Origin of the sequence: Erythrobacter fulvus (assembly GCF_028595285.1) — a bacterium.
Lineage (GTDB): Bacteria > Pseudomonadota > Alphaproteobacteria > Sphingomonadales > Sphingomonadaceae > Erythrobacter > Erythrobacter fulvus.
Genome location: NZ_JAQQXQ010000007.1, coordinates 1 through 55,259, shown reverse-complemented (window position 1 = coordinate 55,259; position 55,259 = coordinate 1). Strand labels below are relative to the sequence as shown.

At 61.5% G+C, this 55,259-nt stretch carries 59 protein-coding genes and 3 tRNA genes (1 of these 62 running past the window's edge); 27 read left to right on the top strand and 35 right to left on the bottom strand.

The features are described from left to right. The 3 genes from OIK40_RS10180 to OIK40_RS10170 form a co-directional block, all read left to right on the top strand. Positions 1 to 815 carry the 3' portion of a M28 family peptidase gene (locus OIK40_RS10180; RefSeq protein ID WP_273678221.1) on the top strand. 601 nt of this gene lie to the left of the window's left edge, so the window shows 815 of its 1,416 coding nt (coding positions 602-1,416); its start codon lies beyond the left edge, outside the window; its stop codon occupies positions 813 to 815. A 156-nt stretch (positions 816 to 971) separates the two neighbouring features. After that, positions 972 to 2,423, top strand: a complete 1,452-nt coding sequence (locus OIK40_RS10175; RefSeq protein WP_273678220.1) for a DUF6538 domain-containing protein — start codon at positions 972 to 974, stop codon at positions 2,421 to 2,423. 223 nt (positions 2,424 to 2,646) lie between these two features. Then, positions 2,647 to 3,945, top strand: a complete 1,299-nt coding sequence (locus tag OIK40_RS10170; RefSeq protein WP_273678219.1) for a hypothetical protein — start codon at positions 2,647 to 2,649, stop codon at positions 3,943 to 3,945. A gap of 343 nt (positions 3,946 to 4,288) precedes the next feature. Here OIK40_RS10170 and OIK40_RS10165 read toward each other — a convergent pair whose 3' ends face one another. Next, a complete protein-coding gene (locus tag OIK40_RS10165) occupies positions 4,289 to 4,804 on the bottom strand; it encodes a hypothetical protein (RefSeq protein ID WP_273678218.1) in 516 nt (171 codons plus the stop codon). Between the two features lie 97 nt (positions 4,805 to 4,901). Here OIK40_RS10165 and OIK40_RS10160 point away from each other — a divergent pair, with 97 nt between their 5' ends. Further along, positions 4,902 to 5,450 (top strand): recombinase family protein, encoded by a 549-nt coding sequence (locus OIK40_RS10160; RefSeq protein WP_273678217.1) that lies wholly within the window; start codon positions 4,902 to 4,904, stop codon positions 5,448 to 5,450. A 67-nt stretch (positions 5,451 to 5,517) separates the two neighbouring features. On the opposite strand, the gene OIK40_RS10155 is transcribed toward OIK40_RS10160, so the two are convergent. Further along, entirely contained in the window at positions 5,518 to 6,063 is a 546-nt protein-coding gene (locus OIK40_RS10155) for a hypothetical protein (RefSeq protein WP_273678216.1), read from the bottom strand. A gap of 83 nt (positions 6,064 to 6,146) precedes the next feature. Here OIK40_RS10155 and OIK40_RS10150 point away from each other — a divergent pair, with 83 nt between their 5' ends. Further along, positions 6,147 to 6,689 carry a hypothetical protein gene (locus OIK40_RS10150; protein ID WP_273678215.1) on the top strand — a complete coding sequence of 181 codons (543 nt, stop codon included), beginning with the start codon at positions 6,147 to 6,149 and terminating at the stop codon, positions 6,687 to 6,689. A 112-nt stretch (positions 6,690 to 6,801) separates the two neighbouring features. Here OIK40_RS10150 and OIK40_RS10145 read toward each other — a convergent pair. The 4 genes from OIK40_RS10145 to OIK40_RS10130 all read right to left on the bottom strand — a co-directional run bounded on the left by OIK40_RS10145 (position 6,802) and on the right by OIK40_RS10130 (position 9,842). Further along, positions 6,802 to 6,878 (bottom strand) — tRNA-Pro (locus tag OIK40_RS10145). 24 nt (positions 6,879 to 6,902) lie between these two features. Next, positions 6,903 to 6,975 (bottom strand) — tRNA-Ile (locus OIK40_RS10140). Positions 6,976 to 7,062: 87 nt separating this feature from the next. Beyond that, positions 7,063 to 8,055, bottom strand: a complete 993-nt coding sequence (locus OIK40_RS10135) for a polysaccharide deacetylase family protein (RefSeq protein ID WP_273678214.1) — start codon at positions 8,053 to 8,055, stop codon at positions 7,063 to 7,065. Positions 8,056 to 8,093: 38 nt separating this feature from the next. Next, a complete protein-coding gene (locus OIK40_RS10130) occupies positions 8,094 to 9,842 on the bottom strand; it encodes a histidine kinase dimerization/phospho-acceptor domain-containing protein (protein WP_273678213.1) in 1,749 nt (582 codons plus the stop codon). A gap of 280 nt (positions 9,843 to 10,122) precedes the next feature. Between OIK40_RS10130 and OIK40_RS10125 the strand changes: the two genes are divergently transcribed. The 3 genes from OIK40_RS10125 to OIK40_RS10115 all read left to right on the top strand — a co-directional run bounded on the left by OIK40_RS10125 (position 10,123) and on the right by OIK40_RS10115 (position 11,440). Then, the gene (locus OIK40_RS10125; RefSeq protein WP_273678212.1) at positions 10,123 to 10,584 is read left to right on the top strand and encodes an Lrp/AsnC family transcriptional regulator; all 462 of its coding nucleotides are present in this window, start codon (positions 10,123 to 10,125) and stop codon (positions 10,582 to 10,584) included. Continuing rightward, positions 10,581 to 11,036, top strand: a complete 456-nt coding sequence (locus OIK40_RS10120) for a GFA family protein (RefSeq protein WP_273678211.1) — start codon at positions 10,581 to 10,583, stop codon at positions 11,034 to 11,036. The genes OIK40_RS10125 and OIK40_RS10120 overlap by 4 nt, the downstream gene beginning before the upstream one ends. Positions 11,037 to 11,134: 98 nt before the next feature. Further along, entirely contained in the window at positions 11,135 to 11,440 is a 306-nt protein-coding gene (locus tag OIK40_RS10115) for a hypothetical protein (protein ID WP_273678210.1), read from the top strand. On the opposite strand, the gene OIK40_RS10110 is transcribed toward OIK40_RS10115, so the two are convergent. The 17 genes from OIK40_RS10110 to OIK40_RS10030 form a co-directional block, all read right to left on the bottom strand. Further along, a complete protein-coding gene (locus OIK40_RS10110) occupies positions 11,437 to 12,747 on the bottom strand; it encodes an NAD(P)/FAD-dependent oxidoreductase (protein WP_273678209.1) in 1,311 nt (436 codons plus the stop codon). The two genes, OIK40_RS10115 and OIK40_RS10110, sit on opposite strands and share 4 nt — an antisense overlap. 180 nt (positions 12,748 to 12,927) lie before the next feature. Continuing rightward, complete coding sequence (gene accC, locus OIK40_RS10105; protein WP_273678208.1) at positions 12,928 to 14,277, bottom strand: acetyl-CoA carboxylase biotin carboxylase subunit; 1,350 nt, start codon at positions 14,275 to 14,277, stop codon at positions 12,928 to 12,930. Positions 14,278 to 14,281: 4 nt separating this feature from the next. After that, positions 14,282 to 14,794, bottom strand: a complete 513-nt coding sequence (gene accB / locus OIK40_RS10100; protein ID WP_273678207.1) for an acetyl-CoA carboxylase biotin carboxyl carrier protein — start codon at positions 14,792 to 14,794, stop codon at positions 14,282 to 14,284. A gap of 106 nt (positions 14,795 to 14,900) precedes the next feature. After that, a complete protein-coding gene (locus OIK40_RS10095) occupies positions 14,901 to 15,341 on the bottom strand; it encodes a type II 3-dehydroquinate dehydratase (RefSeq protein WP_273678206.1) in 441 nt (146 codons plus the stop codon). 41 nt (positions 15,342 to 15,382) lie between these two features. Then, positions 15,383 to 15,685, bottom strand: coding sequence for an antibiotic biosynthesis monooxygenase family protein (locus OIK40_RS10090; protein ID WP_273678205.1), 303 nt, complete (start codon positions 15,683 to 15,685; stop codon positions 15,383 to 15,385). A gap of 73 nt (positions 15,686 to 15,758) precedes the next feature. After that, positions 15,759 to 16,172 (bottom strand): holin family protein, encoded by a 414-nt coding sequence (locus OIK40_RS10085; RefSeq protein ID WP_273678204.1) that lies wholly within the window; start codon positions 16,170 to 16,172, stop codon positions 15,759 to 15,761. Positions 16,173 to 16,240: 68 nt separating this feature from the next. Further along, positions 16,241 to 17,140: an HpcH/HpaI aldolase/citrate lyase family protein gene (locus OIK40_RS10080; RefSeq protein ID WP_273678203.1), complete on the bottom strand. Its 900-nt coding sequence runs from the start codon at positions 17,138 to 17,140 to the stop codon at positions 16,241 to 16,243. 3 nt (positions 17,141 to 17,143) lie between these two features. After that, entirely contained in the window at positions 17,144 to 17,563 is a 420-nt protein-coding gene (locus OIK40_RS10075; protein WP_273678202.1) for a SufE family protein, read from the bottom strand. Positions 17,564 to 17,618: 55 nt separating this feature from the next. Beyond that, positions 17,619 to 17,798 (bottom strand): hypothetical protein, encoded by a 180-nt coding sequence (locus OIK40_RS10070; protein ID WP_072675591.1) that lies wholly within the window; start codon positions 17,796 to 17,798, stop codon positions 17,619 to 17,621. Then, positions 17,795 to 18,046, bottom strand: a complete 252-nt coding sequence (locus tag OIK40_RS10065; RefSeq protein WP_273678201.1) for a hypothetical protein — start codon at positions 18,044 to 18,046, stop codon at positions 17,795 to 17,797. Before OIK40_RS10065 ends, OIK40_RS10070 begins: the two co-directional genes overlap by 4 nt. Then, positions 18,043 to 18,357, bottom strand: coding sequence for a hypothetical protein (locus tag OIK40_RS10060; RefSeq protein ID WP_273678200.1), 315 nt, complete (start codon positions 18,355 to 18,357; stop codon positions 18,043 to 18,045). Before OIK40_RS10060 ends, OIK40_RS10065 begins: the two co-directional genes overlap by 4 nt. Continuing rightward, a complete protein-coding gene (locus OIK40_RS10055; RefSeq protein WP_273678199.1) occupies positions 18,357 to 18,716 on the bottom strand; it encodes a hypothetical protein in 360 nt (119 codons plus the stop codon). Before OIK40_RS10055 ends, OIK40_RS10060 begins: the two co-directional genes overlap by 1 nt. Continuing rightward, on the bottom strand, positions 18,716 to 19,027 hold the full coding sequence (locus OIK40_RS10050; protein WP_273678198.1) for a hypothetical protein: 312 nt from the start codon (positions 19,025 to 19,027) through the stop codon (positions 18,716 to 18,718). The genes OIK40_RS10055 and OIK40_RS10050 overlap by 1 nt, the downstream gene beginning before the upstream one ends. A gap of 25 nt (positions 19,028 to 19,052) precedes the next feature. Further along, on the bottom strand, positions 19,053 to 19,430 hold the full coding sequence (gene pspC / locus OIK40_RS10045; RefSeq protein ID WP_273678197.1) for an envelope stress response membrane protein PspC: 378 nt from the start codon (positions 19,428 to 19,430) through the stop codon (positions 19,053 to 19,055). Next, a complete protein-coding gene (gene pspB, locus OIK40_RS10040) occupies positions 19,427 to 19,738 on the bottom strand; it encodes an envelope stress response membrane protein PspB (protein WP_273678196.1) in 312 nt (103 codons plus the stop codon). Before pspB ends, pspC begins: the two co-directional genes overlap by 4 nt. A 3-nt stretch (positions 19,739 to 19,741) precedes the next feature. After that, a complete protein-coding gene (gene pspA / locus OIK40_RS10035) occupies positions 19,742 to 20,707 on the bottom strand; it encodes a phage shock protein PspA (protein WP_374211805.1) in 966 nt (321 codons plus the stop codon). A 1-nt stretch (position 20,708) separates the two neighbouring features. After that, complete coding sequence (locus OIK40_RS10030; RefSeq protein WP_273678195.1) at positions 20,709 to 20,894, bottom strand: hypothetical protein; 186 nt, start codon at positions 20,892 to 20,894, stop codon at positions 20,709 to 20,711. Positions 20,895 to 21,053: 159 nt separating this feature from the next. Here OIK40_RS10030 and pspF point away from each other — a divergent pair, with 159 nt between their 5' ends. The 9 genes from pspF (at position 21,054) to rbfA (ending at position 29,524) form a co-directional block, all read left to right on the top strand. Then, complete coding sequence (gene pspF, locus OIK40_RS10025) at positions 21,054 to 22,103, top strand: phage shock protein operon transcriptional activator (protein WP_273678194.1); 1,050 nt, start codon at positions 21,054 to 21,056, stop codon at positions 22,101 to 22,103. A gap of 92 nt (positions 22,104 to 22,195) precedes the next feature. Beyond that, positions 22,196 to 22,495 (top strand): hypothetical protein, encoded by a 300-nt coding sequence (locus OIK40_RS10020; protein ID WP_273678193.1) that lies wholly within the window; start codon positions 22,196 to 22,198, stop codon positions 22,493 to 22,495. 89 nt (positions 22,496 to 22,584) lie between these two features. Further along, positions 22,585 to 22,992, top strand: a complete 408-nt coding sequence (locus OIK40_RS10015; RefSeq protein ID WP_273678192.1) for a PilZ domain-containing protein — start codon at positions 22,585 to 22,587, stop codon at positions 22,990 to 22,992. 153 nt (positions 22,993 to 23,145) lie between these two features. After that, positions 23,146 to 23,721 carry a ribosome maturation protein RimP gene (gene rimP, locus OIK40_RS10010; protein ID WP_273678191.1) on the top strand — a complete coding sequence of 192 codons (576 nt, stop codon included), beginning with the start codon at positions 23,146 to 23,148 and terminating at the stop codon, positions 23,719 to 23,721. Next, positions 23,721 to 25,367, top strand: coding sequence for a transcription termination factor NusA (gene nusA, locus OIK40_RS10005; protein ID WP_273678190.1), 1,647 nt, complete (start codon positions 23,721 to 23,723; stop codon positions 25,365 to 25,367). Before rimP ends, nusA begins: the two co-directional genes overlap by 1 nt. After that, positions 25,348 to 26,142: a DUF448 domain-containing protein gene (locus OIK40_RS10000; RefSeq protein ID WP_273678189.1), complete on the top strand. Its 795-nt coding sequence runs from the start codon at positions 25,348 to 25,350 to the stop codon at positions 26,140 to 26,142. The genes nusA and OIK40_RS10000 overlap by 20 nt, the downstream gene beginning before the upstream one ends. A 9-nt stretch (positions 26,143 to 26,151) precedes the next feature. Further along, a complete protein-coding gene (gene infB, locus OIK40_RS09995) occupies positions 26,152 to 28,677 on the top strand; it encodes a translation initiation factor IF-2 (RefSeq protein WP_273678188.1) in 2,526 nt (841 codons plus the stop codon). Then, positions 28,674 to 29,117, top strand: a complete 444-nt coding sequence (locus tag OIK40_RS09990; protein ID WP_273678187.1) for a PaaI family thioesterase — start codon at positions 28,674 to 28,676, stop codon at positions 29,115 to 29,117. Before infB ends, OIK40_RS09990 begins: the two co-directional genes overlap by 4 nt. Continuing rightward, a complete protein-coding gene (gene rbfA, locus OIK40_RS09985; RefSeq protein WP_273678186.1) occupies positions 29,117 to 29,524 on the top strand; it encodes a 30S ribosome-binding factor RbfA in 408 nt (135 codons plus the stop codon). Before OIK40_RS09990 ends, rbfA begins: the two co-directional genes overlap by 1 nt. Positions 29,525 to 29,530: 6 nt before the next feature. Here the strand turns inward: rbfA and OIK40_RS09980 are convergent, their stop codons facing one another. After that, positions 29,531 to 30,124, bottom strand: coding sequence for a YceI family protein (locus tag OIK40_RS09980; RefSeq protein ID WP_273678185.1), 594 nt, complete (start codon positions 30,122 to 30,124; stop codon positions 29,531 to 29,533). A 79-nt stretch (positions 30,125 to 30,203) separates the two neighbouring features. Here OIK40_RS09980 and OIK40_RS09975 point away from each other — a divergent pair, with 79 nt between their 5' ends. After that, complete coding sequence (locus tag OIK40_RS09975) at positions 30,204 to 30,779, top strand: thymidine kinase (protein WP_273678184.1); 576 nt, start codon at positions 30,204 to 30,206, stop codon at positions 30,777 to 30,779. 52 nt (positions 30,780 to 30,831) lie between these two features. Further along, positions 30,832 to 31,557, top strand: coding sequence for a site-2 protease family protein (locus OIK40_RS09970; RefSeq protein ID WP_273678183.1), 726 nt, complete (start codon positions 30,832 to 30,834; stop codon positions 31,555 to 31,557). On the opposite strand, the gene glpD is transcribed toward OIK40_RS09970, so the two are convergent. After that, on the bottom strand, positions 31,515 to 33,059 hold the full coding sequence (gene glpD / locus OIK40_RS09965; RefSeq protein WP_273678182.1) for a glycerol-3-phosphate dehydrogenase: 1,545 nt from the start codon (positions 33,057 to 33,059) through the stop codon (positions 31,515 to 31,517). The two genes, OIK40_RS09970 and glpD, sit on opposite strands and share 43 nt — an antisense overlap. Positions 33,060 to 33,107: 48 nt before the next feature. Between glpD and truB the strand changes: the two genes are divergently transcribed. The 3 genes from truB to pnp all read left to right on the top strand — a co-directional run bounded on the left by truB (position 33,108) and on the right by pnp (position 36,857). Then, positions 33,108 to 34,124 (top strand): tRNA pseudouridine(55) synthase TruB, encoded by a 1,017-nt coding sequence (truB, locus tag OIK40_RS09960; protein WP_273678181.1) that lies wholly within the window; start codon positions 33,108 to 33,110, stop codon positions 34,122 to 34,124. Positions 34,125 to 34,137: 13 nt separating this feature from the next. Continuing rightward, positions 34,138 to 34,407, top strand: coding sequence for a 30S ribosomal protein S15 (gene rpsO / locus OIK40_RS09955; protein ID WP_141458442.1), 270 nt, complete (start codon positions 34,138 to 34,140; stop codon positions 34,405 to 34,407). 176 nt (positions 34,408 to 34,583) lie between these two features. After that, positions 34,584 to 36,857, top strand: coding sequence for a polyribonucleotide nucleotidyltransferase (gene pnp / locus OIK40_RS09950; RefSeq protein WP_273678180.1), 2,274 nt, complete (start codon positions 34,584 to 34,586; stop codon positions 36,855 to 36,857). A gap of 66 nt (positions 36,858 to 36,923) precedes the next feature. On the opposite strand, the gene OIK40_RS09945 is transcribed toward pnp, so the two are convergent. After that, positions 36,924 to 38,033 (bottom strand): serine hydrolase domain-containing protein, encoded by a 1,110-nt coding sequence (locus OIK40_RS09945; RefSeq protein ID WP_273678179.1) that lies wholly within the window; start codon positions 38,031 to 38,033, stop codon positions 36,924 to 36,926. 57 nt (positions 38,034 to 38,090) lie between these two features. On the opposite strand from OIK40_RS09945, the gene OIK40_RS09940 reads away from it, so the two are divergent. Both OIK40_RS09940 and OIK40_RS09935 read left to right on the top strand, forming a co-directional pair. Beyond that, on the top strand, positions 38,091 to 38,690 hold the full coding sequence (locus OIK40_RS09940) for a winged helix-turn-helix domain-containing protein (RefSeq protein ID WP_273678178.1): 600 nt from the start codon (positions 38,091 to 38,093) through the stop codon (positions 38,688 to 38,690). Positions 38,691 to 38,749: 59 nt separating this feature from the next. Beyond that, positions 38,750 to 39,430 (top strand): spermidine synthase family protein, encoded by a 681-nt coding sequence (locus OIK40_RS09935; RefSeq protein WP_273678177.1) that lies wholly within the window; start codon positions 38,750 to 38,752, stop codon positions 39,428 to 39,430. Here the strand turns inward: OIK40_RS09935 and OIK40_RS09930 are convergent. After that, on the bottom strand, positions 39,418 to 40,377 hold the full coding sequence (locus OIK40_RS09930) for a DUF481 domain-containing protein (RefSeq protein WP_273678176.1): 960 nt from the start codon (positions 40,375 to 40,377) through the stop codon (positions 39,418 to 39,420). The genes OIK40_RS09935 and OIK40_RS09930 overlap by 13 nt on opposite strands. Positions 40,378 to 40,465: 88 nt before the next feature. Further along, positions 40,466 to 41,179: a GcrA family cell cycle regulator gene (locus tag OIK40_RS09925; RefSeq protein WP_273678175.1), complete on the bottom strand. Its 714-nt coding sequence runs from the start codon at positions 41,177 to 41,179 to the stop codon at positions 40,466 to 40,468. A gap of 135 nt (positions 41,180 to 41,314) precedes the next feature. On the opposite strand from OIK40_RS09925, the gene OIK40_RS09920 reads away from it, so the two are divergent. Further along, positions 41,315 to 42,172: an ABC transporter permease gene (locus OIK40_RS09920; RefSeq protein WP_273678174.1), complete on the top strand. Its 858-nt coding sequence runs from the start codon at positions 41,315 to 41,317 to the stop codon at positions 42,170 to 42,172. A gap of 105 nt (positions 42,173 to 42,277) precedes the next feature. On the opposite strand, the gene hspQ is transcribed toward OIK40_RS09920, so the two are convergent. Beyond that, positions 42,278 to 42,658 (bottom strand): heat shock protein HspQ, encoded by a 381-nt coding sequence (gene hspQ / locus OIK40_RS09915; protein WP_273678173.1) that lies wholly within the window; start codon positions 42,656 to 42,658, stop codon positions 42,278 to 42,280. Positions 42,659 to 42,839: 181 nt separating this feature from the next. Here hspQ and OIK40_RS09910 point away from each other — a divergent pair. Next, positions 42,840 to 42,929: transfer RNA gene (locus OIK40_RS09910), tRNA-Ser, on the top strand. 667 nt (positions 42,930 to 43,596) lie between these two features. Then, positions 43,597 to 44,466, top strand: a complete 870-nt coding sequence (locus OIK40_RS09905) for a transglutaminase-like cysteine peptidase (protein ID WP_273678172.1) — start codon at positions 43,597 to 43,599, stop codon at positions 44,464 to 44,466. Here OIK40_RS09905 and OIK40_RS09900 read toward each other — a convergent pair. The 6 genes from OIK40_RS09900 to OIK40_RS09875 all read right to left on the bottom strand — a co-directional run. Continuing rightward, positions 44,412 to 45,677 carry an HlyD family type I secretion periplasmic adaptor subunit gene (locus OIK40_RS09900; protein ID WP_273678171.1) on the bottom strand — a complete coding sequence of 422 codons (1,266 nt, stop codon included), beginning with the start codon at positions 45,675 to 45,677 and terminating at the stop codon, positions 44,412 to 44,414. The genes OIK40_RS09905 and OIK40_RS09900 overlap by 55 nt on opposite strands. Further along, positions 45,674 to 46,627, bottom strand: coding sequence for a cell wall hydrolase (locus OIK40_RS09895; protein WP_273678170.1), 954 nt, complete (start codon positions 46,625 to 46,627; stop codon positions 45,674 to 45,676). The genes OIK40_RS09900 and OIK40_RS09895 overlap by 4 nt, the downstream gene beginning before the upstream one ends. Positions 46,628 to 46,704: 77 nt before the next feature. After that, complete coding sequence (locus OIK40_RS09890; RefSeq protein ID WP_273678169.1) at positions 46,705 to 48,843, bottom strand: type I secretion system permease/ATPase; 2,139 nt, start codon at positions 48,841 to 48,843, stop codon at positions 46,705 to 46,707. Positions 48,844 to 48,867: 24 nt separating this feature from the next. Continuing rightward, positions 48,868 to 50,265, bottom strand: coding sequence for a TolC family protein (locus OIK40_RS09885; protein ID WP_273678168.1), 1,398 nt, complete (start codon positions 50,263 to 50,265; stop codon positions 48,868 to 48,870). 17 nt (positions 50,266 to 50,282) lie between these two features. After that, complete coding sequence (locus OIK40_RS09880; RefSeq protein ID WP_273678167.1) at positions 50,283 to 51,008, bottom strand: OmpA family protein; 726 nt, start codon at positions 51,006 to 51,008, stop codon at positions 50,283 to 50,285. A gap of 28 nt (positions 51,009 to 51,036) precedes the next feature. Then, positions 51,037 to 55,259, bottom strand: a 4,223-nt coding sequence (locus OIK40_RS09875; RefSeq protein WP_273678166.1) for an SPM autocatalytic domain-containing protein, incomplete at its 5' end; no start/stop codon positions are given.

Genomic DNA, 55,259 nt, shown 5'->3' with positions numbered 1-55,259 from the left:
ACCCGCACACCGGCGGCACCAGCTTCCCCGAAGGCGTGACCCCGATTCCCGCGGGCGCGCTGAGCCTGCCCGATGCCGAGAACCTCGAACGGATGTTCGCGCGTGCGGGTGGTCGTCCGGTCACGCTCAGGCTGGAAATGAACCCGCGCCAGATCGGCCAGACCGAAAGCGGCAATGTCGTCGGCGAGATCGTCGGGCGCAATCCCGCGCTCCCGCCGCTGCTGCTCGCCTGCCATATCGACAGCTGGTGGAATGCACCGGGCGCATTCGATGACGGGGCCGGATGCGGCATCATAATCGCCGCGGCCGGATATGCAGGTCAGCACCAGCCGCTGCGCACCATCCGGGTGCTGCTTGCCGGTGCAGAGGAAACCGGCCTTTGGGGTAGCAAGGCCTATAGCGACGCGCATATTGGCGAACGGATCGCGGTTGGACTCGAAAGCGATTTCGGCGCGGACCGCATCTGGCGGTTCGATAGCAATTTCCGCGAGACCAACCCCGCTCTGCACAAGAAGATCGCAGCCGCCGTCGCGCGCTTCGGCGTATCGAGCGGCAGCGATGCCGCAACCGGTGGGGCGGATCTCAACATCGTGCGTGACCAGAAGGGCGCGCTTGTCGATCTCCAGCAGGACGGCACCCGCTATTTCGACCTGCACCACACGCCCGACGACACGCTCGACAAGATCGACATCGTCCAGCTGCGCCAGAATGTCGCGGTGTGGACGCAGGTGGTCGGAATACTCGCGAACGAGGAAACGGCGATCCTAACCGGCGGACCGATCCCGGCGGCGCCTGCCATCATGCAAGGTCAGTAAAGATCGCGGGCTGAAACAAGGAACTGGTCGGGGAGACAGGACTTTATTCGGATCGGGCATAAGCTCAGAAAATCGTTGAATATTGGCACCTTGTAAGACCATTGACCCTCAAACGTGCCCCTTTTATGTGTCCCCTTCGGTTCTCTGGAGGGTCTTATGGGTAAGCACATCAAGCGTCGCAGACGGGGCTGGTTCTTCCAGCTCAATATCCCGGCCCACCTACGCCACCACTACGGGGGCGCGCAGCGGATCGAGAAGACCCTTTCGACCCGGGACGAGAACCTAGCGGAAGCCAAGGCCCGGCAGCTGGCAGGTGATTACAAGCTGGAGTTCATGGCGCTAGAGGGCAACGTGCAAGCCCGTGCGGCGCTGGCGAGGTCCGCCTATCGAGATCGCAGGGACAGCGTGGTCTCCGGTGCCTTGGACATTCCCGACAGCCCCGAAGGTGATCCTACGGGGTTCGGGGTCGAGATTGCCCTTGATCGGATCATTGATAAGCCGGGCCGCAAGCATGATCGGGACGGTGACCCCGTCCTTGATGCTGTCGAGCAAGCCGAGGCCGCTGGGTTGGCAGATGGCCTGCGGCTGGCGAGGGGCCAGAAGCCGCGCAACCGTGTCCAGTATGAGCCGCCCTTCTCGGAGGTTGCTGGCGCGTGGTTGGATAGCTGGTCCTCCAGCCGTGATCGCCGCCCCAGCAACACCGCTGCGCAGTATCGATCCGGCATCCGGGTCTTCGGGGACTTCTGGGGCGAGCGTCCCATCCGTGAGGTCACCGGGCGCGATGCTGCCCAGTTCGTGGAGCTGCTCAAGAAGCTGCCTGCGAACTATGGCCGGGGCAGGCTGGCAGGCTTGACCTTGCAGCAATCCATCGTGGCAGCGGAAGGTGAGCCTGCGGGCCTCGCGTCCTCTACCATCAAGCGGCACATGATTGTCTTGTCTCAGGTGTGGGACTGGGCCAAAAACCATGGCCACTGCGGGGGCGAGAACCCGTTCCGCATCAAGCTGCCGAAGGTGAAGAAGCAAGGCTATCTCCACTGGGAAATCCAAGACCTAGAAAAGCTCTTCAAGACGCTGCCTAAGCGCACTGATATCGTGGAAGTCTTCTACGCTTCGTTGCACACTGGGATGCGCCTTGGTGAGCTGTGCGAGATGCCATGGGGCAGGGTGCGGGAGGAGGATGGGGTTCCATTCTTCCTGATCGAGGACGCGAAGACGGCAGCGGGTTGGCGCAAGGTGCCAATCCACTCCAAGCTGCGCTGGATTTTGGACAAGGAGCGCGGTGCGGATGATGCCCTAGTCTGGCCGACGTTCACGCCCGAAGGTCCCCGGAAGGCTGGCACCGGCGATGCTTCGAAGCTCTTCGGGGCATGGAAGCGCGCTGCCGGGTTCACCAGCCGCCGCGTGAACTTCCACTCGGCACGGAAGAACTTTGTCTCCCAGCTCCAGAAGCGCGGCGTTGCCCAGTCCGACGCTGCCCTGCTGGTCGGGCACGAGGTCGGGTTCACGTTCGGCACCTATGGGACGGAACCGCCAACGCTGGAGCGGCTGCAAGGGCTGGTGGAGCTGGTGAGCTATCCCGACGCGGTGAGCGTAGATTGGCGGCGCTAAGTCAATCGGATTACTGTAGTCCCTAGGGCTCGCTCAGAGACTCGTGGGACGCCTCCACGCCAATCCGGCTGTCAGACAGCGGGCAAGGGCTGGGCGCGTTCCTGGGGCTTCTGGCGGGGCTGCAGGACCATGCCGAATAACCCTTACCCTTGGGAGAAAACATTCATGTTGAGCGCTGCAGTTTGCGCTGCTCATCGGCCCCATTCGATGGACCCGCGACGCCATGTCATCTTCGCCCGCCACTGAAAGCGCCCCCGCGCTCACATGGTCCCGGACACCGCTCTCTGAACGGGCCGCAATCGCAGCGAACGCGCTATGTGCAGAGTTGGCAGGAGGGGAGGTCCGGCAGCGAGCGCTTCGCCCGAACGACAAGCAGAGGCTCGACCAGACGGTCACAGCGTTTGCGTTGGAGCTGTATGTGGCGCGGCGCGACGGCGGTTCCGGCTTGCGTAGGTATAGCAGGGCGCAGGACACGTATCGAAAGCGCAACCGCTACGCCGCGTGGCCGGTGACCCACACGACGGTTTGCAAGGTGGCCGATTGGCTGATCGCTTCGGGCTACGCTGACGCGACGCTCGGCCATTATCGCCGATACCCGGAGTTTGGCGAGAACGCAGGGGTAGGGAAGCAGTCCCGCATTCGTGCCACCGAAAAACTCGTCAGCTTCTTCGAGGATCGGGGCGTCACGCCGGGCCACGTCGGCTTCGCTTCATGGGTCGAGAGCGTCGTGCTTCGAGAGGGTCGCGGGGGCGAGGAACGGGGCAAGCGCGATATCGATTACGCAGACACAGCCGACACGATTAGGATGCGAGCGAACCTGCAGCGGATAAACGCCTTCCTCGCCCAGTTCCGCATCAGTGTGAGCAGGGACAGCGGACCCGTCGTAGATCTGCCACCCTTCGTGCTCCGGCGGATATTCAGTCGAGGGTCGTTCGAGCGCGGTGGGCGCTTCTATGGCGGGCCATGGTTGGAGCTTCCCAGCGAGGACCGGCCCGCGCTCTTGATCAACGGGGAAGAGGTCGTCGAGTTGGACTTCTCCGGGCTCCACCCTCGGCTCATTTACCAACTGGAGGGCAGGCCTCTGCCAGCGGATGCCGACCCGTATGCCGTTCCCGGATGGATAGGCCAGGGGCGTCGAGCGTGGGTCAAGACAGCATTCCAGCAGCTCATCAACGCCGATAAAGATTCGAAGCTCCGCAAGCCGCCAGACGTGCCTGCAGCCAAGATTGGGAAGGGCGGTTGGGACAAGCTGAAACAGGCGATGTCAAAGCATCACGGTGAAATCGAAGGCTGGTTTCGCTCAGGCAGGGGCATCGAACTGCAGCGCATCGACAGCGACATCGCCGAGGCAACGCTGCTTGCGCTCGCCGATCAGGGCGTATGCTGCTTGCCGGTGCATGACAGCTTCATCGTCCCTCGTTCTCATGAAAACCAACTCCGTGATGCCATGATACAGGCGTATCGTGGCGTGCTATCTGAGCGGGGGCATGGCGGGACGGATCCCATCATCCACACGCGGTGATCCGTCCGTCCACCTTCAATTACTAGGGGCCGTAAGCCTGCAACTCAGCGCCCTGCCAAAAGCGCCCATGCTTTGAGCTGAACGGTCACAAGCCTTTCGAAAAATGCTCAGAAATCCGCAGCCCCATACACACGCTAACGACAGGCACGTTTCCCCCATGGGGCACTGGCATAGCCGCAGGGTCTGCCGCGCCCGGTCCGTTCCCCGTCAGATAATTGAGGGGCTGCGGGCATTGCGCTTCCCCGTGCCTTCAAGCCCGGGGCAGGTGATAAGCGAGAGTCCGCTTTCAGGGCTGTGGCGTGTATGTTGAAATGACCGACTCTGGGTGGGAAACGGACGCCGGCTATGAAAGCTCCTTTTGAGCCTCGGTGTAGTGGTGCATCAAGTTCAACGAGCATTTCAGGAACAACGCTAAACCCGTAACGGCAAGCCCAGCGATCAAGACGGGGCTGATCCCATGAAGATGAAAGATAATCGCGAGAGCACCAGAGTAGAGCGCGAGAGCGAGAAGCAACCAATCCCATTTGGCAAAGTGTTTAGAAACAGCGAGTTCCGCGCGTCTGGAGGATAGCCCCATTCGACCGGCATACCCGATCAAATTAAAGGTCGTCCCTTGCCTGTAGCCACGCTCAAAGAAGAACCCCATCCACAGTGAAGCAATGGGTGCGACAACCATCGCAGTCCAAAAATCCAACATACGACCGCCTTGGGTGATGCCTCGATTTCCCGAGGCTAGCAGGATGGTCGCAAAGTCCGCAACGGGGTCGATAGCGGAATAGCGGCTTTTTCCTGAGATGATGCCAGAGCTGACACTGGTATGGGAGGGCTTGTCCGGCTGGGGTATACCTGCAGCGGACACACTGTCCGGACACTTTTCCTGTCCGAATAGGGTTGACATGCGATTTTTCGGACAATAGATGGCGAGGCTCTAGACCCTAATCGGACAGGAGCCGGACATGACCCAGACCATCGGATACGCTCGCGTCAGCACCGAGGACCAAGACTGCAGCATCCAAGAGGAAGCCCTGCGCGCAGCAGGTGCCACCATCATCCGCAGCGAACGTAAGAGCGGCACCACCACGATGGACCGCACGGAGCTTGCCACCGTGCTGGACTTCCTGCGGGAAGGGGACACGCTGCTTGTCACACGCATCGACCGCCTAGCGCGGTCCCTCGGGGACCTTGAGGGGATCGTGGGACAGCTTCGGGCCAAGGGGGCGCACCTCAAGGCTACCGAGCAGCCCATCGACACGTCTACCCCTGCGGGCCGTGCCTTCCTGCAGATGCTGGGGGTCTTTGCCGAGTTCGAAACCGCCATCCGCCGGGAGCGGCAGTTGGAGGGGATCGCCAAGGCCAAGGCCAAGGGCGTCTACAAGGGCCGCAAGCCCACCGTCCCTGTCGACGAGGTCAAGCGCCTAAAGGCAGAGGGGCTGGGGGCAAGTGTGATCGCGAAGCAGCTGGGGATCGCCCGCAGCAGCGTCTACGAGGCACTGAAGGGGGCCTGAGGCCCGGCGCTTTTCCGGGTGTGTTATTGTGGCAATACACCTGCCTGCTGCCCTGCTTTTTTCACCTCTAACCGTCACCCGGAATATAACCGTAGACGCCCTTGCCGTCGTCAATTCGCCACTGGCGAATGGAGTTATCGGTGCCGAAGAGTTCGCTGCAGCGGGCCTGATCCGCTGCTGGGTTTGGGATGCGCGTGTATGTGACATCTTCCGTCTCGAAGAGCACCCGCACCTCGTAGTAGTTACATGGCTGCTCCAGCCCCTCCCCGGGCAAACTATCGGCCACAAGGTCTCTGTCGCTCCAGCTGCGGACTGTGAGCGTATCGGTTGAAGGCCAGCCAATATGCCCCGCCGACAATTCATCGACGCTCAGGAAGCTGCAGGTCATATCGCTCTTCCGGCACTTCATCTCGACCATATTGTTCACAGGGCGCTCGTCTTCACGGCGCTCATCTCCCACAATGCTGCCGCCAACCGATACATAGCCGTCCATGATCGACACAGTTTTACCCGGGAAGCGGGTTGGCTCAGAAGCGACCTTCTCCAAGAGGAAGAAGGCGGGGATCGCTACAATGGCCGCTCCCACCGCAAATCCAGTTTTGAACCCTGCCATTTGTTCGTCCCCCTGAGCAGGTCGCCCGCCAGTCGACCCGGAGTTTTCTATGAGCTAAGTGTCTGGCACAAATGGGGGTGCAGATGGAAGAGGTTGAGAAGATTGAACCTGCGCTCACCGGGGAAGATATCCGCCTCATTCATTCGCTATCAGATTTCCAGCAGGCGCTAAGCGCGATCACGTTCATCGATGAGCTGGAACCTGATCAAAAGATGACGAAGATAGAGCTTCGCCGGTATCGCTGCATCGAAGACGCAGCCGTGGTCGCTTACTGGAGGCCGTTCTCCAAATGCGACGGGCTGCCGAAGCTTAGCCTGAAGAAACTCGGCATCAATCCTTCCCCCGCTGAAGCTAAACTACACGAGGAATTGAGGGTTCACCGGAACAAGGTCGTCGCCCACACTGACATAGAGCGTATGACGTTCTCGTTCGCGGCGTGGAGGGTGTTTGATGATCCGGACATATTCATGCCGCACCTTGTCCGAGACGATAGCCTCGCGCTCTTCGACCGGCGTCACGAGTGGATGGGATGGGTCCGGAAGCTAAACCGCGCCGTTGGAAAGCTTGTGTTCGACCGTGCGCAGGTTCTCGGAGAGGCCGCATTTTTGTTCGTCCCCGATCCATAACAATGGACTCGGGCAGCTGGCCCACAGCGCCCGCTGAATGTGCCCCTTTTATGTGCCCCTCTTTTCCGTCACGTCTTACAGAAGTATCTGAAAACATGAGAAAAAGAGGAGTTGGTCGGGGAGACAGGATTCGAACCTGCGACATCTTGCTCCCAAAGCAAGCGCGCTACCAGACTGCGCCACTCCCCGACATTGTACTTCTCGCCCCTCCGGTGGGCCCGGCAGGATTCGAACCCGCGACCTAGCCGTTATGAGCGGCCAGCTCTAACCGCTGAGCTACAGGCCCTTGATTCAAGGGTCCGGAGACAGGGCGAGTGCCAGCCCCTACTCCGCTGCACGTTTCGAGACAAGCGGGGAAGGGCGACGTGCTGCTTCAGGCATTGTCCGACGTGGCAGAGATAATGTCGGCGACGGTGCAGCTGGAAATGCCGCGCCGGTCGAGATCGGCATAGATCCGCGCAAGCCACCCATACAGCGCTTCGACTCCGGCTTCGTCCGCTGCATAACGTGTAAAGCCTGCTGCGAGCGTCGGACTGTGAAACGAGAGCACCAGCACCGGCAACCCGCTGCCATGTGCGATGTCGATCCCGCGGATGGCTTCCTCGATCGACACGCCTTCGGGGGTGAGCGCGATCCGTTCAAGCAGGCTCAGGCGCGATAAGGCGCCCAGCGCGAGCGGTATTCTTGTCGACAGCCGCTGCAGCCCGGCACCAAGATTGCGCAGCAGCCCCCAGTGCACGCTGGTGATGGGCAGTTCGAGCAATTCGCGTTCCGCATCCGCCCAATAAGGCACCAGCGGATGGCGCGAGTAGTCCGGCCCACCTTTGGCGCTGTAATCGAACAGAGGCCGCACCGAGGTGTCGATCCGGATACCTGCAGCCTTCAGGAGTCCGGCTGTTCCGGGGCCAAGCCCGTATCGTCCTGCACGATAGATCAGCGGCGCTGTGCCGAATGCTTGCTCGATCCGGTCGCGCAGCATCGTGAATTTCGCCGCTTCCAGCGTGTGGGGCAGGTTGCCGGCGAAAGTGTTGGCGGTGGTGATCTCCTCCCCGAACGGCGGATTGACCCAGGGATGAAGCTGCACGCCGATATCGGCGGTTCCGCGACGCACAGCATCGCCGATGATCTCGACCGCGGCCGGATCGGTCGCGACGGGCCAGTCCACGAGATAGACCGGATGGGCCCCGATTTCCTCGCAGAAGTTCTGGAATCGCGGCAGGGCTTTGACGTGGCTGAGCCCATAGCCGTCGCGCCTGAAAGGTGCGCTCCAATCAAATTCCTCCTCGGTGTCGATCGTGAGCAGCACCCGCTGGCCGAAGTGAGGAGCGAACTGGGCTGTGGCGCTCGGCGCCGGAGGGTTCAGCATGGAAACTGGCGTCATGTGCCGGGCCACCGAACCCCGATCTAGCCCGCGATTCCGGACGTCATCTGTCCTTGCAGCCCTTCGGTGCCGGTCAGAAGCGGCAATGTCATCACCAGCCGGTCATCTTCGCGCTCCAGCGTGCCGCCAGCTGCGCGTGCCTCCGCCCGGGCCAGCCGGAAGGCGAAACCTGCGCCGAACAGCCCGGCATTGATTGCGCTGTCCTGGGGCTTTGTAGTGGCTGCGAAAACATTGGCTTCCCGTGCAAGGGCGGCGGGCAAGGTGCACGAGAGCCGGGCGAAGGCCCCTTTCGTGCCGATCACCGGGATAAGCTGTGCCTCCAACATCTCGTGGTCGCCGCAAATCGTCGCAAGACTCGCCAGAACCCGCCAAAGCAGGGCTTCTGCAGCATCGCTGTCGCAGACGGCGAGAAGATTGGCATCTGCCGCCATCCGGAGCGCGATCCCGGCGCCGCGCGGTTCGAGAACCGGCGCAAGCTGATCGAGAATGCGGCGAACAAGCTGCGCCAGATCGGCCTCTCCAGACTCGATGCCGAGGGCGCCGGTTTCCAGTCGCGCAAGCCGGTCAAGTTCCTCGAACCCGGCGAGAATGCGAGCAGCGTCCGCCGCTATTGCTGCGGCCAGCGCGCGATATTCATGAGGTGCCGGGCCGAAGAGTTGTTGCTGGATGACTTCGGCATATCCCTGCACCGCCGTTACGGGCGTGCGCAATTCGTGGAGCAGTTGACGGATGCGGTCGGCCTCTTGCCTCTCTGAACCGGAGGCTTCGCGGCTATCGGCAGGCGGTCGCCGGAACCGCCCGACATAGCCGGTAAAATGCCCCTCGACGCTGAAACCGGGTTGGGCATCGAGCAACCAGTCGCCTGCGATGGCAGAGGCGCCTCCCAGCGAGAACGGCACCGCATTTATCGGCTGACGGCGGGCAAAGGCCCGATCAATGATATTTGCCGAAGCTGTAATCTCTGCCGGCCGCCGGGCAGCGGCGATACGGGTGCCGATGATCATCGGCGCAATCTCGCCCGATGCCCATTCGATTCGGCCTGATACATCGGTGGCAAATCCGAAGCTGGCCACCGGCCGTTCGGGCATCTCCGACAATTCATCGAGCGGCAGGCGCGGGGCAATGTCGCTGTCATTCGCGCTTTCGCTGCGTTCCCGGCGGAACTGGGCGATCCGTTCGACCAGCGCGGAGATTTCGCTGCGTCCGGTCTCGTCGTGCTCGCGCGGGTGCGACACGGCGGGCCGTGTCCTGATTGACCGCCGCGGGGCGGGCTGCGCCACGACCGGCTCGGCCACCGCCTCCGCCTCGGGCTCGTTCACAGGGCTCGGCAATCCGCGATCATGCACGCCCAGCCTTGCCAGCAGGGCTTCGACATCAACTGGCAGATCGCGCCGCAACCGCAGGAATCCGCGCGCCCGCACCGGCAGATGCGGTATCAATGCGGTCCAGTCCTCGACTGTAAGGTCTGCCCGGGTCAGCCCGGCAGCGGCGACTTTTGGTTCCTGCTCGGCCAGATGGGCTGCCAGATCCGCACTGCGAAAGCGCCAGCCCGGTTCGCGGATGATCCGTGCCCGTTCGTCGGCCGGGATCGTATCGGCCAGTGCGTCCATACGTCGCCAGGCTGCCGCAATCAGGCTCTGTTCGCGCCGCCCGGGTCCGTGGGTCCGATCCTTGCCGAGCAGATCGAGCAATTGCCGGTACTGCGTCCGCAATCCCGCCTCGCCGGAAGCGCGTTGGCGCAGCACGGTGGCAAGGCGATCGTCGAAGAACAAGCAGGTACTCCCAAACCTCTGGGCCACCGCGTCCGAATCGGTGACTGGAAGCGCCGCACCAGGCAGTCGCTTCGCGCATCTATACGCAGATCTTCTATCAGCCAGATGGAATTGTCACAGTCTGACGCGCAAGGTGCGTTGCAAAGCGGGACAATTGCTGGCAGACCTAATAATATTAGCGAAGCGGGCCATCCGGCGCGCCTCTTCTTACCCTTTCGATGATAGGGCACGTGGCGTTGCCGTCTGGTGAACGGCACGGTGCCGGAGGAGTTTGAGCCGAGTGGCCAATCTGGATGAAATCGATCGTCGCCTGCTGGCAGAACTGCAGGCGGAAGGCCGCGTCACCAATGTCGAACTGGCGCAGCGCGTCGGCTTAACGGCACCACCCTGTCTGCGCCGCGTCCGGGGGCTGGAGGAAGACGGAGTAATCCGCGGCTATCACGCCGATCTCGATCCTTCGAAGCTCGGCTTTGCGATCACCGTGTTCGCGATGGTCAGTCTCAAGAGCCAGGCCGAAAGCGCGCTGCGCGAGTTCGAGGAGCACATGCGCGCGCTGCCCGAGGTGCGCGAGTGCCACATGCTCAATGGCGAGATCGATTTCATCCTGAAGATCGTGAGCAAGGACCTGCAAAGCTTTCAGGAATTCCTGACTGGCAAGCTGACCCCTGCGCCGAATGTCGAGAGCGTCAAGACCTCGCTGACGATCCGCACCGCAAAGCAGGAACCCGGCGTCCCGCTGTGAGCGGCAAGCCGTCAGTGGCGCCTTTGCCGGAGCCTGTCAGCGGGCACTGCTTGTGCGGCGCGGTAAATATTACCGTCGCAGCTATGCAGCCTGAGGTCGATATCTGTCACTGTGCGATGTGCCAGCGTTGGGGCGGCGCATTCTATGCCGGGGTGAAGGGAGAGACTTTCAGCATCTCTGGCGAGGATGCGGTCACGGTGTACCGCTCCAGCCCATGGGCCGAACGCGCTTTTTGCGGCACCTGCGGCAGCAATCTGTGGTTCCGCTTCCTTCCAACCGGCAACCGCTCGTTTCTTGCAGGCCTGTTCGATCTACCGGACGGTTTCGGGATCGAGCAGCAGATTTTCGTGGACGAAAAGCCGGACTGGTATGATATTCTTCAGGAAAGTCCGAAGCTGACCGGCGAGGAGATTATCGCGCAAGCGAAAGCGCCAGGCTTCAGTTTCGATTGATTACGTCGCAAGGAGGGGTGCCAGTGACGGAATTGCCGCCCCAGACTTCGGACCCTGCCCCTTTCGTAGCGGAAACCGAAGTACCAACCCACTTGCCCATGGAGCAGCGCGCCGACGGCACGCTGGTGATCGACCTGCTCCCGCTTGCCCCGCCGCCTCCCGGCGAGTGCGTTGCGGAGGAACCCGATCCGCTCAATCCGGAAATCGTCGTGTGCCGCAAGACTGCGCCTTCTCCGCGCATAGGCCCTGATATTCTGCCGGATGTCGACGATTTTGGCATTGGCATTCCGCGTGCACGTTTCCGCCTGTCGGACACGGCCGCAATCGAGCTTAACGGAACCAGCCCCGGCGTTGGCGGCTTCAACGCGCGGGGCGGCGAGGTGCGGCTCAAGATCGACTTCTAATGCAGCTTCAGGCGCGGCCGCACGATCCGGTTCACCCGCCCGATCAGCATCAGGAAGGTGCCTTTGATCCAGCCGTGAATGCCCCACAGGTGAAGGCGGTAGAGCGAGGTGTAGATGAACCGCGCCAACCGCCCTTCGATCGCGAGACTTCCGCCGACGAGATTGCCCATCAGGCTGCCCACGGTGGAGAACCGGCTCAGCGAGATCAGCGACCCCTTGTCGTGATAGACGAAATGCTTGAGCGGGCGGCCTTTCTGCATCCGGCAGATATTCTCGAACACGGTGTTGGCCATCTGGTGTGCGGCTTGCGCGCGCGGGGGGATCGGGCGCTCCTCCCCCGGCGGGATGTAACTGGCGCAATCGCCAAGGGCGAAGATGTTGTCGTCGGTGACGGTCTGCAGCGTGTCGCGTACCATGAACTGGTTGCGGCCATTGGTTTCAAGACCGAGGCCTGACAGGAACTCCGCGCCTTTCACCCCGGCGGCCCATACCATCAGGTCGGCCTCGATCGTCTGCCCGTCCTTGGTGACGAGCGCGCGCGGGAGGGCTTCAATGACTTGCGTGGCTTCCATTACCTGCACGCCAAGCTCGGTAAGTTCGTGTTGCGCTGCTTGCGACAGGCGTTCGGGCAGCAGCGGCAGGATGCGCGGGCCGGCTTCGATCAGCGTCACCTTGAGGCGGCTCTCGTCGAACACTTCGAGCCCGTAATGGCTCAACGCGGCCGCAGCATTGTAGAGCTCCGCTGCCAGTTCGACCCCGGTCGCACCCGCACCTACGATCGATACACGCACCAGTTCGTCGGCCTGCGGGTTCTTTATCATTGCCCGGCTGACCCGCAGGCAGTGATTGAGCAACCGTGTCCGGAAACGTTCTGCCTGGTCGCGCGAATCGAGGTAAAGGCAGTGCTCCTTTACGCCGGGCACGCCGAAATCATTGGAGATGGAGCCTACCGCCAGCACCAGAATGTCATAACGGATGGTGTGCTGGCCGATCAGCTCGCGCCCGTCCTCGTCATGCACGGGAGCAAGGCTTATGGTCTTTGCCTCGCGGTCGATCCCGTCGAGGCTGCCCTGGAAGAAGCGGTAGCCCCAGCGATAACAGTGTCCGCGATAGCCGACCTCGTCGAGGTTGGCGTCGAGCGATCCGGCCGCAACTTCGTGTAGCAATGGCTTCCAGATGTGGGAGAGGTTCTTGTCGACAAGGATGATGTCGTGCCGCTTGCGCCCGAACTTCGCGCCGAGCCTGCGCACCAGTTCCAGCCCACCGGCACCCCCGCCGACGACGACAATCTGGGTCTTGCGGTTCATCGAACACTCCTTGGCGCCCAAGCGGCGCAAGCGAATCCCGATGGGGAGGAGACTGCGGTCTTAGCCGCAGCCGCTTCCCGGTCCAAGTCCCGCCAGCAACGGTTATACAATTATTTGCTGCATTGCAGCATCAACTGCCTCAGCGCCCTAGACGTCAAGAGGTTCCCGCGTTTCGCGTGATCAGCCCTCGCGCTCCTCGAGCCAGTTTTCCAGCCACTTGATCGAATAGTCGCCGTTGAGGACATCTGTCTGGCGCAGCAGTTCTTGGTGCAGCGGGATGTTGGTCTTAACTCCCTCGACCACCATTTCCTCCAGCGCGCGGCGCAGACGCATGATGCAACCTTCGCGGGTGCGGCCGTAGACGATCAGCTTGGCGATCATGCTGTCGTAATAGGGCGGGATCTTGTAGCCTGCGTAAAGCCCTGAATCGACACGCACATGCATGCCGCCCGCCGCGTGATAATAGGTCACCAGACCGGGCGAGGGCGCGAAGGTGAAGGGGTCTTCCGCATTGATGCGGCATTCAATCGCGTGGCCGTGGAATTCAAGCTCTTCCTGCTTCACCGACAGCGGCTTACCCTCGGCGATGCGGATCTGCTCGCGCACCAGATCGACGCCGGTGATCGCTTCGGTCACCGGGTGTTCGACCTGCAGGCGGGTGTTCATTTCGATGAAATAGAACTTGCCGTTTTCCCACAGGAATTCGATCGTGCCCGCGCCGCGATAGCCCATGTCGCGCATCGCCTGCGCGCAGACTTCGCCCATCCGCATCCGCTCTTCGTGGCTGATGACGGGCGAGGGGGCTTCTTCCAGCACCTTCTGGTGGCGGCGTTGGAGCGAGCAATCCCGCTCGCCCAGATGGATGGCGTTGCCATTGCCGTCGCCGAACACCTGAAATTCGATATGGCGCGGATTGCCGAGATATTTCTCGATATAGACCGTCGCATCGCCGAAGGCGGCTTTCGCCTCGCTGCCGGCCTGCTGCATCAGGGTTTCGAGCTTTTCCTCGCTCTCGCACACTTTCATGCCGCGCCCGCCGCCACCGGAAGCGGCCTTGATGATGACCGGGTAGCCGATTTCCTTGGCGATCCGTCGTGCCTCGTCGAAATCTGAAACGGCACCATCCGAACCCGGCACCAGCGGCAGGCCGAGCTTGCCAGCAGTCCGCTTGGCTTCGACCTTGTCGCCCATAGTGCGGATATGTTCGGGCTTGGGGCCGATCCACGCAATGTCGTGCGCTTCGACAATGTCGGCGAACTTGGCGTTTTCCGAAAGGAAGCCATAGCCCGGGTGGATCGCATCGCACTGCGCGACTTCTGCGGCCGAGATTATGTTGGCGATGTTGAGGTAGGACTCGCCTGCCGGCGGCGGGCCGATGCACACAGCATGGTCGGCCAGCCGGACGTGCATCGCGTCGGCATCGGCGGTGGAGTGCACCGCAACCGTCTCGATTCCCATCTCGTGCGCCGCGCGGTGGATGCGCAGCGCGATCTCGCCGCGATTGGCGATCAGGATACGTTTGATTGCCATGATCTTAGGAGATCACCACCAGCGGCTGGTCGAACTCGACCGGCTGGGCGTTCTCGATCAGGATTGCGCTGACCGTGCCGGACTTCGGCGCGGTGATCGGGTTCATGACCTTCATCGCCTCGACGATCAGCAGCGTGTCGCCTTCCTTCACGCTTTTTCCGACCGCAATGAAGTTTGCCGCCCCGGGTTCCGGCGCGAGGTAGCAGGTGCCGACCATCGGGGATTTGACTGCATTGGTCATATCCGGGCCAGCGGTAGGTTCCGGCGCGGCAGGAGCAGCGGCTACAGGTGCCGGCGCAGCAGTGACCGGTGCAGGGGCGGGAGCCATCATCGGCGCGGCCATCGTCACACTGCCGCCGCGCGAGACGCGGATCTTGCGATCATCGTCCTCGACCTCGATCTCGGTGAGGCCGGTTTCGTTGAGCAGTTCGGCCAGCTCGCGCACCAGCGCGGTGTCGATGTTCATGCCCGACTTGCGCCCGTTTGCCTTGCCGGATTGGCCAGCGTCGTTTGCCATGTATGTCCCTTGTTTTGTAAAACGCCCGTATGACGCGCGGGACTATTGCCGCGAATTGCGGCTGGCAAGTGGCAAAGACTGCAAATTGTGAAAGTCTGGTGACGGATCAGACCTGACCGGACGCTACGGCTTCCAATGCGATGCGATAGGAATCCGCGCCGTGCCCCTCGACCGTCAGCGCCGCGGCCATGCCGACATAGGAGATATGACGGAAGCTCTCTCGCGTCTTGGGGTCGGACAGGTGCACCTCGATCACCGGCGTGCGGATCGCCTTCATCGCGTCGAGCAGGGCGATCGAGGTGTGAGTATAGGCTGCCGCATTGAGCAACACCGCCCGCGCGCCTTCAGCTTGGGCTTCATGCAGCCAGTCGACCAGCATTCCTTCGTGATTGGTCTGGCGCATCTCGATTTCGAGCCCGAGTTCGCGAGCCCGGTCTTCCAGCATCCCGGCGATGTCGTCGAGCGTGGTGGTGCCATAAATCTCCGGCTCGCGCGTGCCGAGGAGATTGAGGTTGGGGCCGTTGAGGACGTAGACGAGGTTGGTCATAGCGTGGGTGTTAGCGCGTGGAGGGCGCTGGAGGAAGCGCCTCAGGTCTGCTTCCACGCCGTATAGTGATCGACCGAGCAATCGGCGACAAACGTCTCCATGCCAGGCGGAATGTAGGCGTGGTTCCAGTGCTCTCCGGCAAAGCGCTTGATAGCAGCACTGTCCCGCCAGCGCGAGATCATCAAGTATTCGTCTGGGGCCCAGTGGGTAGGCTTCAGGATCTCGACGCCCAACGCGCCTTGCGCGGCTTGCACCGCACCGACAGAGATGGTTGCGAATTTGGCTTCAAATTCAGCGCGCAGCGCGGAGTGGATGCGTACTCTGAAGAGCCGGACGATTGTCATGGAACAGCCTCCCATCGCGCAAGTTGGCACTAAACGTGAATGCTAGAGGCAGGCGCCAGACTTGCAAATCCCCTTACCGGTCCACGCCCTTCACCTTCCCCCACTGCCGCGCTGCCGTGTAGCCGAGATAACCTGTGCCAAACAGCGCGTAGAGCGGCTCTGGCAGCCCCGCAAGATAGGCGTTCATCACCACCGCAATGTCCCTCGCGGCCATCGGGTGGAAGGCGCTCAGCACGCCCATCGGCAGCGACGCGAGCAGCAGGATATACATCACGTAGAGAAAGCTCGGGCGCGCGCGGCTGGTCCAGGGGTCGGCGGAATTGGCCTCGGCGACGATCGCCTGCAATTGCGCCTCGATCATTTTCATTTCCTGCGTGCCTTCGAGCGCGATCAGTTCGAGCTTGGCCTTGGCGCGGGCCTCCTTGTCGGGAATGATCTTGTCGATGATCGAGGAAATCGGGCCGATAAGCACGTCGAGTAGGGCCATGTTGCGCGCTCCTTGCTTGAGTCGCGTATAAAATGACCAAATCGGTTAATGTAGGAAAATGAATTAAACTATTTCTCGCCCGCCTCGGTCAGTAACCGCTGCGCCAGCGCCAGATGGGGCCGGTCTAGCATCGCGCCGTCGAGCGCCACCACGCCTGCGCCGGGGTGGTCGGCAAAGGCCTGCACAATGGCTCTCGCATGGGCGAGTTCCTCGGCGCTCGGGGTGAAGGCGGCGTTGATCGGATCGACCTGCGCTGGGTGGATCGCGAGCATTCCGCGGAACCCCTGCGCGCGCACCCGTCGAGCCCGCGCTGCAAGAGCGTCAAGGTCGCGGAATTCGGGCTGCACCGTCTCGATCGCCGCCACGCCCGCGGCCGACGCGCCGATCAGGCACAGGCTGCGCGCCATTTCATAGGTGTGCGAGTACTCGCCATCTGGCCCACGCTGTTCGCTTGCACCGAGCGCGGAGGACAGATCCTCCGCCCCCCAGCTCATTGCCACCAGTCGCTCGCGGCCGGGATAATCACCTGCATATTCGCCGGTGCGGAACATCGCCGCGGCGGTTTCGGTTACCAGCGCAGCGATCAGCGTGCGGCCTTGCGGAATGCCATTAGCGGCTTCGAGCGCTGTCAGGTAGTGATGCACCTGCGTGATGTCGGCTGCGCCTTCGGCCTTGGGCAGGAACACGCCGCCCGGGCGCGCCGGGATGATGGCGGCAAGATCGGCGATGCAATCATGTGTCGAAACCGGGTTGATCCGCACCCACAGCCGCCCGCGGTTGTCTGATGCCGCGATCTGTTCGGCCACCATCGCGCGGGCGGCAGGCTTGTTTTCGGGCGCGACCGAATCTTCAAGGTCGAGCAGCGCGATGTCGGCGGTGCCGGCGATGGCTTTGCCCATCTTCTTTTCGCTGTCGCCCGGTGCAAACAGCCACGAACGCATCCGGGGCAGGGCAGGGGTATCAGACATTGCTCAATCCTCTCCCGCCGCAGCAAGCCGTGCGGCATGTTCCTTTACCAGCGCGATCATGTTCGGCACACCCTGGGTGCGGTTGCTTGACAGCTGGTTCTTGAGATCGAACGGAGCGAGTGCGCCGGTCACGTCCATGGCGGCAACCTCTGCCGCTGGCTTGTCCTGCACTGCGGCAATCACCAGCGCGACGATGCCCTTGGTGATCGCGGCGTTGCTATCGGCGAGGAAATGCAGCCGGTCGCCGTCATGCCCGGCGGGATAGACCCACACCGCCGCCGAACATCCGCGCACCAGCGTGGCATCGGTTTTCAGCGCATCGGGCATCGGCTCAAGATCGCGGCCCAATTCGATCAAAAGGCCGTAACGTTCGTCGCCTTCGAGGAATTCATACTCTTCGAGAATATCGGTTAAGCTGCGCATCAGGCGCCCTTAAGCAGCCATGGCGCGAAACGCAAAGGGGTGAGTGCGTGCGGGCCTATCCCATCAACCCGCCGGGCCGGGTGAAGGCGTAATAGATCACATAGAACCAGCCGAAAAAGCCCTGGACGATCGCCCAGAAGATCGACTTGTTGACGCTCCAACTGATCGCGATAGCGAGCGCGCTGCCGAACCCGATACCGGCCTGCGCCGCAGCGGTGCTGCGCGGGCCGCTCACAGTTCGACCCCGCTGGCGATGGCTTCAAGCTTGCGGATACGTTCCTTGAGATCGGCCAGTTCGATCCGTGCGGTGCCGAACCCGGGGCCTTCCTCGGCGGCTTCGCTCGGTGCGGAGCGTTCAAGCTCCTGCCGTTTAAGCGCCAGCCATTCCTGCCAGCCGCGCAACAAGGCGGCGGCGATCACGATGACAGCGACAAGGCTCGACATCGCCGTGACGACGGTCGGATCGAGAAGGGACGTGGTCATTCGCTCTGCTCCTTCTTGCGTTCGTCGGGGAGCGTCCGCAGCGCCTCAATTTCGGCAGCGATGCGTGCCCGTTCGCTTGCGTCGGCCGAGTTGCTGTCGGTCGCAATCCGTTCCAGCACCTTCACCCGGTCCTTCAGGTCTGCGAGTTCGCGGCGGGCCGCTTCGAGTTCGGCGGCACTGCGACTATCATCGCGGGGGGCGATCTTTTCGTTCCCGTATTCATCTGTGACGATCCCGGCACGGGCTTTGGCGTAATTCACCACGCCCCACACGATGATCGCTATCATTGCGACGATGGCCCAGCTGCTCATCAGGCCTCGCCCTTGTCCTTGAGGCTGCTCAGTGCCCTGTCACGCAGGGCATCGATTTCCGCGCCGAGGTGGTAGCCGCCGTCGGTGACGATCCGCTCGACATTGGCGAGCCGGTCCTTCATCGATCCGAGTTCGGCGCGCAGTTCGGCGTTTTCCTGGGTCAGCAGGGTGACGCGATGCGCGGTTTCCTTGTCCGAACCCGGCTTCAGCGACTGGCCCCACATGCCTTCGAGCGGGTAGCCGTTCTTGATCTTCATCCGGGTGATCTGGAACGAGGTGAGGATGCCGCCTGCACCGAGCGTGAAGGCACCGGCAATGATCCAGCCGAGATAGGGCAGAAAAGCGTCGAAGTTTTCCATCACACGCGCTCCTTCATTTCGAGGCCGAGCGGGACGCCCGGTCCGTCATCGACGCGGCGCTGGTCGCGCAGTGCCTCGATCTGGGTGGCAATGTCGTAGCCGCGATCGGTGACGATCCGTTCGAGCACCTGCACCCGGTCTTCGAGGCGTTGGATGTGGCTGGCGTATTGCGCGGCCTTTTCCGCGGTCTGTTCGGCGGTGGCGCCCAGCTGCATCTCGGCGATCTTCTGCTGGTGCTTGGTCCAGATCGCGACGATCGGGATCATCAAGGCGATGATCGGGATCATCACACCCAAGGTTCCTGCGTCCATTTCTTGCGTCCCCTGTTGGTAGTGCTCAGCGCAGCCGTTCGATTTCGGCGGTCAGGCGCGGGTTGCTGCTGACATAGTGGGTTTCCACCGCAGCCAGGCGGCGATCGACGTCGCGAAAGGCGGCGCGGATTTCGCGCGCCGTGCGCTTCGGGTTCTGGCGCACGCCCTGCCAGTACTTCTGCTCGCTTTCGTCGCGGTAGAGATAGGGCGGTTTTTTGTTGAGCAGGAAGCCGGCGATCAGATAGGCGATTATCGATGGGCCGCCGGTGATGAAGATCGAGGCGATCGCTATCAGACGCACCCAGAAAACATTGATCCCGGTGTAGTCTGCGATGCCTGCGCAGACGCCCATCAACTTGCCGTTGTGCTTGTCGCGGTAAAGCGTGGTGCGGGGGCTGTTCATGAGCGGGTTCCTTTCTTCTCGGCGATCAGCTGTTCGAGTTCGCGCAGCTGCTGGTTGTCCTTCTCCTGATCGGCGATCAGCCGGCGGGCAGGCGTGAAGTCCGGGTCGTCGGTGGCGACCAGACGCTCGACCGTATCCATCCGCTCGTCGAGGCGCTTGGCGAGGTTATAGAGCTCTTCCAGCAGCACCTCGTCATCGGTGGTGATGGTCGCGGCGGTCTTCCACTTGGTCATGTAGTGAAGGATGACCCAGGGCAGCCCGATAAAGAGCATGCCGACGATGATGATCGGAAGAAAAACGTCTTCCATGGCTTAACCCTCCTTGCTGTCGTCGGCCTTGCCGAGCGCTTTCTTCATGGCAGCCAACTCGTCGTCGATCGCGTCCGAACCGGCGAGCGCGGCAATTTCATCGGCGAGCGACGGCGGGCTCTCTTCGGCGATACGCAGCGCGTCGGCCCGGCCTTCCGCATAGTCGACCCGGCGTTCAAGCTGGTCGAAGCGGGCGAGCGCTTCATCGGTACGCTCGGTGCTCATGAGGGTGCGCAGCTTGACGCGGTTTTCCGCGCTTTCGAGGCGCGCTGCGATCGCGGTCTGGCGGCTGCGGGCTTCGCGCAGGCGGTGCTGCAGCTTCTGGATGTCGTCCTCGTAGGCGCGCAGCGCATCGTCGAGCACGGCGATTTCGGCCTTGAGCTGGTCGGCCATGCCGCCGGCCTTCTTCTTCTCGACCAGAGCAGCGCGGGCGAGGTCTTCGCGATCCTTGCTCAGCGCAAGCTGCGCCTTTTCCGCCCAGTCGGCCTGAAGCTTGTCGAGCTTGACGCAGTGACGGTGCATTTCCTTCTGGTCGGCGATGGTGCGCGCCGCGCTGGCGCGGACTTCGACCAGGGTTTCCTCCATTTCGAGGATGATCATGCGGATCATCTTCGACGGATCATCCGCCTTGTCGAGCATATCGTTGAAGTTGGCGGCAATAATGTCGCGGGTGCGGCTGAAAATGCCCATGAAGGCTACTCCATCGAGAAACGAATTGACCCGGTCGAGGGGAGCGACTCGCTCCTCCTGTTCAGGGTTGGTGCGCCCGCGAGATTGCGTCGGGGTGGGGCTGCGACGCAAGGCTTCGATTTCCTCGTCGAGCCGCGACACCCGTCCAGACGACAGCAGGCGGGAAGGTTGGGCCGGAGCGTCGCTGCTCAGGTCGACGCGTTTGGGGCGTGCGTCACCGGCAGCATCTGCGGGGGGGACACTGCGCTCCGGCCCGAGGGGGTTGTTGGTATCGCCCATCTCAGGCGATTTCGATCATGGCGCCGGCTTCGGCGGCGGGGTGAGCGAGTGGAGCGGCATGGGCCGCACCCGGCTGAAGCTGCGAGGACAGAGCGATCATCATCACCATCGCGGCGATGCTGGCCATGGCGGCCTGTCCGAGCTTGGTGCTCCAGAAGCTGCCCTGTGCGGTGTTGGAGTTGATCATTTTGGCCTCCCAAAGTGAAAGTCGGTGGTGTTGCCAGATATTGTGCAATCAGCGTGCCAAACTCCACAAATGGCGGAAATCCGTGGCTTTTAAAGGTTTTTGAATTTCACGCGATGGTCTCTATTGCCAACCATTGGGGAATTTCACTATAGATTGGTTATGGAGCGGGAGAGTCAATTCATTGGCCAATCGGGCGCCTTTCTCGACGCGGTAGAGCGTGCGAGCCGCGCGGCCGCGATGAACCGCCCGGTACTGGTGATCGGCGAGCGTGGTACGGGCAAGGAACTGATCGCCGAACGTCTTCACCGCCTGTCGAGCCGCTGGGACGAGCCGCTCGTGACCATGAATTGCGCGGCGTTGCCTGAAACCCTGATCGAAGCCGAGTTGTTCGGCCACGAGGCCGGCGCCTTCACCGGAGCGACCAAGGCCCGCGCGGGCAGGTTTGAGGAAGCCGACCGCGGCACACTGTTTCTCGACGAGCTAGGCACCCTTAGCATGGGCGCGCAGGAGCGGCTGCTGCGCGCAGTCGAATATGGCGAGGTGACCCGCATCGGGGCCTCGCGTCCGATCCGGGTCGACGTGCGCATCGTCGCGGCGACCAATGACGATCTGCCCGCGCTCGCTGCCAGCGGTGAATTTCGCGCCGATCTGCTCGACCGGCTGAGTTTCGAGGTAATCACGCTGCCGCCGCTGCGGGTCCGCGAGGGCGATGTCGGTGTGCTGGCCGAATATTTCGGGCGACGCATGGCGGCCGAGCTCGATTGGCATGCCTGGCCGGGCTTTTCGCCGCACGTCATGAACCAGCTGGATAATTACGACTGGCCCGGCAATGTTCGAGAACTGCGAAACGTGATCGAGCGCGCGGTCTATCGCTGGGACGATCCCGAAAGCCCGATCGCCCACGCCCAGTTCGACCCCTTCGACAGCCCTTGGCGGCCGCGGCCTCCCGCGCACCGCAATGCTGCAACTTCGCAGGATAGGAATGCGCCCGCCGCGGTGGCGCCATCCGCGCCCGACGATTTCGACGGGGTAGAAGACCTGCGCGCTGCCGTTGATGCACATGAACGCGCGATCTTGGAGCACGCGCTGGGCAAGCATCGTTGGAACCAGCGCCAGACTGCGCGGGCACTGGGGCTGACCTACGACCAGTTGCGCCATGCAATCCGCAAGCACGGCTTGATGGAGGGGCAGGACAGCGCCACTTCCTAACCGAATGCTAAGAAATTCCGGATATTTTGTGGACTTACGGCACGTCGGATTCCGCCTGAGCCGTCCAGCTTTAGTCATTCAGGGGCCAGGCCATGCGCGCGCTTGTCGAGATTGTTGAAACCCTCACCAGCAGCATCCGCTTCGTCATCGGAATGTTCGTATTCGCAGTGATGGGCATTGGCTTCATGCTTACGGCTGGCGCTTCTTATGTCGCCCCCAAGGCTGCAGATTCGTTCGCCGAGCGCGCCGAACGGGTCGGGGAACGGGCGATCAAAGCAGCGCAACAGGAACGCCGTGCAAGAGAAATGGCCAAGGACGGCTGGGGCTATGAAGCGGCGACCGCTACGCCCGGCAAGTCTTCCGGCAAGGACGATGGCGGCTGGGGCAAGTAAGCGGCGTCGGTCAGTACCGCGGACACCGGTATTCTTCCCTAGCCCGGCTTTCTCGCGATTTTCATTGCGATCTCGCAGCATGCTACACCATGTCGCAGGTTGCTTTCCTGTCTGGATCGAAGCCGCCGCATCCCGTCGGGCGGCGCGGTGCGGCGCGGCTGCGTCTGGCAATACCGGTGCGCCTGATCACTACCCATTCAAACCTTACCTGCGTTCTGCTCGATCTCTCGCTTACGGGGGCACGGATCGGCCTTGCTGGCCCCCTGCAACCGGGCGATTGTGCATATCTCCGGATCAATCAGATCGAGGTTTTTGCCGAAGTGGTGCGTCGTTCCAGCGGCACCGGGGGCGGAGTAAACGGTCTCGTATTCGATGAGCCTTTGTCACAGGCAGAGGTGCTGGCGGTGCGTCATCACGCAGAAACTTTTGAACAACGCGAGCGCGAGGCGCTGCGCGATCAGGTGCGTCGCTGGGTCAGCGGGGATGTCCGCGCCTGACCGGGTTGGCTCGCGTTTGGCGCTTGCCAAATCGCCCGCGCTTGCCTAAGTGTCCAGCCATCCCGACATTGTCGTGACAAGGTTTGGATGCTGGCGCCTCCGGGGGCCGGCCCGAACCGCGTTGCCGTGATGTCACCCTCTGCAAGAGAGATAATGGCCGATATTGCTCGCCTGACTGCCCTGATCGAACCCGAGGCTGCTGCTTTGGGCTTCGAACTCGTGCGCGTCGCGATGCTGCCTTCCGAAGCGGGTGACGGCGGCATGGCGCTGCAGATCATGGCCGAGGATCCGGCCACCGGCCAGTTGGTGATCGATCAGTGTGCTGCTCTGTCGCGCCGCGTGTCCGACGTGATTGACGCGGTCGAGGAAGCGGGCGAAGTGCTGATCGAAGGCGCTTACCACCTCGAGGTAAGCTCGCCCGGCATCGATCGTCCGCTGACCCGCGAAAAGGATTTCGCCAATTGGGCTGGGCACGAGGCACGGGTCGTCATGGTCAAGGGATATGACGGTCAGCGCGTCAACAAGGGCATCCTGCACGGGCTGGCTGACGGATCGGTACACATAACCGACTCCAAGGCGGGCGATGTGCGTCTGCCGCTGGACCAGATTCATTCGGCCAGGCTCGTCCTCACCGACGCGCTGATCGCCGCTACCCGCCCGCTGGATACCACGGGCGCTGACGAACTTATCGAAATTGAAGACAACGCAGAAGAAAAGGCAGACGACTGATGGCCAGTGCCATTTCCGCCAACAAGGCTGAACTGCTCGCAATCGCGAACGCCGTTGCATCCGAGAAGATGATCGACAAGGGGATCGTCATCGAGGCGATGGAAGAAGCGATCCAAAAATCGGCGCGCAACCGTTACGGGGCCGAGAACGACATCCGTGCCAAGCTTGATCCGCTGACCGGCGATCTGACGCTGTGGCGCGTGGTTGAAGTGGTCGAGGAAGTCGAGGACTACTTCAAGCAGGTCGATCTGAAGCAGGGCGAAAAGCTCCAGCCCGGTGCCAAGGTGGGTGACTTCATCGTCGATCCGCTTCCGCCGGTCGATCTCGGCCGTATTGACGCGCAGTCGGCCAAGCAGGTGATCTTCCAGAAGGTCCGCGATGCCGAGCGCGAGCGCCAGTTCGAGGAATTCAAGGATCGCGCGGGCGAAATCATCACCGGTGTGATCAAGTCGGTCGAATTCGGACACGTGATCGTCAATCTCGGCCGGGCCGAAGGCGTTATCCGCCGCGATCAGCAGATCCCGCGTGAAGCTGCCCGCGTCGGCGAGCGCGTGCGCGCGCTCATCACCAAGGTGGAACGCAACAACCGGGGGCCGCAGATATTCCTCAGCCGCGCGCATCCCGATTTCATGAAGAAGCTGTTCGCGCAGGAAGTGCCTGAAATCTACGACGGCATCATCGAAATCAAGGCCGCCGCCCGCGATCCGGGCAGCCGCGCCAAGATCGGCGTGATCAGCCATGATTCCAGCATCGATCCGGTCGGCGCCTGCGTCGGCATGAAGGGCAGCCGCGTGCAGGCGGTGGTGCAGGAACTTCAGGGCGAAAAGATCGACATCATCCCCTGGTCGGAAGACACCGCGACTTTCGTCGTCAACGCGCTTCAGCCCGCGACGGTAAGCCGCGTGGTGCTCGACGAGGATGATGGCCGTATCGAAGTGGTCGTTCCCGATGAGCAGCTCAGCCTCGCGATCGGTCGCCGCGGCCAGAATGTTCGTCTGGCCAGCCAGCTGACCGGTCACCAGATCGACATCATGACCGAGGAAGAGGCTTCCGAGAAGCGCTCCAAGGAATTCGCCGAACGCTCCAAGATGTTCGAGGAAGAGCTCGACGTCGACGAAACGCTCTCGCAGCTGCTGGTCGCCGAAGGCTTCGCCGAGATGGAAGAAGTCGCCTATGTCGACCTTGCCGAACTCGCCAGCATCGAGGGCTTTGACGAGGAACTGGCCGAAGAGCTGCAGAGCCGTGCGCTCGAAGCGCTCGAGCGGCGCGATGCGGCTTTCCGCGAACAGCGGCGCGCGCTCGGGGTCGAGGATGCGCTAGCCGACATTCCGCACCTCACCGAGGAAATGATGGTCACGCTCGGGAAGGCTGGCATCAAGACGCTTGATGATCTGGCAGATCTCGCCACCGATGAACTGATCGCCAAGAAGCGTGAGGCACCGCGCCGCCGCGGCAATGCTGACGGTCCGCCGATGCGGCGTCCGCAGCGCGAGCAGGATAAGGGCGGCGTGCTGGGCGAATATGGTTTGAGTGAAGAGCAGGGCAACGAGATCATCATGGCTGCCCGCGCGCACTGGTTCGAAGACGAACAAACCGTCTCCGCACCCGACACCCAGGAGGCCGCCGATGCGGACTCCACCCAATGAGCGCCTGACGTCCGACATCGCTGAAGCCACGCTTCCGGCTACTTCCGGGAGCGAACGGCGCTGCATCCTGTCCGGAGATAACGCCCCGCGCGACATGCTCGTGCGGTTGGCGATCTCTCCTGACGGGCTGGTGCTGCCCGACGTGGCCGGAAAGGCACCCGGTCGCGGCGCATGGATCGGGATTAGCCGCGCGGCGCTTGAAACCGCTGTGACCGATGGCCATCTCAAACGGGCGCTGATGCGCGCTTTCAAGGGTGCGCATCTCACGATTCCAGAAGATCTGCCTGCCCGCATCGAAACGGCGCTGGCACGCCATCTGGGCGACCGGCTGGGCCTTGAATTGCGTAGTGGCAATATCGTGCTCGGCTCGGCCCGTATCGAAGAACAGGCCCGGGCCGGACGGCTCGCGGCACTGCTCCATGCCAGCGACAGCAGCGAGGACGGGCGGCGCAAGCTGGACCAGGCCTGGCGCGTCGGGCGCGAGGTCGAAGGGTCCGGCGAACGGGGGCAGGTCTTGCCTCTGGACCGCAACGCATTGTCTGTGGCATTGGGCCGCGACAACGTCGTCCATCTCGGTGTTGCCGGTCATTCCGGCGATATGCGCGCCGCAGCACGGGTGCTGCAGGCGGTTTCCCGGCTCTCGCGCTACGTCGCTGGCGGCATCTCGCCCGGCAGCGCGGCGGACATGATGGACAATTCCGGCCGGGATACGCCCGGCCACAGCGATCGGCCCCAGGCTGGCCGTTCGGCACAAGACGAATACGTGAAGGACTGACGAGCGATAATGAGCGACGACAACAACCAGCGCCCCCGCAAACCCCTTGGCCTCAAACGGTCGGTCGATGCGGGCGAGGTCAAGCAGACCTTCAGCCACGGCCGCACCAACAAGGTGGTGGTCGAGGTGAAGCGCCGCCGCGTGCTCAAGCCCGGTAGCGAAGCAGCCGCTCCGCCGCCTCCTCCCCCGCCGCCGCCGCCCGCACCTGCGGAAAAGCCGGCCCCTGCGCCGCGCCCGGCGCGTCCGGCCCCTGCGGGCGAGACTCCGCAGGAGCGCGTGAAGCGCCTCCAGCTCGAGGCTGAGGAAGAGCGTCTGCGGCTGGCCGAGGAAGCGCGCAAGCGCGAGGAAGCCGAAGCGCGCGAACGCGAGGAAGAAGAGCGTCGCCGCGCCGAGGAAAATCGCAAGGCCGAGGAAGAAGCAGAGAAGCAGCGCGCAGCTGAGGCTACCGCTGCGCCTGCGGAAGAAGCCGCCGTTCCGGCTGTCGAGGCAACCGCTGCCGAGCCTGCCGTTCCCGCGGAGAAGGCTGAAGCCGTGCCCGCGGCGCGCAAGTTCACGCCTGTCGAGCGGCCCGAGTCCAAGCGCCCGGAAAAGAAGAAGAAGGAAGACAAGCGCGCCGCTCCGATCGATGCGGGCAAGGATAATCGCCGTTCGGGCAAGCTGACCGTCACCCGCGCCCTCAACGAGGACGAAGGCCGCCGTGCCCGCAGCCTCGCCGCGCTCAAGCGTGCGCGCGAGAAGGAGCGCCGGATGCAGGGGGGCGGCTCGTCCAAGCCGCGTGACAAGCAGGTGCGCGATGTGGTCGTGCCCGAGGCGATCACCGTCGGCGAACTTGCCAACCGCATGGCCGAAAAGGGCGCCGATCTGGTGAAGGCGCTGTTCAACATGGGCATGATGGTCACCGTCAACCAGACGATCGATCAGGACACCGCCGAACTGCTGGTCGAGGAATTCGGCCACAACATCACCCGCGTGTCGGAAAGCGATGTCGATATCGACACCAGCGAGGATACCGATCCGGAAGAGACCCTGCGTCCGCGTCCGCCGGTCGTGACGATCATGGGGCACGTCGATCACGGCAAGACCAGCCTGCTCGATGCCCTGCGCGGCACCGACGTGGTGAAGGGCGAGGCCGGTGGCATCACCCAGCACATTGGTGCCTATCAGATCACCACCAAGGACAAGCAGAAGATCACGTTCCTCGACACCCCCGGTCACGCCGCCTTCACCGAGATGCGCGCGCGCGGGGCCAACGTCACGGATATCGTGATCCTGGTGGTTGCTGCAGACGACGGGATCATGCCGCAGACGATCGAGGCCATCAATCACACCAAGGCCGCCGGCGTCCCGATGATTGTGGCGATCAACAAGTGCGACAAGCCTGAAGCCAATCCGCAGAAGGTGCGCGAGCGTTTGCTCGAGCACGATGTCATCGTCGAGGCGATGAGCGGCGACGTGCAGGATGTGGAACTCTCGGCCAAGACTGGCGAGGGGCTCGACAAGCTGATCGAGGCAATCGGCCTGCAGGCCGAACTGCTCGAACTCAAGGCACGTCCTGACCGCGACGCCGAAGCTACCGTGATTGAAGCGCAGCTCGACAAGGGCCGCGGTCCGGTGGCGACTGTGCTGGTCACGCGCGGCACGCTCAAGCGCGGCGACAACTTCGTCGTAGGTACGCAGTCGGGCCGTGTCCGCGCGCTGGTGGACGACAAGGGCCAGCAGCTCAAGGAAGCCGGCCCTTCGATGCCGGTCGAGGTGCTCGGGCTCGGCGGCGTGCCTTCGGCTGGCGACAACCTGACGGTGGTCGACAGCGAACAGCGCGCCCGCGAGGTGGCCAAGTATCGTCAGGAAAAGGCGACGGAAAAGCGTACCGCGCTGGCTCCGACCAATTTCGACACGATGTTCAACAACCTCGCCTCCAACGTCATCGAATTTCCGGTGGTGGTGAAGGCCGACGTGCAGGGTTCCGTCGAAGCGATCGTCAACGCGCTCCACAACCTCTCGAACGACGAGATCAAGGTGCGCGTGTTGAACGCGGGCGTAGGCGCCATCACCGAAAGCGACGTGCTGCTGGCAGCCGCTTCGAAGGCACCGATCATCGGCTTCAACGTACGTCCCAACGCCAAGGCGCGCGACCTTGTGAAGCGCGACGGGGTGCGGATGATGTATTACGATGTCATCTATCACCTGACCGACGAAATCGCCAAGGAGATGGCGGGCGAACTCGGGCCGGAGCGGATTGAAACCGTTGTGGGCCGTGCCGAAGTCAAGCAGGTCTTCCCGGCTGGCAAGAAGGACAAGGCCGCTGGTCTGCTGGTGCTAGAAGGCGCGATCCGCAAGGGCCTGTTCGCGCGCCTTACCCGTCAGGACGTCATCGTTTCGGCCACCAAGATCGCATCGCTGCGGCGCTTCAAGGACGACGTGGACGAAGTCCGCGCTGGCCTCGAATGCGGTGTGGTGCTGGAAGACACCAACGACATCAAGCCGGGCGATAACCTCGAAGTCTTCTCGGTCGAGGAGCGTGAGCGGACGCTGTGAGTCAGGCGGGCTTTTACCCAGACGATGCCGGGCAGTCGCCACACACGGCGCTGCTCGGCTCTGAATTCATCGGCTGGGACGATGCGACCCAGACCGCAACCATGCGCTTTACCGTAAAGCGCGAAATGACCACCTGGCGCGGCGGCGTGCAGGGCGGGCTGGTTGCGGGCTATCTCGATGACGTGATGGGCTACGCCTTCGTCGCCGCCACCGGTGGCGAGCTGGCGCCACTCAATCTCGACATCTCGATGACGCTCATCCGCCTCATTCCCGAAGGCACCACCATTATCGGCAAGGGTCGGGTGGTGAAGGCGGGACGGCGTGTGGTGTTCCTTGAAGGCGAATTGCTGGCCGAGGACGGCACCATCTACGCCCGTTCGACTTCCACCGCGCTGCCGACCCCGCGTCCCACGCCGACCAGCACGGGGATGCGCGTCTGATGGCCAAACAGCCCTTCACCGCCGAACAGCAATCGGTCCGTGTCCTCAAGGTGGGCGAGCGGGTGCGCCATATCCTGTCCGAACTGCTCGCGCGCGGCGAGGTGCATGACGATGTGGTGAGCGCCTCGCACATTTCGGTTACCGAGGTGCGGATGACACCCGACCTGCGCCACGCGACGGCTTACGTGAAGCCATTGCTGGGCGCGGGCGACGACGAGGTGGTCCACGCGTTGCGCCAGAACACAGCGTTCCTCCAGCGCGAGGTTGCCCAGCGGCTCGGCCTGAAATTCGCGCCCAAGCTCAAGTTCCGCAAGGACGAAAGCTTCGCCGAGGCTGACCGGATCGAGGCATTGCTGCGCGATCCCAAGGTCGCCCGCGATCTGGAAGACGACGAAGAGGCCGAATAATCCCGCCTAGCGCGGCACCATCCGCGCCTTGAGCGTGATGTCGACCTTGTTTCCAACGATCAGCTGATAGCTTTTCATCCCGTATTGCCGGCGATCGATGGTCGTGGTGCCGGTAAAACTCACCGGTTTGCCGACCTGCATCAGCGGATCGGCGTTGAAGGTCACATCAAGCGTTGCCGGGCGGGAAACACCGCGCGCGGTCAGCTCTCCGCTTACTGTCCCGCGGGTCGGGCTGCTAAGTTCGAGCGAGCGTCCCACGAAACGGATCGAGGGATACTTCTCCACCCAGAAGAACTTCTCGCCGCGCAGGCGCTCCAAGGTGAGACTGTCGGGCGCCTCGATCGCGGTGGCATCGAAGGTAACGTCGATCACGGCCCGTTCGGGGGCACCCGGAACAATGGTGACAGCGCCCTGCATACGCGGGAAATTCGCCGTCTTGCTCGCCAGTCCGAAGAACGGGACCTTGGCCGAGACGTTGCTGGCGCTTGCATCCAGAGTGTAGCGTTGCGGCGTGCCAATATCTGCTCCTGCATTGGCCAGCGCGAACAGCGCCAGAAACGGAATGAGCAGCAGGCGGACAAGGGCGTTGCGATTTGGCATCACCTCATACTACGCATGAAAACGGCAAAAGGTTCAACCGCCCATCGCTTCGGGCGCGGCAAAGGGTTACGCAGACGCGATGGCTAAGCTCTATTTCTACTATGCCAGCATGAACGCCGGCAAATCCTCCAGTCTGTTGCAGGCGGATTTCAATTATCGCGAACGGGGCATGCGCACGATGCTGTGGACCGCAGCCCTCGATAGCCGTTCAGCGGGCCAGGTGAAAAGTCGCATCGGTTTGGCTACCGGCGCGCATCTTTACGATTCAACGACCGATCTGTGGGCCGCGGTATGCGCCTCCCACGCGGCTGAACCGATCGATTGCGTGCTAGTGGACGAGGCGCAGTTTCTGGTACCGGCGCAGGTCTGGCAACTTGCCAAACTGGCGGACGAGGGCGGCATTCCAGTGCTGTGTTACGGTCTCCGGACAGATTTTCAGGGCGAGCTCTTTCCCGGTTCGGCCGTCTTGCTGGGAATTGCCGATGCGCTGGTTGAACTGAAGGCCGTGTGTCACTGCGGGCGAAAGGCAACCATGAACTTGCGCGTCGACGAAAGCGGCGCGGCGGTCAGGCAGGGCGCGCAGACCGAAATCGGCGGCAATGATCGCTACGTCGCCCTGTGCCGCAAGCATTTCGCGCAGGCGCTGGTCGCATGATCCACCGCCGCGCCTATGGTTTTCGCGGCGCAGCCACCCTATCTGACGGTTAATGAGCCAGACCCTTTCCCTTGCGCTTGTGCTGATCCCTGCACTGGTGTTCGCAATCGTCTTCCACGAGGTGGCCCACGGCTACATGGCGCGATTGCTGGGCGACCCTACCGCTTCCGAGCGCGGGCGGCTGACGCTTAATCCGATTGCCCATGTCGATCCCGTCGGCACGCTGTTGGTGCCGGGTGCGCTGGCGCTGCTGGGCGGGCCCGTATTTGGCTGGGCCAAGCCGGTGCCGGTGAATAAGTGGCGGCTGAACAATCCGAGGCTTGGCATGATGGCTGTCGCGGCGGCGGGTCCGGCCAGCAATTTCGTGCTCGCCACGCTTGGCGCGGTGTTGCTCGGGCTGACGATGCCGACGGGGATCGGCTTTATCGGTGATGGCGATGCCGGAGCATCGTTGCTCGTTAATGATCAGGGTGAGCCGCTTTGGCTGGCGACGGGGCTGTTCTACTTCATCCTCGTCAATCTGTTCCTCGGACTGTTCAATCTTCTGCCGATCCCGCCCTTTGACGGTTCGCATATCGTCGGCGGGTTGCTTCCGGCGCGGATGCGGGCCGGGTGGGAGAAGCTGCAGGGCATAGGCATGGTGCTGCTGATCGGCCTGATCGCGGCAAGCTGGGTGTTCGGCACCAGCTGGCTCGGCAAGGTGCTGATGCCGCCGGTGCTCTACGCCCTGAGTTTCTATCTGGCGCTGGCTGACTCGATTGCCGCACTGATCGCCTGATCTTCGATCCGCACCCGATCGAACCAGTGGGCAAGGGCGGTTCGCTCGGCATCGGTCATGTGCAGCCCCAGTTTCGATCGGCGCCACAGCACGTCATCCGCGCTGCGGGCATATTCGTGCCGGATCAGGTAAATCACCTCCGCCGCCGTCAACCCCGCGCCGAAATCCTGACCGAGATCGGCAAGGCTGCGCGCATCACCCAGCACCTGATCGATCCGGGTGCCGTAGGCGCGGGCAAGGCGGCGCAGCATCGGTTCGGGCAGCCATGGTCGGATTGCCGCCTGCGCGGTGACGAACTTCTCGAAACCGAGCGCGGGAATATCGCCTCCCGGCAGCGCCGCGTCGGCCGTCCACGGCCGCCCGCCGACGCCCAGCTTTTCCAGCGCGTGCTCTGCCAGCTTGCGATAGGTGGTGATCTTGCCGCCGAAGATTGAAAGCAGCGCTTGCCCCTTGCCGTCCCATCCGCGGTCGAGCTCGAACACATAATCGCGGGTGACGGTCGAATTGCTGGCCGAATGATCGTCATACAAAGGGCGTACCCCGGCATAGGACCACACCGCCTGATCCGGCGACACATCCACGGCAAGATATTCGTTCACTGCTGCGCAGATGTAGTCGGCTTCCTCGGGGCTGATAGCGATGCCCGACGGATCGCCTTCAAAGGCGGCATCGGTGGTGCCGACCAGCGTGAATTCGCCTTCATAGGGGATCGCGAAAACGATCCGCCCGTCGCGGTTTTGGAAAATGTAGCAGTGATCGCCTTGGTAAAGGCGCGGGAACACCAGATGGCTGCCTTTGACCAGCCGCAAATGCGCGGCGTTACGTCCCGGCAGCGCGTCACCAAGCACCTTGTCCACCCATGGTCCGGCGGCGTTGACCACCATTGTTGCGGTGATGCTCTGCTCGCCGGTCGGGCCGACAAGGTGGGCTTCCCAACCTTGGCGACCGCGATGCAGCCCGACGCATTCGGTCCTGGTGCGAATATCCGCTCCGCGCTCCGCCGCATCCATCGCGTTGAGAACGACGAGGCGCGCGTCCTCGACCCAGCAGTCCGAATATTCGAACCCGCGGGTCAGCCGTTCCTCAAGCACACCGGCGTGGGGCGGGCGGGTAAGATCGACGTTGCGGGTGGCAGGCAACAGCTTGCGTCCGCCCATATGATCGTAGAGGAACAGGCCAAGCCGCAGCAGCCATTTCGGTCTCAGGCCTTTGTCGTGCGGCAGCACGAAGCGCAGCGGCCAGATGATGTGCGGCGCGATGGTCAGCAGCCGCTCGCGCTCGATCAGGCTCTCGCGCACCAGCCGGAATTCGTAATGTTCGAGATAGCGCAAACCGCCATGCACAAGCTTGGTCGAGGCCGACGATGTTGCGCCTGCCAGATCGCCTTGCTCGACGAGGCAGACCGAAAGGCCACGCCCCGCCGCATCGCGCGCAATCCCAGCGCCGTTGATGCCGCCGCCGATGACGAGCAGATCGAAATTTTGTGGCCCCGTAATGTCCATGTCATGCGAAACTTGGCGTTTTCGGTGCGGCTTGGCTAGGGGGGCTTGGTGAACGACCAATTGAAACCTGCATCCGGCGTGCCCCTGTCGGGTTGGCTGATCCTCGACAAGCCGCGCGGGATTGGAAGCACCCAGGGCGTAAGCGCCGTCAAGCGCGTGCTGCGCCAGAATGGCTACGCGAAAACCAAGGTCGGGCATGGTGGCACGCTTGATCCGCTGGCTGAAGGCGTGCTGCCAATCGCGTTGGGCGAGGCGACCAAGCTTGCGGGGCGGATGCTCGATGCCAGCAAGATCTACGAATTCACGATCCGCTTCGGCGAGGAAACATCGACGCTCGATACCGAGGGTGAGGTGGTGGCGCGATCCGACCGTTTTCCGCCACTGGCGGCGGTGGCAGCGGTGCTTGAACATTTTACCGGCCCAATCAGGCAGGTTCCCCCGGCCTATTCGGCGCTCAAGGTGGACGGACAGCGCGCCTATGATCGCGCGAGGGCAGGGGAGAAGGTCGAACTGGCTGAGCGGGCCGTCACGATCCATTCACTGGCGCTGTCGGGCGGGCGCAAGGACGCAGCATCGGTCGGTTCCGCGTTTCAGACTTCGTCAGGGCGGCCTGATCCCTATGACCCCTCGGCTCCGCTTGAACTGGCCGAGAGTGTCACCCTTGTCGCCCACGTGTCCAAGGGCACCTATATACGCAGCCTCGCACGCGACATTGCGCATGCGCTCGGTACGGTCGGCCACGTTACCTATTTGCGTCGCATCAAGGCGGGGCCGTTCACCGAGACCCAAGCGATTTCGCTGGACAAACTGGAGCAATCCGCTAAGGGCGCGAGCCTTGAACACCTTCTCCTGCCGCTGGAGGCGGGGCTGGACGACATCCCGGCCCTGAACCTCGACCAGACAAGCGCGCAGGCGGTCCGACAGGGCCGGGTGCTGTCTGGCATGCCCCAATCATCCGGGCTCTATCTGGCGAAGCTGGGCGCTGTCCCGGTCGCGCTGATGGAAATCACGGATGGGACGGCCACGGTCGTCAGGGGTTTCAACCTTCCCGATGTCGCTGAGTAGAAAGAGAATACACATGTCGGTGACCGCCGAAAAGAAGCAGGAAATCATTGCTGACAACGCCCGTGATCCCAAGGACACCGGCAGCCCCGAAGTGCAGGTTGCGATCCTCACGCAGCGCATCCGCAACCTGACCGAGCACTTCAAGGATCACCACAAGGACAACCATTCGCGTCGTGGCCTGCTGATGATGGTCAACAAGCGCCGCACGCTGCTGGCCTACCTCAAGAAGAAGGATGTGGAGCGTTATAACGCTCTGATCCAGAAGCTGGGCCTGCGTAAGTAAGAGTTTTGCGAAAGGGCGGCTCCAGTAGCCGCCTTTTCTGCATTTGGGGCTCGCAGACATCCGGTCTGCCGCGCCTTGGGGCCAAACCAGCGCCCCGCACCGGACCGGGACGGTTCTTTCCCCGGCACATGAGGCCCCGCCCGGCAATATGGCCGCGCGGGTCAGAAGGAAAACCAATGTTCGACACGAAAACCGTATCGCTGGAGTGGGGCGGAAAGACCCTCACTCTGGAAACCGGGCGTATTGCCCGTCAGGCCGATGGCGCCGTGCTGGCGACTTATGGCGAAACCGTGGTGCTGTGCGCCGTCACCGCCGCCAAGTCGGTGAAGGAAGGGCAGGATTTCTTCCCGCTCACCGTCCACTATCAGGAAAAGTTCTCTGCCGCTGGGCGCATCCCGGGCGGCTTCTTCAAGCGTGAACGCGGCGCGACCGAAAAGGAAACGCTCACCAGCCGCCTGATCGACCGTCCGATCCGCCCGCTGTTCCCCGAAGGGTTCTACAACGAAATCAACGTTATCTGTCAGGTTCTGTCGTTCGACGGCGAAACCGAAGCCGATATCGTCGCGATGATCGCTGCTTCGGCCGCGCTGACCATTTCGGGCGTGCCTTTCATGGGCCCGATCGGCGCCGCTCGCGTCGGCTACATCGATGGCGAATACGTCCTCAACCCGAAGCAGGACAAGGCGCTCGCCGAAGGTCGGCTCGATCTGGTCGTTGCCGCAACCGATGCGGCGGTGATGATGGTCGAATCCGAAGCCAAGGAGTTGACCGAGGACGAAATGCTTGGCGCGGTTATGTTCGCGCACAACGAAATCCGCACGGTAATCGGTGCGATCATTTCGCTGGCCGAGCAGGCCGCCAAGGATCCGTGGGATGTCGACACGAGCGACAACACCGCTGACATGAAGGCCAAGCTCAAGGACCTGATCGGTGCCGACATCGCCGCCGCCTACAAGCTGACCGACAAGTCGGCTCGCTCGAACGCGCTGAATGAAGCCCGGGCCAAGGCCAAGGCGGCGTTCGCAGACGAAGGCGGGCAGACCCAGATGGTCGCGGGCAAGCTGATGAAGAAGCTCGAAGCCGAAATCGTGCGCACCGCGATCCTCAAGGATGGTCAGCGCATTGACGGACGCAAGCTCGATCAGGTTCGCCCGATCGAAGCAATCGTCGGGTTCCTTCCGCGCACGCACGGTTCGTCGCTGTTCACCCGCGGCGAGACGCAGGCAATCTGCACCACCACGCTCGGCACCAAGGATTCCGAGCAGATGATCGACGGTCTGGAAGGCCTCAGCTATTCCAGCTTCATGCTGCACTACAACTTCCCGCCCTATTCGGTCGGTGAAGTGGGCCGCTTCGGTGCGCCGGGTCGCCGCGAAGTCGGTCACGGCAAGCTCGCCTGGCGCGCGCTCAACCCTGTGCTGCCGAGCAAGGAAGATTTCCCCTACACCATCCGCGTCCTGTCGGACATCACCGAGTCCAACGGCTCGTCCTCGATGGCGACGGTGTGCGGCGGCTGTCTGTCGATGATGGACGCGGGCGTGCCGGTGAAGGCGCCGGTTTCGGGCATCGCGATGGGTCTGATCCTCGAAGGTGACGAATTCGCCGTCCTCTCGGACATTCTGGGCGATGAAGATCACCTTGGCGACATGGACTTCAAGGTTGCCGGGACCGCCGAAGGTATCACCACGATGCAGATGGACATCAAGGTTGCCGGCATCACGCAGGAAATCATGGCCAAGGCGCTGGAGCAGGCAAAGGCCGGTCGTCAGCACATCCTCGGCGAGATGGCCAAGGCGCTGACCGGTGCCCGCACCGAAGTCAGCAAGCACGCTCCGCGCATCGAGACGATCCAGATCGACAAGTCGAAGATCCGTGACGTCATCGGCACCGGCGGCAAGGTGATCCGCGAGATCGTTGCCGAAACCGGTGCCAAGGTCGACATCGACGACGAAGGCGTGATCAAGATCTCGTCCTCGAACCTCGACGAGATCGAAGCCGCCAAGAAGTGGATCCTCGGCATCGTCGAGGAACCCGAAGTCGGCAAGATCTATAACGGCAAGGTCGTGAACATCGTCGATTTCGGCGCGTTCGTGAACTTCATGGGCGGCAAGGACGGCCTCGTCCACGTCTCGGAAATGAAGAACGAGCGGGTCGAGAAGCCGACCGATGTCGTCTCCGAAGGCATGGAAGTGAAGGTCAAGGTTCTCGAAATCGATCCGCGCGGCAAGGTTCGCCTGTCGATGCGCGTGGTTGATCAGGAAACCGGCGAAGAGCTCGAAGACACCCGTCCGCCGCGCGAACCGCGCGAGCCGCGCGGTGATCGGGGTGACCGTCGCGGCCCCAAGGGTGGCCGTGGCGGCGATCGTGGTGGGCGTGACCGTGGCGGCGACCGCGGCGGGCGTGATCGCGATAGCGGTCCGGCCGGTCTTCCCGACTTCCTCAAGGACTAAGCGTCCGCGCTTTGATTGGACAAAGGCCGCCCGGAGTTCATCCGGGCGGCCTTTATCATTCGGGCATCAGCTGTCAGTTGAGCTTCCCTCTTTAAGGTGCGTCTCAATCATCCGGCCGATCTCAATCGCCGAGGGCACATCTTTGTTGCCCATTGCGACGATCGTACGCCCGTCCGGGAGCAATCTGAACAGCGCTGTGACGCCCGGCGCTCCTCCCGCCAAACCTCCCGGAGCGACCCCTTCGCCAAATCTATCGCCGAGTATCTCGGCAAGGGAATCCCACCGGAGCAATTGCTCTGTCCGCAGCGAATGGGCGAGCCGCGCAAAATCGCCCACGGTCGAATAACCGCCACCTGCCGATGTTGCAGGGCCCGCGACGACCTGCGTGTTGGGAACCAGCTTTCGGCCGGCGAGATCGGCTTCGGATTCGGCAATCCCCTCAAGACCTTCAACCCGGTATCCAACCGCGATACCAGGTCTGACATCGACTGCTTCTGCCAGCATTGTCGAATCCATCCGCGCCGGTCGGAGGATATTTTCGTCGATATAGGAAAAATAGCTCTGCCCGCTTCTGACCTCGATGATCCGGCCCAGCAGAATGTAGCCTGCATTGCTGTATTCAAAGCCGGTGCCGGGGGCAAACGCGAGCGGATCATCCTGAAACAGAGGCAGATAATCGGAAAGCCTGTTAAGTTTCCCGGCTTTCAGCGCGCGGTCGTGTTCCGATCCCAGATAATCGCCCAGTCCCGAACGCATCTTCATCAGATGCCTAACAGTTGCGTCCTCTCGTATGGTTCTGTTCGGGTAATCTGGAAGATGTTTGCCGATCGGATCGTCGAGGCTGACCTTGCCATCCTCCACAAGTTGCATGATTGCGATTGCCGTGATCATCTTGGGCACGGATGCCAGCGCAAAGCGGGTTTTTACCGTGATCGGCTCGCCAGTTTCGCGATTCGCCAATCCCTGCACCGATGTAAAGATCAGTTCCCCTTCGCTTGCGACGGCAGCGACGCCGGAAAAGCCGGTTGCCGCAATTCGCGCCTCGAGTTCGCTTGCTTTGTGAATTGTCCGTTGGTGATCGACCGGCGTCGCCCGCGCGGCATCAGCCATCGGCACAGCCGGTGCGCATCCGCACATTGTGCCAGCCAGTGCCGCAACGAAAAACCTGAATGTCATACCTGCAATCCCTCCTCAATATGGTGGAGGGCAGGCTATTCGTGATAGCTACTATGAATGAAAGATGATTCGCTGAGTAGCACGCCTCGCCTGTCCCGCGGGGCCGCGCGCCTCCTCATTTCTCGGCGCACGCTGTTGATTCTCGAGAGCACAACGCAAGAGGCGCGAACCGCCAAGCAGATTGCTGCAGATCTGGGGCAAAGCGTTGAGCGTACTTGGCACCATTTGCGCGCCATGATCGCGGCTGGATTGCTGATTGAAGCGGGAGAGCGCCAACGGGCAGGGCGCCCGCAGAAACTGTATCGCGTTGCGTCGGAAAGGTTTTTTGTCCAAGCTGAACTCCGCAAAGGCACTGTCGGCGCGCAATTGTCCAAAATGCTCAGGGTTGCTCTCGAACATGAAGACCAGTCCACGGGCGAGCTATTCTATTTCGACGGCAATCGCTGGCGCGTCGAGAAGGCTTACGATCCGCTCGCAAGCGTCGAAGACCGCCAGCACGACCTGTGGGCTTTCATCCGGTTGAGCGCAACTCAGCGCAGGGAACTGGCAACGGAAATGGAGGCCCTGCTTGAAAAATATACGAGCAACCAATCGCTGACTGCGCCGCGTTCGCTTGTACGCTTTGCAAGTGTCTCGCTGCCGCCCGAATTCGATTGAACGCAGGCCAACAGTTTCGCATGCTGGCGCAAGGGATCATCGAAGGGTAGGCCGTCGCAATGCTAAGACGCGAACTTCTGGACACTGCAGATGTCCATGATGGCGAAACGCTCGAACTCTTCAGCCACGGGCGCGACTTCATGATCGTGCTCGGACGCAACGAGCTGATGAGTACGCGTATGCGCTTTTCCGAGGAACAGCTCGCCGATCTCACCATCGCGCGGCTGGGCAAGGACAATGCGCGCATCCTGATCGGCGGCTACGGCATGGGCTTCACCTACCGCGCCGCCGCGGCAAAGCTGGGCGCGAAAGCGCAGATCGTCGTTGCGGAGATTTCCGACAAGATCATCGAATGGGCCAAGGGGCCGATGGCTGAGTTGACCGGCGATGCCCTGTCCGATCCGCGGCTCGATCTCAGGATCTGCGATGTCGCCGCCCTGATCGACGATGCCAATGACGGCACGTCGCCCAAGTTTGATGCGATCCTGCTCGATGTCGATAATGGCCCCGACGGCCTCGTGCGCGATGCAAACAACCGGCTCTATTCGCGCACCGGCCTCGCCAAAGCGCGCGATGCACTGATGCCGGGCGGCATTCTTGCCGTATGGTCAGCCGCGCCCGATCCGGCCTTCCGCAAGCGGCTGCACGACACCGGTCTTGAGGTGGTGGAATGGAACGTCCGCTCGCGCCCGAACAACAAGGGCGCGCATCACATCATCTGGTTTGCTCAGAAATCGTAGATCAGCGTCACCCGGCTCAGCGTATCGGTCTGAACCGCGCCGGGCGGCGGGTTGCTGTCATATTCGATGGCGTAGGAAAAACGCGCCGACAGACTGCTGTTGATCTTGGCATTGAGGCCGGTGACGAGATCGATGGTGGTGTTGTTCGAATCGATGATGGCGACCGCCGATCCGCCCGTTTCTGCAACGGCATTGGTATCCTGCGTCAGCTTCAGTCGGTCGGTGATGGTCCAGTCGAAATCGAGCCCGACCAGTCCCGCAATGCGGCTTTCGCTGCGACCATCGATGAACTCGGTCACCCGGTAGGCCGGACCTGCCTTGACCGAAAGCTGGATGTCGTCTTTGCTCAGCGCCTGATAGCCGATCCCGCCCGATACTGCATAACGACCTGAAAAACCTTGAAAACGATCGCGTTCGTATTGCGCGAGCGTATAGACATAGAAATTGTCGGAGATGTTGATGTTGGGCTCGTACCGCGCGAGGAACTGCTCGCGCGTGGTGACGCCGTTGGCGCGCTGGTAATCGACCCGCCCGGTCAGCTTGTGCCGCCACTTGATCCCTTCGCGCTGCGCGGTGAGACCTGCGGTAATACCGGTGTTCGAGGAGTTGCCGGTGGCGCGGAAAGCGCCGAATTCGCCCTTGCCTGACCAGTTTTCGAAAAGCCCGGCGGTGCGGATACGTTCGACTTTCGCCGCCGCTTCGGCAGCCTTGGCTTCAGCAATCTGGGTTTCGAAGCTGGTGAGGAGCAGATCGATTTCGGCAACGTCATCGGGGTTCGTCTGCTTGGCAAGATCGACCACTGTGCGAACCTTGCTCTCGTCGCCGGTGGCAATGGCCGCGTCGATCATCGCACGTACCGGTTCGGGCAAGGCGGCGAGCGCAGGAAATGGCGTTGCCAGCGCGCAGCCAAACGCAAGCCACCCAGTCGCCAGAAGCAATTGTTTCATCGCGGATCCCCGGAGTTTGTGCGGGGGCATAGGGGGCAGGGGGAGAGCTTCGCAACCCCTGCAACCCGGTTTCAGCCAGTCAGACGGATCAGCGCACCCGCGGGCCGCCAAAAGGTAGCGGCGGCGGCGGACGGCGAACGCCGCGCGGGAGCTGCGCCTGGTAGGCGCGACCGCAATGCTCGACGCAATAGGGGAAGCCCGGGTTCACCTGCTCCCCGCAGAAATGGAAATCGGGTTCGCCCGGATGGCCCATCGGCCAGCGGCAAACCTTGTCCGACAGATCGAGGAGACTGGTCTTGTCGGCAATCTCGGGGCTCGGCTTGGCCGGAACCAGACGCCGCGGCGGGGCAGGCGGGATCGGTGCCTGCTGATCGCCCGGACCCTGACGCAGGAAGCCGCCCGGGCCGACTGAGACGATCTTGGGAAGATCGGACGAAGGATTGGGCAGCGGCTGCGACGGAGAGGCTGTTGCGCCCGAATCGTCGCCGGTGTTGCGCGCAGGCGCGGGAGGAGTGCGCGCAGCCACACGCTCGGCAGCGGGCGCGGCGGCGCGCTCGACCGGCTCGGTGCGCGGTTCGGCTGCGGGCTTGGGCGTCGGTGCCGCCGGCTTCTTGGGCGCTGCGGCCTTTTTCTTGTCGTTGGCCTTGACCGGAGACGGACGCGCCTTGAGCCCGAGGCGGTGTGCCTTGCCGATCACGGCATTACGGCTCACTCCGCCAAGTTCGGTGGCGATTTCGCTGGCGGTGGCGCCGCCTTCCCACATTTTCCTGAGCGTCGCGATACGCTCGTCAGTCCAGCTCATATGATCTACCTGTTCCTGTATCCGGTGACCGGGCCTGCCGGTGATGCTTGTCAGCGAGCCCGCTGCGGCCTAGGCACCCTTGCCATGGCCGAACCTGCTCCTGCACAATCTTCATCTTCGCGCAATGCTGCTCCCGTGACTGAAAACACCGGAGATGACAAGACCGGCGGGAGCGCCCGGTTCTCCCCGCGCGGCGTCCCGGTGATTACCGGGGTTAATCGCGTGGGCCTGCATGCCCTCTATATGAAGGAGGTGCGCCGGTTTCTCAAGGTGCAGACGCAGACGATCTGGGCGCCGGCCTTCACGACGCTGCTGTTTCTGGTGATCTTCACCGTTGCGCTGGGGCGGGGCGGGCGCGAGGTTCTTGGAGTGCCCTTCGCCAGTTTCGTCGCGCCGGGGCTGATCGTGATGGGCATGATGCAGAACGCGTTCGCCAATTCCTCCTTCTCGCTGCTCTCCGGCAAGATGCAGGGGACGATCATCGATCTTCTGATGCCGCCGTTGTCGCCGGGCGAGCTGATGACTGGTATTCTCGCGGCGGCGGTGACGCGGGCTATCGCGGTGGGTTGCACGGTGGCCTTGGCGATGGCGTTGTGGCCGGGTGTGTCTCTGGCGGTCGCCCATATCTGGGCGGTGATCTGGTTCGGGCTGATGGGGTCGCTGATGCTGGCGACACTGGGCCTTGCGACGTCGATCTGGGCCGAAAAGTTCGATCACAACGCAGCCATCACCAATTTCATCATCGCTCCGCTCTCTCTGCTGTCGGGCACCTTCTACGTGATCGAGAACCTTCACGGCGTGTTTCAGGCAGTCAGCCGCGCCAATCCCTTTTTCTACGTGATTTCCGGCTTCCGTTACGGTTTCCTCGGCGCGAGCGATATCGGTGGCACTCAGGCGGTACTGGTCGCGGCTGCGGGACTGCTGGTGCTCAATATCGCTCTTGGTGCAGCAGTTTACGCGCTGCTGCGTTCAGGGTGGAAGCTTAAGAGCTGATCCCGGGCAGGGTTATAAGCCGGACTACGGCCGATAGGGGGGAAAGGACGACCCGCTGGCCCGAGCCTTGGTGAGGAACAGCAAGCTGGCAGCTTGCCGCCAACGTCAGTGGGTTAGCGATCGCCGCATCCGGTAGCGCCCGTCCTTGAAGCTGTCGAACAATTGCCGCACGGTGGGATGGTCGACCGGGCCGCCTTCTGGGTCGGCCAGCAGGTTTCCCTGACTGACATAGGCGACGTAAGACGAATCCTCGTTCTCGGCCAGCAGGTGGTAGAACGGCTGGTCGCGTCGGGGACGAATATCTTCGGGAATAGACTGGTACCATTCCTCGCTGTTCGCAAACACCGGATCAATGTCGAAAACGACGCCACGGAAGGCGAACAGGCGGTGGCGAACCACATCGCCGATCCCGAACCGGGCACGGGTCTGACGCGGGGCGATGATAGTGCGACCCGCCTGACTCGAGAAGAACTCTGCGCGTTCCATGACACGCAATATGGACCTTTACCGATGCAAAACAAGCAGGGGCGTGCTGCACCTGCGAGATATGCCCGCATTTTGTGGTGCGTCGGGACTTGGCAAGGGCGAGGGCTTGGGCTAACGGGCGCGCTCCCTGTCGCTTGCCGCATCGACCACGCGGCCTTGCCAAATGCGCGACAGGCCTCGCGGAGAGGTGGCAGAGTGGTCGAATGCGCCGCACTCGAAATGCGGTATACGGGTAACCGTATCGAGGGTTCGAATCCCTCCCTCTCCGCCAACATCCAGACAACGCATCGCTTGTGACGGCAGTTGCGCGTATTAAGGCAGCGTGAGCCATGTTGGTGCGAGAGTGGCTTACGCGTTCCAAACAGCAAGCCGACTAGCCTTGGTGGCGGATGGTTCAGCGTTACGTTCGGGCAGCACGGTAAGAAACTGTAAAACGCTGCCGGCCGGGAATGGCTGTGCTCGGCCCCGGGCTATACGACACTATCGGCGTTCACCATCAAACTGGATTGGCTTGGAGCTGGGCCGGATACCAATTATCCGCCTTTATTACAAGTTAAATGATAATCGATCTTCAAACATCATTTATTGGTGCGAATTTATCGTAACTTATATTTCGAAATTTTCGAATTTTAACATCCTTAAATTCAAAAAAGTTCAAATTTAATATAAAAGCAATCAATAATTGTTCAGGAAAGGGATTGGTTTAATCGCTAAGTAAAATATGGTTTACGAGTGATTTACCAAAACCCGTAAATCTGTATTAAAAATAAAAAGCCTATTTCACGCCGATGCGTGCGTGGAAACCTTCTTTCGGCCCGTTGGCAGGGTTTGCTGCCGGTCTGGCTTTGGCTTCGTCTGGAGCGTCTCCCGCTCTGGCGTATTCCTACGTGCCCTCCGCGGCAGTCGGTGCGGTTTTCGGGTGTGCAGACCAGCCTGCGATGGCGGCTCCTGCGACAGTCACGGGGATTGGGGCGGATAAGGCTTCAGCCATCCTTGGCGGGCAGCCCAGTGCGCTTGAACTCATCAGTATGCAGCAGGCAGATATTCTTCAGCCTGCAGGTAGCGCTGAATTAAGCGCGTTCAGTGACGTAGAGCAGGCACCGCAAGCTCTGAATGCAACGAATTTGATGTGTCCCTGGGGCAGCCTCGCTCCGGTAACGGTGCGGGAAGAGCTATCCGATGGGCGAGATCCTGCTTCGGACGATTTCCTGGGCAGTTCGCGAGTCTATATCGGCTTCACACCTCTTGATGATGAATGGCGCCGCGTTTCCGAAAAGAGTTCTGCCAGATCAGTTCGCGGGCTTGTTGCTAGGCATGCGCAGGAGTCCGATTTTGACCATCTGGCGAGGGTCAATGCCTGGGTTAATCGCAAGATCGAATTTGTTGAGGACCAAACCCTCTACGGCATGTCCGAATATTGGGCGACTGCTGCGGAGACACTTCGACTTTCGAAAGGCGATTGCGAGGATTTTGCGATCCTGAAGTATCAAATCCTCGTGGATTCCGGGGTTGATCCGGGTTCGATTTATCTCACCCTCGTATGGGATGCGATCCGCCGTCGTGATCATGCAGTGCTGATCGTTCGGCTTGAAGACGCATATTACATGCTCGATAGTGACTCTGATCGGGTTCTTCCGGCCGATACTTCGTACGAATATGCCGCCAGGATGAGCTTCAGCCAGCGGTCGGCATGGGTTCATGGGTACACCACCAAGCCCGATGAAGGCCGAGGGGCAACAACGAAGCGTCTTGCCTATTTCTCCGACAGCGCAGTGTCGAACGCTTTTGCGACAGGCTTCAACAAATAAGACAAAATGCTCTTTGACCCGGTGATGATTTCCACCTCAGTCATCATACCCGGAACGATAGCGAATTTTTGTCCGTTCTTTTCGATGAAGCTCCGATCTGTTTCGATTATGACCCGGTAATAACTTTCACGCTCTACCTCATCGTAAATACTGTCTGCTGAAACTTCTACGACTTTACCAATTAGGCCTCCATAAGTGGAGAAGTCGTAGGCGGTTATTTTGACATTCGCCGGGTCATTGACTGACACGAAGCCTATGTCCCGAGGGCTTACACGTGCTTCAACTAGTAAGCGGTCGCCGACAGGAACGATCTGCATGATTGTTTCGCCTGCATTTACGAAACCGCCTTTGGTCGTAATCTGGAGATTGTTCACGATACCTGTCGCCGGCGAACGCAATTCGTTTCGGTTGCGGCGAGCCGATGCCCCTCGAATGCTTTCCTCGTTTACCGCGATCCGGGTTTCTACTTCACTGCGTTCATTCAAAGCCTGCTGCTGAAAATCGAGGCGGGCTGACTGGAAGTCGGCCTGGGCTTCGCGAATGGCGGCTGATGCTCGGCCGGCTGACTGCTGGGCCGCGGCAAGCCTGCCTCGTACATCGACCAGTTCTCTTTGAGCAGTGAGCAATTCCGTTTGGGGTACAATACCTTGTGCGGCAAGTGGCTCGAGCATTCGGACCTGCTCTTGTGCCAGCCTAGCGCTTTGCTGGAGTGAGGCGACAGTCGCTTCCGCTTCACGAAGATCGCGGCGGCGCTGGTCAATTGCAGCCGAAAGCGAGGCCTCCCGGCTGCGAGCGGCGGCCAATCGTGCACGTTGAAGTTTCTGCTCCTCGGCACACACCGAGCCAGGCTCGCACCCCATCAGGGAACCGCCTGCTTCGCCCTCCAACCGCGCAGCCCGCGCCGCTAATCTTTCATTCTCGGTCTGAAGCTGGCCTAGTTCGGACGCTGCCATGCTGTCGTCAAGACGGACTAGCAGTTGGCCTTGTTTGACTTGTTCACCGCTTCTCACAAGTATGTCGGCAACGACGGCGGGTTCGGCTGGTTGAACCAATTGAGCCTGACTGGATGGAATGACCTTGCCCATTCCCCGAGTTACTTCGTCAACCTGAGCAATGCTGCCCCATAGGACAAGCAGCAAAAGGGCCGCCGAAGAGACAAAGATCAGTTTGCGGTTTGCATCCAGTTCTTCGAAGCGTTGCTTCAAGTTCATGGCAGTCGAGTTCCCAAGGCGGCGACTTCAAGTGGTTCTGCAGCTTTCCCCTGCTGTTGCTCAAGAGTGAACTGCAGTGATTTGCTAGCCGCGACCGGATCGGGAACTGAAAGCCGCCAACCTGACGCGGGGTCCATGCGGCCGCCGATATCATTGTCGGCGCGTCGTTCGGTCGGAATGCGCTGCAGATGGGCAGGCAAAGACTGAGCCAATTGTTCCTGCGGCTGTTCGTCGAGAGTTTCAAATCGTCGCGGGTCGAACGCCGGATAATGTTCATTTGCATTCCAGCGTGCTGAAAACGCTATCGAGTTACCAGCTCGTCCCGGAAAACGATAGAAGATGTGCCGCCCTTCGGCATACACCTTTTCCAGCCGGTAGGCCCAGTACGGCAACACGTAGTCGGCGTGATAATGGGTGGCGGTTCCTACCGCATCTTCGACATGTCCGCGCAGCGCTGCGTTGGCAACCTCTCCGGACTCGCGCCAAAGCCGTTCGACCGGGCGACGCGCAAGCGAGCCGTCGCAGGTATAGCTGAACTGGCACACGGGTTCGCTCCAGCCTTGATAGACGACGCCGCAGATCGATGAAGGATAGGCAGGGTGGGCGACCCGATTGAGAATGACCTGCGCTACTGCCCGCTTGCCTGCCTTACTTTCGTTTGCAGCCTCGTAATAAATCGCCTCGGTCAGGCAATGGAGTGCTGTCTTGTAACTGGAGGTGCCTGCCGCGCCTGCGTGGAACGGCCTCACATGCCCTCTGGGAGCATTAACGAAGGGGATCCGGGTATTGCGTTCCTGAGGGCTGGAATCACCGGTGTCGAGAAGCGCCGGGGACTGGACCGTTAACTTGTCGAGCTGGCCGGCCAATCCGACAGGCAAAGCCGCGAGCGCTTCATTTGCCATCATCGTCCGATCGGAAGATGTCGGAAAAGTGGGTGCGGCGAGCACCACGATGGCAGCAATGCCCCCGACTAGCCTTAGCGGCATCGAGCGAGACGCTTTCGACATCGTTTGTGATCGTGCCGACATCACGCATCCACCTTGGTGCGGAGATTTTTCAGAATGTCGAGCTTTGGTCCGTCTGCAACTATCCTGCCCTCATTAAGCACGATGATACGGTCGCAGATATCGAACATCGCTGGGCGATGTGTCGCCACGATCAGTGTCTGGGTTTTTGAGAGCGCGGATCTCAGTTTCTCGACCAGCAAAGCCTCGGTATGCGAATCCATGGCTCCGGTCGGCTCATCAAGATAGAGGAGTTCGAAAGGGCTCATAAAGGCCCGCGACAGTGCCAGAAACGCCCGCTGTCCGCCGGAGAGCGTTCGTCCCTGCTCTCCCACTTCGCGATCAAATCCCGCAGCGTCGCGGGTCAAGTACCCATCCGCCCCAGTTTTGACGAGTGCCGCGATGATTTCCGAATCCGATGCGCCGGGTGCGCCAAGGGCGATGTTGTCACGGATGCTGCCGGTGAAAAGGTTCGCGTCCTGACCGACGAAACGAAAGCTGCTGCGCAGCTCGGCCGGGTAAAACTGGCGGCTGTCGATCCCTTCAATTCTGATAGCCCCGTCGGTTGGGGGATAGAGCCCACAAATGAGGCGCCCCAGTGTGGACTTGCCGGAGGCGATCCGGCCGACAATCGCGATGCGTTCGCCGGGCTCGATCTTGAGATTGATGTCGCTGAGACTGGCAAGCTCACTGCCGGGGTAGGCAAAGGATACGTTCTCCAGATTGACGCGGTAACCTTCCCGCTGCGACGGGGGCAAGCTAATGCTGCCCTGTCGTCTTTCGTCTTCGGTCGCAAAGAGGGCCTCGATCGAAGCCAGAGCCTCGCGCGCCTGGCGCCCGCGGGTCAATAGGAATGCAATCTGGCCGGCAGGGGCAAGCGATCGGGCCGACAGCATGACGATCGCAATGATTGCGCCCATGGTGATCTGGCCTGAGGCGAACAGGTAATAGCCACCCACCACAAGCGAAACGCTGGAAATCTGCTGAAATGAGCTCGCAAGGGCGACTGCAGTTGACGAAATCTGCCGAAGACGCAGTTGGGACTGACTGCCGATCCGGGCGAGAGACTGCCATTTGCCCAGCAGCCGGCGTTCTCCCGCAATGCTCTTGAGGGTTTCCATCCCGGCAACCGCTTCAACAAGAACAGTCTGCTGAAGCCCTGCATCGGCTTGCGCGTCCCTAGCAGCATCAATCACTTTTCGTTGCAGTATCATTCCTGCGATTGCCATCAGGCTCAGCGTCAACAGCGGGACGAGTGCGAGCCAGCCGGCGATGTAGGCAATGACGGCTATAAAAAGGATCAGAAAAGCTAGATCGACAATTAGAACAACGGTCGTGGAAGCAAAGAATTCGCGGACCAGAGCGTATTCGCCGACCCTCGCTGCAAGTGCGCCGGTACTGCCTCGCCGTCCGCTCATCGGGGTCGACAATACTCTTGAGAAAAGCTTTTGAGAAAGCCGGAGGTCCAGCCTGCGTCCGATGTCGTCGACGACGTTGGTCCGCGCGGTCCGGAGCGCAAATTCCAGCAAAAAGGCGAGCAGAACGCCCGATGCCAGGATCCATAGAGAGGCTTCTGCGCGGTTCGGTATGACCCGATCATAGACGTTCATCGAGAATAAAGGGAGAGACAGCGCCAACGTGTTAATCAGCACGGAGGCAAGCAGCACGGCTCGAAATGCCTTGCGTTCTTTGCGCAACTCGGACCAGAACCAATGGCTGCGTCCCTTTGCATGCCACGGCGCGTCCTTGGCTCGCAAAGCGTCCGGGTTTGCTACCACACTGATGAATTCGCCCGCGAAATCGGCATCGAAGTCGGATAGCGAAATCCAGACTGGATCGTCTGCTCCTTCGTTAAAGCTAAGGACGTCCGTTCCCGACAATTCGAGCAGCGCAATCGCAACGCCATCCTTCATGCGCGCGATCAGCGGGTAGGCCTCGGGACGTCTTGGCAACCTCTTTGCCGTCGACGTCTCGTGATTAAATCCGGCAATATCAAGTGCCGCGTCTGCTTGATGAAACGGCAGGAGTCCTGCTTCATCGCGCGGGAGGGCGTTGAACAGCACTTTGGGATCCGGCGTGCCGAAGTAAATCGCTACCCGACTGATAGCCAGAATAAGAGGATCCCTTCCGGGCCCCGCTCTGCTAGCTTGAAAGTCCTCCACTCTGATACTCCGGAACGGTCGCCACTATTCCGGGTAGCGACGTCTCTGCAATTCCGCCGGAACAGAGGGGCCATAATCAAATCGCTCGCGTTCTGCCGTGCCGGCCCCGGTGCCGGGCGCGACATTAAGTGCATTCAAGAAATTATTGGTTGCTGCGAGTACTTGATATTGTGCAAACAACTCGGAGAACCGTGCTGTTTCCCGGCGCACTTGGGTATTGAACCGGGTGTTCTGCGCATCGAGCACATCAAGCAGTGACCGGCGCCCGATATTAAACTGGCTGCGGTACGAAAGGAGCAAGTCATCGCTGACTTGTGATTGCCGCTCAAGCGCCGTGAAGACCGTTTTCTGGGTCATCATGGCTGTCCACGCGTTGCGCACATCCTCTTCTGCTTCGCGCACGCGGTCATGAAGACGAAACCGCGCCTCGCTCGCTCTGCGTGTCATTTCCTGGACCTGCGCTGCGCGCCGACCGCCATCGAATAATTGCCAGCGGATATAGACACGGCCCTGAACATCGTTGGTTTCGCCCTGGAAGCCGTCGATATCCTCGCCAATACGGCCTGTAAGATCGACCCCGATCCTGGGGGCAAGTTCCCCTTTTGCCGAGATGACCATCGCATTGGCTGCGTCGACGTCTGCCTGGGCCTCCCGAACGAGCGGATTGGCCGTGCGCGCCTGGCCGATCGCCATCTCCTCGGACGCCGGAAGGCTCTGCGCGAGCATCGGGGGCACATTGGCCCGCGTGATGTCGAGTCCAGTCAGCCGCTGCAGCGAGGTTCGGGCGTTAGTGAGATCCTCCTCAGCCTCGGACTTGAGGACGAGCGCTGCCTGCAGGCGTTCTTCGGCTTGCTGCAGGTCAGCGACGCTGATCGAGCCTTGGGAGACGCCTTCCGACAAGCTGCCCGTCATTTGCTGATGGAACAGCACATTGTCCGTCGCCGCGGCAACAATCCGCTCTTGAAGCAGAATGTTCAGATATTGCCTCGCCACCTGCAAAGCGATGAATTCCGATCGCTCAAGCACTCTCAGCGATGCGCCATCCACCCTTGCGGCCTGCCGAAGCAGTTCCCCACGGCGTCTGCCGAAATCGAGAATGGTCCAATCCCCCCGGACCTGCGCTTCAAGCGGGTTGAGCCAGTTGTCTGCAATGCCGAGCACCCTGCGCGTCTGGTTCTCCAGCCTGCGAACACCCGCCGATGCTTCGACATCGATCGTGGGGAAGTAGAGCGACTGCGCCTGCTCCCTTTCGAACTGGATGGCTTCGGTATTCATTTGCGCCTGGGCAATCTCGGGATTGGAGACGATCGCGGTTTCGATCGCCTCTCGCAGAGAAACCGGCCCTGCTTCGTTCTGAGCCATGACCATGGAGGAACAACTCGCCAACGCGAGGGCGATGACCAATTTGCCTGTGCTTTTCATCTTCAGCCTCCCCGCAATCACTTAACTGTTATTTCGACACGGCGGTTTTCCGGACTGCGCGTCCCGTCCGCCAACGGCACACGCGGGTTTGACTCGCCTTTCGCATCAACACTGATCTGAGTGCTTGCCGGCACCTTCGCGCGCAACGCTTCCGCCACAACCCGCGCACGTTCTTGGGACAGCCCCAAATTATATTGGTCGCTGCCGGCCTGGTCGGTGTGGCCCACCACGGATATGGCGCCCCAGCCACAAGTTCTGCTTTGCTGTGCCACCGTATCCAGAATCGTCATCGCATCGGTCTCGATTTCAGTCGAATCGAACTCGAAGAATACGGTGACAAGGCCTGCATCGGTGCAGAAATCCGGTCGCCGCGGCGGTGGGGGCGGCGGCGGCACAACTTGGGGTGCGGGAGGACGCGGCGTCCGGCTCATCAGGTCGTAAGCGCGCGCGCACTTGCGGATACTTGGTTCGTCACGGGTCGACGACTTCATGTATCCCAAGGCTATCGCGCATTGCACTTTGGCTTCAAGCGCCCATAGATGCCGACTATCGTTCGCCGACGTTACGCTGTCGTCCAGCGATACAGCCAAAGCGCTCTCATAGCGCCTTGAGAGTTCGTCCACGAGAGCATCGTTACCAAGCGCTTCAAGTTCCGAAGCGTCAGTCACTTGCGCGCTGACAGGAACCCCGACGAAGACACTGCAGGCAATTCCAGATGTTAGAGCCAGTTTCGCGAGTCTCATGTGAACACCCTCCCCTTGTTCCTGTCCGTTATCCATGCATCAGAGCGACTTGCGCTGCGTCGTCCACCGCAGGCGCATCGATTGGCATTACCGACGCCATCGCCGCCCCGGATAGGTCGACGGACAACAGGTCAATGAGTTGATCGGAGCTTGCCACCTCGGACGCGAAGCTGGCGCTTTCAGAACTTCCGACAAACTGATCGATCACCTGGTCGACAATGTCTCCCGCAAGAGCATCCGCAATCGTTTGGCTAGTAAAATCGCCTGTCAGCAACTCTAAGGGAGCAGGCATCGACCCATTTTGGTCGCTCAACATGAGAAGCGCCTCCATAGCGACCAACGCTGCCATATCTGGAGCAGCGTAGGCAGGCGTCTCCGGATCTAGCGTATGCTCAAAGCCCGATGCTTCGATACTCGGCATGCCTTGTGCTAAATCGACACCGTCGAACGGATTGCTGAAGTATTCCAGTATAGGTTCGCTCGACGAAGAATAAGTTTCCGGCTGGGCCCACGCCATGGACGTGTCCGTGTCCAGATGGGCCGAGCTTTCAAAAATTTCGAAACTACGGATCTCGGCCGTCATCAGACATTGTCCAGATGGCGAGAGCGATACATCCAGTCCAGCCATATCAATTGATGCCCAGCCCAGATTGTTATGATTGGTAGACACCAGCGGGAGCACGGCAAGGAAACCTGCAATTGCCGAAGAACCGACAATTCCGTCCCAAATTCGCTGTTCGATCCTCGTGGAAATCCCGCTGTCATTAGCAACAACCGTGTCGCCAAGCATGAACGCCGCGTCGACAAGCACGCCGGTAGCGCCCTCAATGGTAAAGCTGCCGGTGCCGTAGACCGTGACTTCGCCGTTCGCCGCGGTGTAGCCTTGGCCATCGCTGATCAGGTCGATCGCGGTAATGCCCGCGTTGGCCAGCGAGGTGAACTCACCCGCATCGACCACGCCGTTGCTGTTCGCATCCTGCCACACGCCGAAGCTGTCGAATGCCTTGTCCGCGGCTGTGAACTGGCCATCGCCGTTGCTGTCGTATGCCTTGGCCAAGCCATCAAGATCGGTGGTGGCGCCCGCCGCATCGTCGGTGAAGACGATGTCAACGCCGCCATCCTCGGTCTGACGGGCCAGAAGGCCGTCCTCCGGTGCCACCCAGGCGGTCTGCGTAGCAACACCGTCGCCGTCGTAATCATAGGCAACGCCGGCTTCCAAACCCAGAAAAGACACCTGGCCATCGCCATTTAGATCAAGCGCGATGGGGGGCATTGGAGCGTCGGCAGCTGGCAATACAGTTATGTCGATCGCATCAGTGATGAGGACGGTGTCACCGTCGCCGTCGGTTATTTGAAGGTCAAGCTGCAGATTAACCGGATTACCGGCGTTGGTTTGCTCGATCTGCAATTCGCTGATCGAGAATTTGCCGTCCGTACCCACCGGATTGCCAACGTTATCGATGGTGATGCGGTCGTAACCGTCAGCGGTAAAGGTCTCGACCTTGTAGTCCGTGAGAAGGTTGGAAACGAGGACCGATCCGCCCGTTATAGCCCCGAAAGTAATACCACCAATTGATAGGCTGCCGGAGCCGGAAGCTATCGGCAAACCATCGGCATCGATTGCCGTGACTGGAACTCCCGGGATTGTCCAGCCGAACGTGATGGTGTGGAGCAAGTTACCTGCCGCGTCATAGACCTTGACGCTCGTGATCTGCTCTTGTGAATAGGCACCCTCGTTTGGCAATGATTGTTGCACAATACCGCTGGGGTCACCTGTGTATTCATAAGCTTTGAGCTGGACATCGACCGTAGACCCGTTCGAGATCTGGTCAATGGTGAACCGGAAGCCGTTAATGTCACCCGCGCTAACCTGGTCGTAGCGATCATCGGACGTGCCGCCTCCATTAGCGAAATAGCTGAAATCGCCAAATTCGATGCTGACGCCGAAGTTAAGATCGATGAACTGACCATTGACTCCGAGATCGTCCGAGTCACTGTTGATGCTGCCATTGAGATCTGCATTTCCAGCTTCCCGTGGAGTGAAAAGCAGCTCGATGTCAGCACCAGTCGTTGCAGAGCTCACCAGTTTGAATGGCGGGTTACCAGCTACGCCTCCAGACAAGTCGTTGAAAGTAGCCCCAGAACCATTGTCGATCGTACGGATCAGTTCGACGGTATAGTCGCTAGTGCTCTGGTTAATGGTGGCTGTGAACACATCCTGCAGCGTTGCACCGACCAGCGCCCTTCCGGTCAGGATCGTGCCGGTCGGGTCAAGGTACAGCAGAATAGGCTGGCCGTCGTGGAACAGGCCGCTATTTGTCACCCCGCTTACGATGTTGGCAAAGGTGATGGATCCAGGGCCGTCTGCACCGAAGTTATTGAATACGTTGCCGTCCGCGTCGAGTGATATAGTCGTCGTGTCGCCAATGATATTGAACAAAGCGTCAGGCGACGTTTTGTCATTCGGCACCGGATCAGGATCGATCGCACTCGGTGCGTCGTCGTTGAAGGTGATCTGGTCGGCAACATTGACGCTGTCGCTGGCAATATCGTTGTCACCATCCTTGACCGTTACTGTGATGCTCAAGTCCGCACCGGTGAGTGTAACCGGCTCGTTGGCCAACAGCGGGTTGGTGTGGAAGAGCGAGACATACTGCTCAAGCGTCACCGAACCATCACTGTTGAGCTGCAACGCGAAGGCCGCGAAATTGCTTGCTCCGATCTGGCCAACTACGACGGTATCGCTCACCTTTACCAGAGTAATCGGTGTACCAACCGTGGTGGTGACGTTCGGAATTACGTCGGCGCCCAGCGCAAAGGCATATATCAACTCACCCGTGGTCGCCTCGCCATCCGCACCATAATTAGCCGTCGCAGTGACCAGTTTGTCAGCCGAGGTGGCACGCACCACCGTTGCCGAAAGAGCAACGTCGGTGTCGATAGCTTGGATGAAGCTGCCAAGTGCGATCTGTGCCACACCGACCGCGAGGCTTGTCTCATCGACTGATGCCGTTTGCCCGGAAGACTCAACAATCACGCTCGGCACATCATCGATGATCTGCACGTCGAGGCTGGCGGTGGCGTTTGATCCGTCGCTGTCGTCGGCGGTCACGGCAAGCATGCGCACGACATCGTCCTGGCCGGGCAGGGCATGCTCCAGCGTGTTGTCGAGCAGGCTGGCGCTGTAGCTGAAGGTGGCGCTGATCACGGTCACGCCGTCGGCGGCGAAGACCGGGGTCCAGCCGGTGATCGAGACCGCGTAGATGCCGTCATTGGCGACCTCGACCGCGCCGACGAAGACGCCGTCGACGACCACGTCGACACCATTGACCTGAACATCGTCCAGACCGTCGGGCGCGGTGACGCCGAAGCTGCCGGTCGCGGTGGTCGGATCGCTCTGGTCCGAGCCCTGATCATCGCCGGGGTTGGCCAGATCGTCTTCGTCGAGCACCACCTCGGGCGCATTGCCGTCCAGACCATTGATGGTCACGCCGTCGTCGGTGCCGTTGAGCGTGATGGTCAGCGTGGCCGGCGAGGTATCGCCGTCGCCGTCGATCAGCACATAGTCGAACACCTCGGTGAAGAACTCGCCGTCACCCAGCGTCGAGAGCTGCGAGACGCCGAACGCGCTCAGCGTGTAGGTGTAGCTGCCGTCGGCCCCCAGCACGAGCGTGCCATAGGTGCCGTCGAACGAACCCGGGGTCTCCACCGCCGCACCATCGGCACCGGTGACATCGGCGCCGTTGTCGCCATTGGCCTCGGCATCGGTGATCACGTTGCCGCTGGCCGACACCGCACCGCCTTCGGTCAGGCTGTCCGTATCATCCGCCGCGCTCGGCACATCATCGATGATCTGCACGTCGAGGCTGGCGGTGGCGTTTGATCCGTCGCTGTCGTCGGCGGTCACGGCAAGCATGCGCACGACATCGTCCTGGCCGGGCAGGGCATGCTCCAGCGTGTTGTCGAGCAGGCTGGCGCTGTAGCTGAAGGTGGCGCTGATCACGGTCACGCCGTCGGCGGCGAAGACCGGGGTCCAGCCGGTGATCGAGACCGCGTAGATGCCGTCATTGGCGACCTCGACCGCGCCGACGAAGACGCCGTCGACGACCACGTCGACACCATTGACCTGCACATCGTCCAGACCGTCGGGCGCGGTGACGCCGAAGCTGCCGGTCGCGGTGGTCGGATCGCTCTGGTCCGAGCCCTGATCATCGCCGGGGTTGGCCAGATCGTCTTCGTCGAGCACCACCT

Excerpts from the sequence above, each read along its gene's own strand:
- OIK40_RS10175 (WP_273678220.1), top strand. The coding sequence starts at position 972 with ATGGGTAAGCACATCAAGCGTCGCAGACGGGGCTGGTTCTTCCAGCTC.
- OIK40_RS10170 (WP_273678219.1), top strand. The coding sequence starts at position 2,647 with ATGTCATCTTCGCCCGCCACTGAAAGCGCCCCCGCGCTCACATGGTCC.
- OIK40_RS10160 (WP_273678217.1), top strand. The coding sequence starts at position 4,902 with ATGACCCAGACCATCGGATACGCTCGCGTCAGCACCGAGGACCAAGAC.
- OIK40_RS10155 (WP_273678216.1), bottom strand. The coding sequence starts at position 6,063 with ATGGCAGGGTTCAAAACTGGATTTGCGGTGGGAGCGGCCATTGTAGCG.
- OIK40_RS10150 (WP_273678215.1), top strand. The coding sequence starts at position 6,147 with ATGGAAGAGGTTGAGAAGATTGAACCTGCGCTCACCGGGGAAGATATC.
- OIK40_RS10135 (WP_273678214.1), bottom strand. The coding sequence starts at position 8,055 with ATGCTGAACCCTCCGGCGCCGAGCGCCACAGCCCAGTTCGCTCCTCAC.
- OIK40_RS10115 (WP_273678210.1), top strand. The coding sequence starts at position 11,135 with ATGGAGCAGCGCGCCGACGGCACGCTGGTGATCGACCTGCTCCCGCTT.
- OIK40_RS10110 (WP_273678209.1), bottom strand. The coding sequence starts at position 12,747 with ATGAACCGCAAGACCCAGATTGTCGTCGTCGGCGGGGGTGCCGGTGGG.
- accC (WP_273678208.1), bottom strand. The coding sequence starts at position 14,277 with ATGGCAATCAAACGTATCCTGATCGCCAATCGCGGCGAGATCGCGCTG.
- accB (WP_273678207.1), bottom strand. The coding sequence starts at position 14,794 with ATGGCAAACGACGCTGGCCAATCCGGCAAGGCAAACGGGCGCAAGTCG.
- OIK40_RS10095 (WP_273678206.1), bottom strand. The coding sequence starts at position 15,341 with ATGACCAACCTCGTCTACGTCCTCAACGGCCCCAACCTCAATCTCCTC.
- OIK40_RS10090 (WP_273678205.1), bottom strand. The coding sequence starts at position 15,685 with ATGACAATCGTCCGGCTCTTCAGAGTACGCATCCACTCCGCGCTGCGC.
- OIK40_RS10085 (WP_273678204.1), bottom strand. The coding sequence starts at position 16,172 with ATGGCCCTACTCGACGTGCTTATCGGCCCGATTTCCTCGATCATCGAC.
- OIK40_RS10080 (WP_273678203.1), bottom strand. The coding sequence starts at position 17,140 with ATGTCTGATACCCCTGCCCTGCCCCGGATGCGTTCGTGGCTGTTTGCA.
- OIK40_RS10075 (WP_273678202.1), bottom strand. The coding sequence starts at position 17,563 with ATGCGCAGCTTAACCGATATTCTCGAAGAGTATGAATTCCTCGAAGGC.
- OIK40_RS10065 (WP_273678201.1), bottom strand. The coding sequence starts at position 18,046 with ATGACCACGTCCCTTCTCGATCCGACCGTCGTCACGGCGATGTCGAGC.
- OIK40_RS10060 (WP_273678200.1), bottom strand. The coding sequence starts at position 18,357 with ATGAGCAGCTGGGCCATCGTCGCAATGATAGCGATCATCGTGTGGGGC.
- OIK40_RS10055 (WP_273678199.1), bottom strand. The coding sequence starts at position 18,716 with ATGGAAAACTTCGACGCTTTTCTGCCCTATCTCGGCTGGATCATTGCC.
- OIK40_RS10050 (WP_273678198.1), bottom strand. The coding sequence starts at position 19,027 with ATGGACGCAGGAACCTTGGGTGTGATGATCCCGATCATCGCCTTGATG.
- pspC (WP_273678197.1), bottom strand. The coding sequence starts at position 19,430 with ATGAACAGCCCCCGCACCACGCTTTACCGCGACAAGCACAACGGCAAG.
- pspB (WP_273678196.1), bottom strand. The coding sequence starts at position 19,738 with ATGGAAGACGTTTTTCTTCCGATCATCATCGTCGGCATGCTCTTTATC.
- pspA (WP_374211805.1), bottom strand. The coding sequence starts at position 20,707 with ATGGGCGATACCAACAACCCCCTCGGGCCGGAGCGCAGTGTCCCCCCC.
- OIK40_RS10030 (WP_273678195.1), bottom strand. The coding sequence starts at position 20,894 with ATGATCAACTCCAACACCGCACAGGGCAGCTTCTGGAGCACCAAGCTC.
- pspF (WP_273678194.1), top strand. The coding sequence starts at position 21,054 with ATGGAGCGGGAGAGTCAATTCATTGGCCAATCGGGCGCCTTTCTCGAC.
- OIK40_RS10020 (WP_273678193.1), top strand. The coding sequence starts at position 22,196 with ATGCGCGCGCTTGTCGAGATTGTTGAAACCCTCACCAGCAGCATCCGC.
- OIK40_RS10015 (WP_273678192.1), top strand. The coding sequence starts at position 22,585 with ATGTCGCAGGTTGCTTTCCTGTCTGGATCGAAGCCGCCGCATCCCGTC.
- rimP (WP_273678191.1), top strand. The coding sequence starts at position 23,146 with ATGGCCGATATTGCTCGCCTGACTGCCCTGATCGAACCCGAGGCTGCT.
- nusA (WP_273678190.1), top strand. The coding sequence starts at position 23,721 with ATGGCCAGTGCCATTTCCGCCAACAAGGCTGAACTGCTCGCAATCGCG.
- OIK40_RS10000 (WP_273678189.1), top strand. The coding sequence starts at position 25,348 with ATGCGGACTCCACCCAATGAGCGCCTGACGTCCGACATCGCTGAAGCC.
- infB (WP_273678188.1), top strand. The coding sequence starts at position 26,152 with ATGAGCGACGACAACAACCAGCGCCCCCGCAAACCCCTTGGCCTCAAA.
- rbfA (WP_273678186.1), top strand. The coding sequence starts at position 29,117 with ATGGCCAAACAGCCCTTCACCGCCGAACAGCAATCGGTCCGTGTCCTC.
- OIK40_RS09980 (WP_273678185.1), bottom strand. The coding sequence starts at position 30,124 with ATGCCAAATCGCAACGCCCTTGTCCGCCTGCTGCTCATTCCGTTTCTG.
- OIK40_RS09975 (WP_273678184.1), top strand. The coding sequence starts at position 30,204 with ATGGCTAAGCTCTATTTCTACTATGCCAGCATGAACGCCGGCAAATCC.
- OIK40_RS09970 (WP_273678183.1), top strand. The coding sequence starts at position 30,832 with ATGAGCCAGACCCTTTCCCTTGCGCTTGTGCTGATCCCTGCACTGGTG.
- glpD (WP_273678182.1), bottom strand. The coding sequence starts at position 33,059 with ATGGACATTACGGGGCCACAAAATTTCGATCTGCTCGTCATCGGCGGC.
- rpsO (WP_141458442.1), top strand. The coding sequence starts at position 34,138 with ATGTCGGTGACCGCCGAAAAGAAGCAGGAAATCATTGCTGACAACGCC.
- pnp (WP_273678180.1), top strand. The coding sequence starts at position 34,584 with ATGTTCGACACGAAAACCGTATCGCTGGAGTGGGGCGGAAAGACCCTC.
- OIK40_RS09945 (WP_273678179.1), bottom strand. The coding sequence starts at position 38,033 with ATGACATTCAGGTTTTTCGTTGCGGCACTGGCTGGCACAATGTGCGGA.
- OIK40_RS09940 (WP_273678178.1), top strand. The coding sequence starts at position 38,091 with ATGAAAGATGATTCGCTGAGTAGCACGCCTCGCCTGTCCCGCGGGGCC.
- OIK40_RS09935 (WP_273678177.1), top strand. The coding sequence starts at position 38,750 with ATGCTAAGACGCGAACTTCTGGACACTGCAGATGTCCATGATGGCGAA.
- OIK40_RS09930 (WP_273678176.1), bottom strand. The coding sequence starts at position 40,377 with ATGAAACAATTGCTTCTGGCGACTGGGTGGCTTGCGTTTGGCTGCGCG.
- OIK40_RS09925 (WP_273678175.1), bottom strand. The coding sequence starts at position 41,179 with ATGAGCTGGACTGACGAGCGTATCGCGACGCTCAGGAAAATGTGGGAA.
- hspQ (WP_273678173.1), bottom strand. The coding sequence starts at position 42,658 with ATGGAACGCGCAGAGTTCTTCTCGAGTCAGGCGGGTCGCACTATCATC.
- OIK40_RS09905 (WP_273678172.1), top strand. The coding sequence starts at position 43,597 with ATGGCGGCTCCTGCGACAGTCACGGGGATTGGGGCGGATAAGGCTTCA.
- OIK40_RS09900 (WP_273678171.1), bottom strand. The coding sequence starts at position 45,677 with ATGAACTTGAAGCAACGCTTCGAAGAACTGGATGCAAACCGCAAACTG.
- OIK40_RS09885 (WP_273678168.1), bottom strand. The coding sequence starts at position 50,265 with ATGAAAAGCACAGGCAAATTGGTCATCGCCCTCGCGTTGGCGAGTTGT.
- OIK40_RS09880 (WP_273678167.1), bottom strand. The coding sequence starts at position 51,008 with ATGAGACTCGCGAAACTGGCTCTAACATCTGGAATTGCCTGCAGTGTC.